This is a genomic window from Phyllobacterium bourgognense (assembly GCF_003337575.1).
In the GTDB taxonomy this organism is placed as follows: Bacteria; Pseudomonadota; Alphaproteobacteria; order Rhizobiales; family Rhizobiaceae; genus Phyllobacterium; species Phyllobacterium bourgognense.
Genome location: NZ_QPJM01000012.1, coordinates 115,344 through 159,811, shown reverse-complemented (window position 1 = coordinate 159,811; position 44,468 = coordinate 115,344). Strand labels below are relative to the sequence as shown.

General features: G+C 56.3%; 36 protein-coding genes and 1 pseudogene (1 of these 37 only partly in view). 29 read left to right on the top strand and 8 right to left on the bottom strand.

Going from position 1 to position 44,468, the window contains the following annotated elements:
* Positions 1 to 318: 318 nt before the first annotated feature.
* Entirely contained in the window at positions 319 to 1,551 is a 1,233-nt protein-coding gene (locus C7476_RS19530; RefSeq protein ID WP_114431537.1) for an Mrp/NBP35 family ATP-binding protein, read from the bottom strand.
* 84 nt (positions 1,552 to 1,635) lie between these two features.
* On the bottom strand, positions 1,636 to 3,018 hold the full coding sequence (locus C7476_RS19525; RefSeq protein ID WP_114431536.1) for a formimidoylglutamate deiminase: 1,383 nt from the start codon (positions 3,016 to 3,018) through the stop codon (positions 1,636 to 1,638).
* Positions 3,019 to 3,103: 85 nt separating this feature from the next.
* Here C7476_RS19525 and hutI point away from each other — a divergent pair, with 85 nt between their 5' ends.
* The 19 genes from hutI (at position 3,104) to C7476_RS19435 (ending at position 27,586) form a co-directional block, all read left to right on the top strand.
* Complete coding sequence (gene hutI / locus C7476_RS19520; protein ID WP_114431535.1) at positions 3,104 to 4,297, top strand: imidazolonepropionase; 1,194 nt, start codon at positions 3,104 to 3,106, stop codon at positions 4,295 to 4,297.
* The gene (gene hutH, locus C7476_RS19515; RefSeq protein WP_181872524.1) at positions 4,298 to 5,845 is read left to right on the top strand and encodes a histidine ammonia-lyase; all 1,548 of its coding nucleotides are present in this window, start codon (positions 4,298 to 4,300) and stop codon (positions 5,843 to 5,845) included.
* Positions 5,842 to 6,645 (top strand): N-formylglutamate deformylase, encoded by an 804-nt coding sequence (gene hutG / locus C7476_RS19510; RefSeq protein ID WP_114431534.1) that lies wholly within the window; start codon positions 5,842 to 5,844, stop codon positions 6,643 to 6,645. Before hutH ends, hutG begins: the two co-directional genes overlap by 4 nt.
* On the top strand, positions 6,645 to 8,315 hold the full coding sequence (hutU, locus tag C7476_RS19505) for a urocanate hydratase (protein ID WP_114431533.1): 1,671 nt from the start codon (positions 6,645 to 6,647) through the stop codon (positions 8,313 to 8,315). Before hutG ends, hutU begins: the two co-directional genes overlap by 1 nt.
* A complete protein-coding gene (locus C7476_RS19500) occupies positions 8,315 to 8,896 on the top strand; it encodes a HutD/Ves family protein (RefSeq protein ID WP_114431532.1) in 582 nt (193 codons plus the stop codon). Before hutU ends, C7476_RS19500 begins: the two co-directional genes overlap by 1 nt.
* A 9-nt stretch (positions 8,897 to 8,905) precedes the next feature.
* A complete protein-coding gene (hutC, locus tag C7476_RS19495) occupies positions 8,906 to 9,676 on the top strand; it encodes a histidine utilization transcriptional repressor HutC (protein WP_425374010.1) in 771 nt (256 codons plus the stop codon).
* Between the two features lie 218 nt (positions 9,677 to 9,894).
* The gene (locus tag C7476_RS19490) at positions 9,895 to 10,278 is read left to right on the top strand and encodes a hypothetical protein (protein ID WP_114431531.1); all 384 of its coding nucleotides are present in this window, start codon (positions 9,895 to 9,897) and stop codon (positions 10,276 to 10,278) included.
* A gap of 83 nt (positions 10,279 to 10,361) precedes the next feature.
* Complete coding sequence (locus C7476_RS19485) at positions 10,362 to 11,720, top strand: PepSY-associated TM helix domain-containing protein (RefSeq protein ID WP_114431530.1); 1,359 nt, start codon at positions 10,362 to 10,364, stop codon at positions 11,718 to 11,720.
* Positions 11,721 to 11,743: 23 nt separating this feature from the next.
* A complete protein-coding gene (locus C7476_RS19480) occupies positions 11,744 to 12,268 on the top strand; it encodes a copper chaperone PCu(A)C (protein WP_114431529.1) in 525 nt (174 codons plus the stop codon).
* A complete protein-coding gene (locus C7476_RS19475) occupies positions 12,268 to 12,858 on the top strand; it encodes an SCO family protein (protein ID WP_114431528.1) in 591 nt (196 codons plus the stop codon). The genes C7476_RS19480 and C7476_RS19475 overlap by 1 nt, the downstream gene beginning before the upstream one ends.
* Before the next feature lie 246 nt (positions 12,859 to 13,104).
* Positions 13,105 to 13,287 carry a hypothetical protein gene (locus C7476_RS19470; RefSeq protein WP_114431527.1) on the top strand — a complete coding sequence of 61 codons (183 nt, stop codon included), beginning with the start codon at positions 13,105 to 13,107 and terminating at the stop codon, positions 13,285 to 13,287.
* A complete protein-coding gene (locus C7476_RS19465; protein WP_114431526.1) occupies positions 13,268 to 13,774 on the top strand; it encodes a hypothetical protein in 507 nt (168 codons plus the stop codon). Before C7476_RS19470 ends, C7476_RS19465 begins: the two co-directional genes overlap by 20 nt.
* A 13-nt stretch (positions 13,775 to 13,787) precedes the next feature.
* Positions 13,788 to 13,964 (top strand): hypothetical protein, encoded by a 177-nt coding sequence (locus tag C7476_RS28280; RefSeq protein WP_181872523.1) that lies wholly within the window; start codon positions 13,788 to 13,790, stop codon positions 13,962 to 13,964.
* 313 nt (positions 13,965 to 14,277) lie between these two features.
* Positions 14,278 to 15,306 carry a sulfate ABC transporter substrate-binding protein gene (locus C7476_RS19460; RefSeq protein ID WP_114431525.1) on the top strand — a complete coding sequence of 343 codons (1,029 nt, stop codon included), beginning with the start codon at positions 14,278 to 14,280 and terminating at the stop codon, positions 15,304 to 15,306.
* Positions 15,307 to 15,310: 4 nt separating this feature from the next.
* Positions 15,311 to 16,171: a sulfate ABC transporter permease subunit CysT gene (cysT, locus tag C7476_RS19455; protein ID WP_114431524.1), complete on the top strand. Its 861-nt coding sequence runs from the start codon at positions 15,311 to 15,313 to the stop codon at positions 16,169 to 16,171.
* A complete protein-coding gene (gene cysW, locus C7476_RS19450) occupies positions 16,161 to 17,042 on the top strand; it encodes a sulfate ABC transporter permease subunit CysW (protein ID WP_181872522.1) in 882 nt (293 codons plus the stop codon). Before cysT ends, cysW begins: the two co-directional genes overlap by 11 nt.
* A gap of 12 nt (positions 17,043 to 17,054) precedes the next feature.
* Complete coding sequence (locus C7476_RS19445; RefSeq protein ID WP_114431522.1) at positions 17,055 to 18,092, top strand: sulfate/molybdate ABC transporter ATP-binding protein; 1,038 nt, start codon at positions 17,055 to 17,057, stop codon at positions 18,090 to 18,092.
* A 329-nt stretch (positions 18,093 to 18,421) separates the two neighbouring features.
* The gene (locus C7476_RS19440) at positions 18,422 to 27,013 is read left to right on the top strand and encodes a glycoside hydrolase family 94 protein (RefSeq protein WP_114431521.1); all 8,592 of its coding nucleotides are present in this window, start codon (positions 18,422 to 18,424) and stop codon (positions 27,011 to 27,013) included.
* Between the two features lie 138 nt (positions 27,014 to 27,151).
* On the top strand, positions 27,152 to 27,586 hold the full coding sequence (locus C7476_RS19435) for a ferric uptake regulation protein (RefSeq protein WP_114431552.1): 435 nt from the start codon (positions 27,152 to 27,154) through the stop codon (positions 27,584 to 27,586).
* Positions 27,587 to 27,626: 40 nt separating this feature from the next.
* Here C7476_RS19435 and ptsN read toward each other — a convergent pair whose 3' ends face one another.
* The 6 genes and pseudogenes from ptsN to lptC form a co-directional block, all read right to left on the bottom strand.
* Positions 27,627 to 28,091, bottom strand: a complete 465-nt coding sequence (ptsN, locus tag C7476_RS19430; protein WP_114431520.1) for a PTS IIA-like nitrogen regulatory protein PtsN — start codon at positions 28,089 to 28,091, stop codon at positions 27,627 to 27,629.
* Between the two features lie 82 nt (positions 28,092 to 28,173).
* On the bottom strand, positions 28,174 to 28,767 hold the full coding sequence (gene hpf, locus C7476_RS19425; protein WP_112525521.1) for a ribosome hibernation-promoting factor, HPF/YfiA family: 594 nt from the start codon (positions 28,765 to 28,767) through the stop codon (positions 28,174 to 28,176).
* Between the two features lie 215 nt (positions 28,768 to 28,982).
* The gene (gene rpoN, locus C7476_RS19420) at positions 28,983 to 30,626 is read right to left on the bottom strand and encodes an RNA polymerase factor sigma-54 (protein ID WP_114431519.1); all 1,644 of its coding nucleotides are present in this window, start codon (positions 30,624 to 30,626) and stop codon (positions 28,983 to 28,985) included.
* A 168-nt stretch (positions 30,627 to 30,794) separates the two neighbouring features.
* Positions 30,795 to 31,523, bottom strand: a pseudogene (lptB, locus tag C7476_RS19415) (LPS export ABC transporter ATP-binding protein); the annotation flags it as partial.
* 106 nt (positions 31,524 to 31,629) lie between these two features.
* Entirely contained in the window at positions 31,630 to 32,247 is a 618-nt protein-coding gene (locus tag C7476_RS19410) for an LptA/OstA family protein (protein WP_114431518.1), read from the bottom strand.
* 55 nt (positions 32,248 to 32,302) lie between these two features.
* Positions 32,303 to 32,878, bottom strand: a complete 576-nt coding sequence (lptC, locus tag C7476_RS19405; protein WP_245426423.1) for an LPS export ABC transporter periplasmic protein LptC — start codon at positions 32,876 to 32,878, stop codon at positions 32,303 to 32,305.
* Between the two features lie 401 nt (positions 32,879 to 33,279).
* Between lptC and sppA the strand changes: the two genes are divergently transcribed.
* The 10 genes from sppA to C7476_RS19350 form a co-directional block, all read left to right on the top strand.
* A complete protein-coding gene (gene sppA, locus C7476_RS19400; protein ID WP_114431516.1) occupies positions 33,280 to 34,266 on the top strand; it encodes a signal peptide peptidase SppA in 987 nt (328 codons plus the stop codon).
* Positions 34,267 to 34,357: 91 nt separating this feature from the next.
* Entirely contained in the window at positions 34,358 to 34,642 is a 285-nt protein-coding gene (locus C7476_RS19395) for an integration host factor subunit beta (RefSeq protein ID WP_106662485.1), read from the top strand.
* Positions 34,643 to 34,681: 39 nt separating this feature from the next.
* Positions 34,682 to 35,014, top strand: coding sequence for a lipopolysaccharide assembly protein LapA domain-containing protein (locus tag C7476_RS19390; protein ID WP_114431515.1), 333 nt, complete (start codon positions 34,682 to 34,684; stop codon positions 35,012 to 35,014).
* A gap of 289 nt (positions 35,015 to 35,303) precedes the next feature.
* Positions 35,304 to 36,278: a bifunctional Delta(1)-pyrroline-2-carboxylate/Delta(1)-piperideine-2-carboxylate reductase gene (gene lhpI / locus C7476_RS19380; RefSeq protein WP_114431513.1), complete on the top strand. Its 975-nt coding sequence runs from the start codon at positions 35,304 to 35,306 to the stop codon at positions 36,276 to 36,278.
* A 68-nt stretch (positions 36,279 to 36,346) separates the two neighbouring features.
* A complete protein-coding gene (locus C7476_RS19375) occupies positions 36,347 to 37,450 on the top strand; it encodes an RsmD family RNA methyltransferase (protein WP_425374009.1) in 1,104 nt (367 codons plus the stop codon).
* Positions 37,450 to 38,319, top strand: a complete 870-nt coding sequence (locus C7476_RS19370) for a TrmH family RNA methyltransferase (RefSeq protein ID WP_114431511.1) — start codon at positions 37,450 to 37,452, stop codon at positions 38,317 to 38,319. Before C7476_RS19375 ends, C7476_RS19370 begins: the two co-directional genes overlap by 1 nt.
* A gap of 12 nt (positions 38,320 to 38,331) precedes the next feature.
* Entirely contained in the window at positions 38,332 to 38,835 is a 504-nt protein-coding gene (lspA, locus tag C7476_RS19365) for a signal peptidase II (protein WP_114431510.1), read from the top strand.
* Between the two features lie 108 nt (positions 38,836 to 38,943).
* Positions 38,944 to 39,834 carry a l-ornithine N(alpha)-acyltransferase gene (gene olsB, locus C7476_RS19360; RefSeq protein WP_425374011.1) on the top strand — a complete coding sequence of 297 codons (891 nt, stop codon included), beginning with the start codon at positions 38,944 to 38,946 and terminating at the stop codon, positions 39,832 to 39,834.
* 115 nt (positions 39,835 to 39,949) lie between these two features.
* Positions 39,950 to 42,679: a DNA mismatch repair protein MutS gene (gene mutS / locus C7476_RS19355; protein ID WP_425374008.1), complete on the top strand. Its 2,730-nt coding sequence runs from the start codon at positions 39,950 to 39,952 to the stop codon at positions 42,677 to 42,679.
* Between the two features lie 92 nt (positions 42,680 to 42,771).
* Positions 42,772 to 44,468, top strand: partial view of a [protein-PII] uridylyltransferase gene (locus tag C7476_RS19350; protein WP_114431509.1) — the 5' portion only. Its footprint extends 1,117 nt past the window's final position; 1,697 of the gene's 2,814 nt are visible here — the first part of the coding sequence; it begins with the start codon at positions 42,772 to 42,774; the stop codon falls past the right edge of the window.

Genomic DNA, 44,468 nt, shown 5'->3' with positions numbered 1-44,468 from the left:
TCAGGGCGCGAGGGTGGTTGCAACCAACCATGCTTGAAACCGCGCTCCTCCCAGGGCGGTTTAAGCCGATTAAATAAGAGTCTGTGATTAATTCGCTCCAGCGGACAGGAGTCAATTCGCCTTAAGTCTAAGAGAATGAACCAATCGAAAGTCCGTCAAACAATAAAACCCGCCATGAAAAATGACGGGTTTTGAGACAGTAAAGCGAAGGGCTGCTGGAGTATTTCCGCTTTTCTTCCAATCGCGGAATTGCTCCAGCTCCTTGTTTTTCGCAATTCCGGACGGAAAACCGGTTCTCCCACTTTTCCTGGAATTGCTCTAGTCGAACACAATCGCCGGGGCGGCGCGGCCGCCCTTCGCCGCCGCCAGCTGGTCCCAGACTTGTGCGGCGATCTCGCGATAGGCCTGTGCCTGCGGACCGTCGGGATTGCTGACAACTATAGGCGTTCCCGCATCTGACGTTTCGCGGATTTCCATCACCAGCGGCACCTCGCCGAGGAAGGGCACGCCGAGGCGTTCCGCCTCCTTGCGCGCGCCGCCATGGCCGAAGATGTCGTAGCGCGTGCCGGTGTCCGGGGCGATGAAATAGCTCATGTTCTCGACGATGCCGAGCAGCGGCACATCCACCTTCTTGAACATGTTCAAACCCTTGCGCGCGTCGATCAGCGCCAGGTCCTGCGGCGTCGAGACGATGACCGCACCGGCCAGCGGCACCTGCTGCGCCATTGTCAATTGCGCGTCGCCGGTGCCGGGCGGCATATCAACGACGAGCACGTCGAGGTCGCCCCACTGTACTTCGCGCAGCATCTGCGTCAGCGCCGACATGACCATCGGTCCGCGCCAGATCATGGGCGTTTCCTCATCGACGAGGAAGCCGATCGACATCACTTTCAGCCCGTAGCCTTCCATCGGCTTCAGAACGCGGCCGGACACAACCTCCGGCCTGCCATGCAGACCAAGCAGCCGTGGCATGGAGGGTCCGTAAATATCCGCGTCGAGGATGCCGACGCTGTGTCCGTTTGCCTTGAGTCCCAGCGCCAGATTGACAGCCGTCGTCGACTTGCCGACGCCGCCCTTGCCCGAGGCGACAGCGATGATCGCGCCGACACCGGGCACGCCGGATTTGACCGGGGCGCCGTGGCTGTGTCCATGCGCCGGTTGCGCGGGTGCACCCTGGGCTGCCGCGCCACTCTTGGCCACGACCCGTGGTGGGGGAACCGCGCCGGCCGGAGCCGGGCGTTGTGCCGGGCGCGCCGGGGGTGTTGGGCGGGGCGGGGCATCATCGCTTGTCGGCCCGCCTTTTTTCTCGGCAGTCAGCGCGACGATAGCGCCATTTACCCCCGGCATCGCCTTGACGACACGCTCGGCGGCGGCACGCAAAGGTTCGAGTTCCTGCGCTCGCGCGGCCGGCACTGTTATCGAGAAGAACACCTTGTTGTCGGCGATGAAAATATCCGAAACCAGCCCGAGCTCGACAATATTGCTGTTGAAGTCCGGGCCAGTCACCGTCTTCAATTGCTCGAGCACCTGCTCCTGCGTCACGCTTGCCATTACAATTCCATCCCTGTCATTCCTTCCAACTCAAATAGTGCAGTTGGAGCGAATCGCCAATGGTCATTATCCGCGCAAGTGCGGTCAGATTTTCGCGAGGATCGGTGCCAGGCGCGCTTTATAGGCGGCGAAAATCGCATCCCGGTCGCGGTGGCGGCCTTCATGCACCATATGCCGTCCGGCTGACCAGACATCGCCGACCGCGTGGCGGTCGCCCGCGAAGATCCAGCCGTCGAGCAGCCGGTCGCCGTTCAACCCCAACAGCGCCGGATTTTCAACATCGATCGCGATCATGTCGGCCCAGTTGCCGGGCGCGAGACTGCCCGCGAGGCGGCCGAGAGCCTGCGCACCGCCGGCGAGCGCCGTATCGTAGAGCGTGCGGCCACAGGATTTGCCGTCGACTGACAACGTAACCCGGGAGACATCGCGCAGACGCTGGCTGTATTCGAGCTGGCGGAGTTCCTCCGAGGGTGAGATGCGGATGTTGGAGTCGGATCCCGTGCCAAAGCGCCCGTCCGCGGCGAGATAATTCACCCCGTCGAATATGCCATCGCCGAGATTGGCTTCGGTGACCGGACACAGTCCGACAACCGCGCCGCTTTGCGCAACGCGCTGCGTTTCCTGCGGCGTCATGTGGGTCGAGTGGATCAGGCACCAGCGCTCATTGACCGGCAGATGGTCGAGCAGCCATGTCATCGAGCGCTGTCCGTAAGCCACCTGGACTTCTTCGATCTCCGGGATCTGCTCGGCAATATGAATGTGGAACGGCATGCCGCGAAAATGCTGTTCCAGCGCCTTCAGATCGCGTTCGTTGACGGCTCGGATCGAATGCGGCGCGACGCCGAAACCCGCGTCGGCGCTGACAGCTTTGGCGGCCTCCTGCGCCTGTCCCGCCAGTTTCGCATAGCGGTCGAAATCATTGCCGAAGCGCAATTGCCCGCCCGCCAGTGCCCGTCCTTCGACGCCGCCTTGTATGTAGGCGACCGGCAGCAGCGTCAAGCCGATACCTGTGGCGCTCGCCGCCGCCGCGATCCGTTCAGACAACTCTGCCAGGTTGGCGTAGGGCTGTCCGCCCGGCTGGTGATGTACATAGTGAAATTCCGCAACGCTGGAATAGCCGGACTCCAGCATCTCGACGAAGGCGAAGGCCGCAATCGCCTCGATGTCGTCAGGGTCCAGAATGTCGAGGAACCGGTACATGATCTCGCGCCATGTCCAGAAGCTGTCGCGCCCCGCAGGGCTGCGTGCTTCGGAAAGCCCGGCCATCGCCCGCTGGAAAGTGTGGCTGTGGAGGTTTGCCTGCGCCGGCAGCAGGACATCGACGGCGTAAGCATTTGGTGCAGTCTCGTTCCCGACGACAACCGACCCAATGCGTCCTGCACTGTCGATCTCGATCAGAACATTGTTCTCCCAGCCATTCGGCGTGAGCGCTGTTCGGGCGAACACCGATTTTCTAGCCTCAGTCATTTCTTTCCTCCCGCCGCATTGACACGTTATGTATATACATATTAACCTTGTGGGCAAGACCAAAAACGGGAGCGGGTCGCAGCCGATGAGGAAAATTCTATCCGGATTGAGGATCGCCACGCTGGAAGATACCGGCGCGCCGTATGGCCTCATTGAAAACGGCGCGATCGGCATCGATGGCGAGCGGATCGCCTGGGTTGGACAGACGATCCCTTTCGACTGGAATGATGTCGAGCGCCAGGATTTTGGCGGCAGGCTGGCAACCCCTGCCCTCATCGATTGCCACACCCATCTTGTCTTTGGTGGTAATCGCGCCCGCGAGTTCGAGATGCGGCTCGAAGGCGCGACCTATGAGGATATCGCGCGGGCCGGCGGCGGCATCGTCTCCTCGGTCAAATCGACCAATGCCGTGAACGAAGAGGTGCTCCTTGCGCAAAGCCTGCCGCGGCTCGATACCTTGCTTGCCGAAGGCGTCTCCACCGTCGAGATAAAATCCGGTTACGGGCTGAATATCGACGCCGAGCTAAAGATGCTGCGCGTCGCGCGCCGCCTCGCCACCATGCGCCCGGTGCGCATCCGCACAAGCTACCTTGCTGCCCATGCGACACCGCCGGAGTACAAGGGCCGGCCCGATGACTATATCTCCGAAGTCGTCCTGCCCGGTCTCGATGCAGCGCATTCGGAAGGCCTCGTCGATGCGGTGGACGGGTTTTGCGAGGGCATCGCTTTTTCGCCCGCACAGATCGCCCGCGTTTTCGACAGGGCGAAAGCACTTGGCTTGCCGGTCAAGCTCCACGCCGAGCAGCTCTCCAACCTTGGCGGCGCCAAGCTTGCGGCGTCGTATGGCGCCTTGTCCGCCGATCATCTCGAATACCTCGACGAGGAAGGCGCCAGCGCCATGGCGGCTGCCGGAACAGTCGCGGTGCTGCTTCCGGGCGCGTTCTATGCCCTGCGCGAAGAGCGCGCGCCGCCCGTCCAGATCCTGCGCGATGCCGGTGTTCGCATCGCCGTCGCCACCGATTGCAATCCGGGCACATCGCCGCTCACTTCGCTGCTCCTGACGATGAATATGGCGTGCACGTTTTTCCGGCTTACCGTCGAAGAAGCGCTTGCCGGCGCCACGCGTGAAGCCGCGCGCGCCCTGGGCCTCGCTGACGAAATCGGCACCATTGCGCCGGGCAAGCGCGCCGAGATCGCCATCTGGAACGCAGAGCAACCAGCGGAACTTTGCTATCGCATCGGCTTCAACCCGCTCCACCAGCTCGTTTTGAAAGCATAATTGACGATGACAATAATCTTGCACCCGGGGGCCGTGCCGCTTGCCACTCTCGAAACGATCTACTGGCATGGCACGCCGGCAAAGCTCGATGCGTCCTTTCATGCAGGCATCGAATCGGCAGCGAAACGAATTGCCGAAATCGCCGCTGGGAATGCGCCAGTCTATGGCATCAATACCGGGTTCGGCAAACTTGCCTCGATCCGGATCGATGCGGCGGATGTCGGAACGCTGCAGCGCAATCTCATCCTCTCCCATTGCTGCGGCGTCGGGAACGCGCTGCCGGAAAATATCGTGCGCCTGATCATGTCGCTGAAGCTGATCTCGCTCGGCCGCGGCGCTTCCGGTGTGCGCCCGGAACTCATCAGCCTGATCGAAGCCATGCTGGAAAAAGGCGTGATCCCGGTCATTCCGGAAAAGGGCTCCGTCGGCGCTTCCGGTGATCTTGCGCCGCTCGCCCACATGGCCGCGGCCATGATCGGTGAAGGCGACGTCACGTTCGGGTCGAGGCAGATGCCCGCCGCCGAGGGCCTTGCCGAAGCGGGGCTCAAGCCCGTCGTGCTCGCTGCCAAGGAAGGTCTTGCGCTCATCAACGGCACGCAAGTCTCGACGGCTCTTGCGCTTGCGGGGCTGTTTCGCGCCCACCGCGCCGGTCAATCGGCACTGATCACCGGTGCGCTTTCCACGGACGCCGCCATGGGTTCGTCAGCACCGTTCCATCCCGATATCCACGCATTGCGCGGTCATCGCGGCCAGATCGATACGGGCACGGCGCTTCGGCGACTGCTCGAAAACTCGCCTATCCGCGAGAGCCACATCGAGGGCGACGAACGTGTGCAGGACCCCTATTGCATCCGCTGCCAGCCGCAGGTGGATGGCGCCTGCCTCGACCTTTTGCGCATGGCGGCGCGGACGCTCGAAATCGAGGCCAACGCTGTTACCGACAATCCACTGGTGCTCAGCGATGGCTCCGTCGTCTCGGGCGGCAACTTCCATGCGGAGCCGGTTGCCTTCGCCGCCGACCAGATCGCCCTCGCCATTTGTGAAATCGGTGCAATCGCCCAACGCCGCATCGCTCTGCTGGTCGATCCGGCCTTGAGCTACGGCCTGCCAGCGTTCCTTGCCAGAAAGCCCGGCCTCAACTCCGGCCTGATGATCGCCGAGGTCACGTCGGCGGCGCTCATGTCGGAAAATAAGCAGATGTCGCATCCGGCGTCAGTGGATTCAACGCCGACCTCGGCCAATCAGGAAGATCATGTATCGATGGCCTGCCATGGCGCGCGGCGCCTGTTGCAGATGACGGACAATCTGTTCTCGATCATCGGTATCGAGGCGCTGACGGCCGCTCAGGGGATCGACCTGCGCGAACCGCTGCAGACCAGCCCGGAACTCACCCGCGCGCATGGCGTTATTCGGGTCGCAGTGCCAACACTCGACGAGGACCGCTATATGGCGCCAGACTTGAAGGCCGTTTCCGATCTTGTTGCTTCGGGCAGGCTCAACGCCGCGATTTCTCCCGATATTTTGCCAGTTCTGGATACACAATTATGAATGCCGTTGACGTCAAACAGGGGTCATCCCCGATCATTCTGGGCTTTCCGCACACGGGAACCGACGTGCCCGCCGACATCCTTGCCCGGCTCAACGAGACCGGCCAAATGCTCGCCGATACGGACTGGCACATCGACAAGCTGTATGATGGCTTGCTGCCAGAGGTCACGACTGTCCGCGCCACCTTTCATCGCTACGTCATCGATGCCAATCGCGATCCGTCAGGCGTCAGTCTTTATCCCGGGCAGAATACCACCGGCCTCATTCCCGAAACCGATTTCGACGGCAAGCCGATATGGCGCGATGGCGAGAAGCCGACGGCGGCGGACATCGAATACCGGCTGAAACAGTTCCACAGCCCTTACCATGCGGCGCTGGCCAAGGAGATCGAGCGCGTACACGAAGCCAATGGCCTTGTCGTTCTCTACGACTGCCATTCCATACGGTCGCATATCCCGTTCCTCTTCCAGGGCAAGCTTCCGGATTTCAACATTGGCACCAATGAGGGCAACAGCTGTTCCCCCGAAATCGCCTCGGCGGTCGGCCGGATTGCCTTCGCGGCACGCGGCTATGATGCCGTCATCAACGGCCGGTTCAAGGGTGGCTGGACGACGCGGCATTATGGACAACCGCAGCTCGGCATCCACGCCATCCAGATGGAACTGACGCAGTCCTCGCACCTGACGAAGGAAGCGCCACCTTTCGCCTATGACGAGGCCAAAGCCGAACGGCTGCGCAAGCATCTCAAAGACATTCTCGAAATCATCCGACAGACCGCGATCAAGCTGGGGAGCAAATAATGAACAATCCGAGGCACAATATCCGCGAAGTGCGCGCTCCACGCGGCGACAAGCTGAACACCAAATCCTGGATGACCGAAGCGCCGTTGCGGATGCTGATGAACAATCTTGATCCCGATGTTGCGGAAAATCCTAACGAACTCGTGGTCTATGGCGGGATCGGCCGTGCTGCCCGCACGTGGGACGATTTCGACAAGATCGTTTCCACCCTCAAAACCCTGAACGAGGATGAAACGTTGCTCGTCCAGTCCGGCAAGCCGGTCGGTGTATTCAAGACCCACGCCAATGCACCGAGAGTGCTGATCGCCAATTCCAATCTCGTGCCGCATTGGGCAACCTGGGATCATTTCAACGAGCTGGATAAGAAGGGTCTCGCCATGTACGGCCAGATGACCGCCGGCTCGTGGATCTATATCGGCACGCAAGGCATCGTGCAGGGTACCTATGAAACCTTCGTCGAAGCCGGGCGCCAGCACTATAACGGCAATCTCAAAGGCAAGTGGATCCTGACTGGCGGACTTGGCGGTATGGGCGGGGCACAGCCGCTGGCTGCCGTCATGGCCGGAGCCTGCTGTCTCGCCGTCGAGTGCAACCCGGACTCGATCGATTTCCGCCTGCGCACCCGCTACGTCGACGCGAAGGCCGAAACACTGGATGAAGCACTCGAAATGATCGACCGCTGGACCAAGGCGGGCGAAGCCAAATCGGTTGGCCTGCTCGGCAATGCCGCCGATATCCTGCCTGAACTCGTCCGGCGCAATGTGCGCCCGGACATCGTCACCGACCAGACCTCGGCCCATGATCCGATCAACGGCTATCTGCCAAAAGGCTGGACTTTGGCCGAATGGCGCCAGAAGCGCGAAACGGACCCGAAAGCCGTCGAGAAAGCCGCGCGTGCTTCGATGCGCGAACATGTCGAAGCCATGATCGCCTTCTGGGAACGAGGTATTCCGACGCTCGACTATGGCAACAACATACGCCAGGTCGCCAAGGACGAAGGATTGGAAAACGCCTTCGCTTTCCCCGGCTTCGTTCCGGCCTATATCCGTCCCCTGTTCTGCCGTGGCATTGGGCCATTCCGCTGGGCGGCGCTATCGGGCGATCCGGAAGACATTTACAAGACCGACGCCAAGGTGAAGGAACTGACACCCGGCAACACACATCTGCACAACTGGCTCGACATGGCGCGGGAGCGCATCGCGTTTCAGGGTCTGCCGGCGCGCATATGCTGGGTCGGGCTCGGCGACCGCGACCGGCTTGGACTCGCCTTCAACGAGATGGTGCGCAGCGGCGAATTAAAAGCACCGATCGTCATCGGCCGCGACCATCTCGATTCAGGTTCGGTCGCCTCGCCGAACCGCGAAACAGAAGCCATGAAAGACGGCTCCGATGCGGTCTCCGACTGGCCGCTGTTGAATGCACTGCTCAACACCGCCTCCGGTGCAACCTGGGTCTCCCTGCATCATGGCGGCGGCGTCGGCATGGGCTTTTCCCAGCACTCCGGCATGGTGATTTGCTGCGACGGGACCGACGACGCAGCGGAACGCATCAAGCGCGTTCTCTGGAACGATCCGGCAACCGGCGTCATGCGCCACGCCGATGCGGGCTATGAGATCGCCATTGAATGTGCGAAGGAAAAGCGCCTCAACCTGCCGGGCATTCTCGGCTGATGAAAATACTCCGGGCCAGCGATCACCGGCGAATGCCGTGGAAAAATGGCGGCGGCGTCACCACCGAGATTGCCGTCGCTCCCCCCGGAGCTTCGGTTGGCAATTTCGACTGGCGCATCAGCATGGCGACTGTTGCTGCCGATGGACCATTCTCGCGGTTTGAGGGCATCGACCGCACGCTGACCGTGCTTAGCGGGGAGGGCCTGGACCTTACCGTCGAGAGCGAAACACCGGTGCGATTGACGCCAGCAGGCAAGCCTCATCCATTCCCGGGAGACATGGCTGCATCGGCAAAGTTGATTGCCGGACCGGTCACCGATTTCAACGTCATGACCCGGCGGGGGCGCTGGACTCACAGCGTCGACAATCTGACCATCGATGGGACGCAGGTTCTGCCAGTCGTCGGGAATGTCTGCATCATCTTCTGCCGCAGTGGCCAGATCACCATCGATAAGTTGTCAGTACTTTACGCGCATGATGCTGCGTTGATCGAGGGCTCCGCCGGTGCCCCGGAGATTGCCGTTAGCGGATCGGGAGAGGCAATCATCGTGCACCTGTCGCAGACTCTATCGGCCGAATAAGAGGTCGCCGTGGATCAGTTGGAAAACCCCATCACCGATACCCCGAAGGGCCAGCTTTCCGCCCGTATCCGCCATGACATCGAGCAGCGGATCCTGCTCGGCGAATGGGCTCCCGGTTTTCGCATTCCGATGGAACGCGAATTGATGGAAACCTACGGTTGTGCGCGGATGACCGTGAACAAGGCTCTGTCGGCGCTGGCGGCTTCGGGCCTTATCGAGCGGCGTCGCAAGGCGGGAAGCTTCGTTTCGCAGCCGCTGTCGCAATCGGCCGTCATCGAAATTCCGGACGTGCGCGCCGAGGTCGAAGCCATCGGGCAGGTCTACAGACTTGAGGTGATCTCACGCCAGCAACGCCGCTCGACGCCGGCCGATATGGAACGCCTTAATGTGCAAAGCCCGCGTCAGGTTCTGGCGATTCACTGCCGTCACTTTGCCGGCCGGCGCGTCCATGCTTTCGAGGACCGGCTGATCGATCTTGTCAGCGTTCCGGAAGCCGTCGATATCTCCTTCGCCGATGAACCTCCGGGAACCTGGCTGCGCGGTCATGTGCCTTGGTCGGAGGCGGAGAACCGGATCAGCGCGTTCAATGCGGATTCCATGCTTGCGTCCCGTCTCGAGGTGCAGGAAGGCTCGGCCTGTTTGCAGGTCGAACGATCGACATGGAGAGGCAAACGGCCGATCACCGCCGTGCGGATGTTTTACCCGGGTGAAACCTACCGGCTGGTCGCTCATTTCAGTCCGAAGGGCGACATGTCGCGCCGCGATTCCACGCAAACCTGAATTTGGAAGCAGGCTGGTCTGAACCAAGACGTTTTTTACACACGAATAGACAAAACTCATGCAAGAGTTGCCAAAACTGACACAAGAATCATCGAATCTGGCGCAAGATTTTCCACTATCACGGGAAATTTCGGCGTGCTCGGTTGCATTCCTCTTTGCCGCATGGATTTTCAGGTCTGGCTCCTGTATTTAGACTGCGAAGTGAAAATGAGGCGGTGATGCGCAATATTCGGAACGACTGGCGATTGGCAGTGCGCATGCTTTGCGCATTGGCGCTCGTATTCGTTGCCTTCGCGCACCAGCCCGTTTCAGCCTCTCCAGCCAATGACATCGACCTCGCCGTCTATACTTTGCCTGACGGGTCAGTGCCCGTTCTTTGCCTCGACAACAAGGTGGATCAGGGCTCGCACAAGAGCGCATGGCACGGCAATGGTTGCGAGGCCTGCCGCCTCTCGGCATCCGTCGTTCTGCCGGTTCCGCCCTTGGCGTTCGGCTTGAAAAACGAGCCGGTTCAATCACTTACAATAGAACGGGAAGCGGTCCGGATCGCGCGCAGCCTCTTCCCGCCATCGGCTCCGCCGCAAGCTCCTCCCCTCGTCTGACATAAAATGCGCCCTCGATGGCGCGTCGCGGCGGCCTGCTCCGGCGGTGCCGTTACCCTTGCTGTCAGACGACTGGAACACATATGACCGTCTCAAGCATGGCTTCCGGGAAGCCTTATTATCTCAGCCTTTCGCTCTACCGCGCCATCTGGCGCTGGCATTTTTTCGCCGGCCTTCTGGTCATCCCTTTCATGCTCAATCTCGCCATCACCGGCAGCCTCTATCTGTTCAAGGACGAGATCGACAATACCGTCTTCGCCTATCGCAACGTGGTTCAGCCACGCAGCGAATCGCTTGCCCCTTCGCTCCTGACCGACAACGCAAAAGCGGCTGTGCCGGGATCAAAAGCGCTGCGATATCAATCACCTGGCGATCCAACGCAGTCGGCAAAAGTCACCGTTGGCACTCCGGACGGGAACGTTCTGGTCTTCGTCGATCCCTATAGTGGCGCGGTCCTTGGCAAGGTCGGCGAAGAGGAAGAATTCAGCTGGGTCGTCAAGAACATCCACAGCCTCGAATATTTCGGCCTTGCCTTCAACCGCATCGTCGAGGCCGTGGGCGGCCTTGCATTAGTCCTTGTAATTACAGGCTTTTATCTTTGGTGGCCACGTAAGCAGACTGGCGGTGTCGTCACTGTTCGCGGAACTCCGGACAAACGCGTGTTCTGGCGGGATCTGCATGCCGTGACCGGCGCAGCTGCCGGCGCATTGATCTTCTTCCTTGCGATATCCGGCATGCCCTGGTCGGGCTATTGGGGTGACAAGCTGAACACGACGTTGTCCGGCTATGGACTTGGCTATCCCGCTCAGCTCTGGGACGACGTTCCGGTTTCAAAACTTCAGACAAAACAAGTACTTGGTAATTCCGGATGGACTGTCGAGAACGCACCGGTACCGGTGTCGACGCCAGGTGGAACGCCCGTCGGGCTTGACCGGATCGTCGCCTCCGCGGCGGCAGCGGGCATGACATCAGGCTTTGAAGTCTCGCTGCCCGCAGGCATGAAGGGGGTTTATACCGCAGCCGTCTTCCCCGACGACATTGCCAAGCAGCGGACAATCCACTTCGACCAGTATAGCGGTAACCCCTTGGTTGATTTGAAGTTTTCCGACTATGGAGCTGGAGCCAAAGCCATCGAGTTTGGGATTGGCGTGCATCAGGGCCAATATTGGGGGCTTGCCAACCAACTCGCCATGCTGGCGACATGCCTTGCCATCATCCTCGCCTCGGTTTCCGCCGTGGTCATGTGGTGGAAACGGCGTCCTTCAGGACGGCTCGGCGTGCCACCGATGCCGCAGCAGAAAAGTGTCTTTGTAGTATTTACCTTGGTAATACTGGTATTTGGCATCGCCTTTCCACTGAGCGGGTTCGCAATTCTTGGCATGCTGATCTTGGACCAATTGATCACGCGCATCCCTTCGCCTTTGCAACGTGTATTCTCATAAGAAATCTGAATTGGAGACGCCTCATGAAATCTTTTTCCAGAATTGCCGCCGTCGCACTGGTATTTGCGTCCATCTCGTCTGCTCAGGCGCACGATCATTCCAAGATGGTTCAGGGTGCCGCCACGAGTGAGGACCACTCCATGGACCCTGTGAAAGCTGGGGATCTGACCTTGAGCGGCGCCTTTACCCGCGCCACCCTGCCCGGGGCGAAAGTCGGTGGCGGCTACATCAAGATCGAGAATCAATCGAAAGAGCCAGACCAACTCCTTGGCGGTTCCAGCCCTGTTGCTGCGCGCGTCGAGGTGCACGAAATGAAGATGGATGGCAACGTCATGCAAATGCGCAAGCTGAAGGACGGACTTGAGATTCCGGCTGGCGGCAGCGCCGAACTCTCTCCTGGCGGCACACATTTGATGTTGATCGACCTTTCAGCACCCCTGAAAGAGGGCGACATGGTGCCTGTGACGCTTGATTTTGCCAAAGCCGGCAAGGTCGACGTCCAGTTCATGGTCGGTCCTGCAGGCGCAACAAGCATGGAGCACAATTGATGAATTTCCGTCTCTTGCGCTATGCATTATGGGCGCTGATCGCTGTATTGTGCGGCTTCCTTGTCTTCACTTACATCAACGCGCGAAATGGCGGTAATGCCCAAGCGGTCCAGCTCGGCGTTCCGTTCAATCTCGTCGATCAGAACGGCGCTCCTATCACGGACGCAGCTTTCAAGGGCCATCCGACGGCTCTGTTCTTTGGTTTCACCCATTGCCCCGAGGTATGTCCGACAACCCTCTTCGAAATGGCCGGATGGCTGAAGACACTTGGCGATGAAGGCAAAGACCTGCGCGTCTTCTTCATTTCCGTCGATCCGGAGCGGGACACGCCCGACGTCATGAAGGGCTATACATCGGCCTTCACGGACCGGATCACCGGCATCACTGGCAATCCGCAGGAAGTCGAGAAGCTGCTCAAGGGCTGGAAGATTTATGCGAAGAAGGTGCCTACCGAAAACGGCGACTACACCATGGACCATACGGCGTCGGTGATGCTGCTTGATCGCGACGGGCGGCTAAGAAGCACGATCGACTACAAGGAAAGTCCTGATGTCGCGCTAAAGAAGCTTCGGCTGCTGATCGCTGGATGAGCGCGATTACCACTCTCCTCCGGGCCGCCAGTTTGGAGGGGAAGGATATGCTCTTCTTAGGCCGATCCGAACATTTGTATACTAGAAAACTCATAATTTCCTAGAATTATTCTAACCTATTGATATTTTTACAGGTTTTAATGATTTAGTATTTGACATTGAGGTTTTCAGAAGCCTTTATGCGAAAAGTGCAAAAGCACATCCCTTTGATGTCTGGGCCTTGAACCCTTTCGATTGGAGGACCCTATGATAGGTCTTTTTCTGCCACGCCTGCGCGTGGTTTCCCTGCTGAACCATCAGCAACCGTCTCCTGTCTTTGGCCGCAACAGCCTGAGGCAGCTCGTCATCCGCGGTCACCGCAGTGGTCCTTTCGCCCTGATCCGCAACAACGAACAGGATGGGAGCGGCGATGTATCCACGCATATCTGAAGCCGGCAACAATGCAGGTTGCTATTTCGATCGCACACCGGAAAAGCTGGTGCTCGAAGGCTACCGGCGTTGGACGGCGGGTTTCGAAACCGGCTCTGTCATCGCCTGGGAAATGGCCTATGGGCTCTACAGCGAGCTTCTCGGTACGCGTAACGGCAACCGTGCACTATCCGAGCTGTCATTCTTCATCCGGACCCTGCGCCACTGCGCACTATGCCCGCTCAAAACTTTTCCGTTTGGCTCGCACCATGTCTGCCGGGAGGAATGCATGACTTTAGGGCTCATCGCGGGGATACAAAATTGCGACATGGTTGCGGCACGAACCTGCCTCAATGCCATGGCATGTCCCTCGCGCCATGAGGAAGTGGAAAACGCAGCGATCGGGTTTGCCGAAACGCTGGCCGAGATGGATCAGATGCTATTGCCGATCCCGAAATCCGCAATCGAGGACATTATTTCCCGCCCGTTGCGGGCGAACTTTCACTGAGGAGAGAAAGCGCATGATCATTAGTTCACGTATGGAACGCCGCCTTTCCATAGCAGCCACCGCTTTGTTGACAGCCGCAATCTTTGTCATGCCAATCAAGACGCGCACTTTCAATGATGCCCGGACCAATCCAGCCAACTATACGCGGCTTGCTGACGCGACGCCGGTGAAAATGCTATTGGGCAAATAGGCATCCGAGCGAGTCTACGCAGCTCGATCGGCCGAAAACACGCGGCTCGCTCGTGTCTTTCCGGGCGGGACGATTATTCCAGTATGGTCGCATTTTCCAGAAAAAGACCGCAGCGACCTTCTCAATCGGCCACAAACGGCCGTGCTACTTAAGTTTGAGAGAATCCTATGCTCGCACATAATAGACGACTGTTTCAGTAGACTATGCCGATCCGGTAGAATATTCTAATTTTTCACTGTAAAAGGAATTCTTTCTAACGCCCCTATTTGGGAGCGCTCTGCTACGCTTCAGTTCTAATCATACGGAGGCAGGCATGAAACATTCCCGATTTTCCATAGCACTGGCGGCTGTATTGCTTTCAGCAACGGTCGCCATTCAGCCGATGTCTGCTGCCAACGCGGACACCACCCTTTTAAACGTGTCTTACGACCCGACACGTGAACTTTATAAAGATTTCAATGCGGCGTTCGCAGCCAAATGGAAAGCCGACACGGGCGAGACAGTGACTATCCAGGCGTCTCACGGCGGATCGGGTGCCCAGGCACGTTCCGTCATTGACGGACTGGACGCCGATGTTGTGACGCTGGCGCTTGAAAGCGATGTAAATGCCATCGTCAAGGCCAAGAAGATCAACCCCGACTGGATCAAGAAATTTCCGCACAACTCTGCGCCCTACACGTCGACGATCGTTTTTCTCGTGCGCAAGGGTAATCCGAAGGGGATCAAGGATTGGGGGGACCTCGTTAAAGACGGTGTAGAGGTGATCACGCCTAATCCTAAAACGTCCGGTGGCGCCCGCTGGAATTACCTTGCGGCCTGGGCTTGGGCCAACGCGCAGTACGGCGGCGATGAAGCCAAGATCAAGGAATATATTGGAAATTTGTTCCAGCACGTTCCCGTGCTTGATTCCGGTGCACGCGGCGCGACCAATACATTCGCCCAGCGCGAACTTGGTGATGTATTGCTCGCCTGGGAAAATGAGGCTTACCTGGCATCGGCCGAATTCGGCGACGACAAATTTGATATCGTCGTTCCGCCCAGCTCGATTCTCGCCCAGCCTTCGGTTGCCGTGGTCGATGCGAATGTCGATGCAAAAGGCACTCGCAAGGTCGCTGAAGCCTATCTTGGATATCTGTATTCCAAGGAGGGCCAGGAGATTGCAGCCAAGCACTTTTATCGTCCCTCCGAGCCTGGACTGGTAGCACCAGAGCTAATCAAAAAATTACCGGAGTTGAAACTGGTTACGATCGATGATCCAATCTTCGGCGGATGGGCAAAGGCACAGCCCTATCACTTCGGAGATGGCGGAACCTTTGACCAGATTTACAAGCCGAAACAGTAACAGCATGACATCCAACCTTGCGAAAGCGGGTTGGCGGTTTAAGCAGCCGAGCGTTATTCCGGGATTTGGAATGGCGCTCGGCTTCACTCTTGCCTACCTCGCACTCATCGTTCTTATTCCTTTAACAGGCCTTGTCTTGCGCTCGGCTTCATTAGGCTTTCCCGGATTTTGGCATGTAGCGACTGATCCTCGAACCGTAAATGCGCTGAAAATCAGCTTTGGCACATCCCTTATTGCTGCTGTGATCAACGTTATCTTCGGTATCATCGTTGCGTGGGTACTGGTGCGCTACCGGTTTCCAGGCCGCAGAATTGTCGATGCCATCGTCGATCTACCGTTTGCCTTGCCGACGGCTGTTGCCGGCATTGCGCTGACGGCGCTTTATTCGAAAAACGGCTGGATCGGCCGCTGGCTCGATTTGATCGGGATCAAGGTTGCTTTCACGCCGATCGGCATAACCATCGCCCTGATCTTTATCGGTCTGCCCTTTGTGGTGCGGACTGTTCAGCCAGTGATGGAGGAAATCCGCAAGGAAGTCGAAGAAGCTGCAGCGACACTCGGCGCCAACCGCTTCCAGACCATTACACGGGTACTCTTGCCGGGCTTGCAGCCGGCCATCCTGACCGGATTTGCGCTGGCATTTGCGAGGGCGGTGGGTGAATACGGTTCTGTGATCTTTATCGCCGGAAACCTTCCCTATGTCTCAGAAATTGCGCCGCTTTTGATTGTGATCCGACTAGAGGAATTTGATTATGCGGGTGCGACCGCGATTGCTACGATCATGCTGTTGATCTCATTTTTCATGCTTTTCGTCATCAATCTCATTCAGGCATGGAGCCGGAGGAGGTATGGTTATGGCGCTTGAATCTGGCCCCGTCACAGACCCGACGGCTACAGCTCGGCACGCGACCACCGAGCGGCGTACGGCACGCTTCGTTTTGACAGGTATCGCGTTGGCCTTTCTTGCGCTGTTTCTTGTGCTCCCGCTCGTATCGGTTTTTGTCGAAGCTTTTCGCAAGGGACCCACTGAATATTTGGCTGCATTTTCAGAACCTGATGCTCAGGCAGCCATTCGTCTGACACTGCTGGTCGCTTCCATCGCGGTACCGCTCAACGTTGTTTTCGGCGTTGTCGCAGCGTGGGCGATTGCCAAATTCGAATTCAAGGGCAAGGCCTTCCTGACCACATTGATCGATCTGCCGTTTTCGGTATCGCCGGTCATTTCCGGCCTCGTATATGTGTTGTTGTTCAGTTCACAATCCGCACTAGGCCCGTGGCTAAAATCACAGGGCATCGAGATCCTTTTTGCAGTGCCCGGAATCGTGCTGGCGACCATGTTCGTCACTTTCCCATTTGTCGCGAGAGAATTGATCCCGCTCATGCAAGAGCAAGGCACGACCGATGAAGAGGCCGCCTTGTCGCTCGGAGCCAATGGCTGGCAGACGTTCTGGCACGTCACGCTCCCAAACATCAAATGGGGCTTGCTCTATGGCGTACTTTTATGCAACGCCCGGGCCATGGGAGAATTTGGCGCAGTATCTGTCGTTTCAGGACATATCAGGGGCCTCACCAACACGATGCCGCTGCATGTCGAAATTCTTTACAATGAATATAATTTTGTCGCTGCTTTCGCAGTGGCTTCGCTTCTTGCGCTTCTTGCGCTGGTAACACTCGTTCTCAAGACTCTGCTGGAGCTGAGATACGGCGCGGAGCTACGTGCAGTTGGCGGACACTAAAGGGGGTTATTTATGGATGTTCGTGTAAGTGGTGTGCGCAAGGAATTCGATCGGTTTCCAGCGCTGCACGACGTTTCACTTGATATCAATTCTGGCGAACTCATTGCGCTGCTCGGTCCGTCCGGATCCGGCAAGACCACACTGTTGCGCCTGATTGCTGGGCTTGAAACTCCCACCGAGGGTAAGGTTTTCTTTGGCGACGAGGATGCTTCACTGAAGTCCGTGCAGGAGAGGAATGTCGGCTTCGTCTTTCAACACTATGCTCTGTTCCGTCACATGACAGTGATTGACAATGTCAGCTTCGGCTTGAAGGTACGCCCGGGTTCAAGCCGGCCAAGCAAGGACGAAATTCGTCGACGCTCGTCGGAACTTCTGGACTTCGTGCAGCTCTCCGGCCTTGAAAAACGCTATCCGGCGCAGCTCTCAGGCGGCCAGCGTCAACGCGTCGCGCTCGCCCGTGCCATGGCTATCGAACCGCGTGTGTTGTTGCTGGATGAACCCTTTGGCGCGCTTGACGCGAAGGTCCGCAAAGAACTTCGCCGCTGGTTGCGCGAGATTCACGACAAGACCAAACACACGACCGTTTTCGTGACACACGATCAGGACGAGGCGCTGGAATTGGCTGACCGCGTTGTGGTCATGAGCCAAGGCAGGATAGAGCAGATCGGCACCCCCGATGAGGTCTATGACCGGCCGAATTCACCGTTTGTCTATAGCTTCATCGGCGAGTCGAGTTCCACGGAAGTTCAGATCAAGAACGGCGAGTTGTGGTTTGATGGCCAGGCGTTGGGCATTTCAAGCGATCGACCTGACGGCGAAGGAATGTTGTATTTCAGACCGCACGATATCGAACTTATCGACGCCTCCAACAGAGGCATCGCCGGTACTGTCGTTGCGAGCCGCCGTGTCGGTGCAACGCGGCGCATCGAGCTCGCAATAGCTGGGGCAACCGATCATGTGGAGATCGAAATTCCCGCGGACCATCCGGCAACGGAAACAAGCCGCATCGCTTTTCGCCCCAAACATTGGCGCGTGTTCCCGAAGAGCTGATGTGACCGAATTTAGCGAAAGACCGGGATAGCCAAATCCCGGTCTTTTTTGTTACAGTCAATGGTCTTCCATTTATCGCAACGGCCCTGGCCATTCAGCTGTGACACGCCGATGCAGCGGCTTTCCCTTGTGCAGAAGCTCCATAATTGCGTACAAAGACTAATAGAAATCTGACTCATTTTCATCAAAACTGATCGCTAACGATAAAAGTGGTGATAGCTTAATTGCCATGACCTGATTAGACCATAAACTGAACGTGGACGATCGGCCCCTGATCGCCCGAGTGCTCCAATCCCGAAGATTCTTTCTTCCAAACTGAAATGAAACCAATGCCCGTATTGAGCTTTTTTCAAGCGTTTGCATCCCAGAAGAAGACTGTTGGTCAGATTTTTGCTGTCCAACCCAACCCGATACGGGCTCACTATAAATCAATCGACGATTTGAGGGATCTTGGGACCAGAGTGGCAAAGGGCGAAGACGTTCGATTGCCCGATTACGAGCCGATGGTTTTTGAGCAGCGGACCGTCGAAAACGCCAGGCTGATCCTGCATTCCTACCGTTCCTCCGATGCGGCAGCACGTAACGGTGAAACGATAACACCAGCAGCTCAGTGGCTTTTGGACAATTATTACCTGGTCGACCAGAACATACAGCAGGTCGAGCGCGACCTGCCCAAGAAATTTTTCAGACAGCTGCCGCCACTTGCAAGTCAGCCCAACATCCCTCGGGTAATGGCTCTTGCCTGGCTTTATGTAGCGCATACAGACAGCCAGTTTTCGCTGAATAGCCTGAGCGCCATCGTCGAAGGCTTCCAGACGGTCGAACCCCTGCATATCGGTGAATTGTGGGCACTTCCATCCGCCGTCCGCTTTATTCTGATTGAGAATGCCCGGCGTCTTTCGCTGCGCGTCGAGCGTGCCCGCCGCATGCGCGCGTACGCCAATAGTGTTGCCGACGAAATCACGCTGAACGCTGAAAAAGACGCCCTCCCGCAGCTTTTGGCGCAGTACGCCCCAGCGGCCAAAGACAGCACTTTTGCCACCCATCTGCTCTACCGTTTGCGTGGCGGCACTGCTCACTCCGGCGCCGCGGTTGCGTGGCTCGAAGACGAGCTCGAAAAGAATGGCAGCGATTCCGAGGATGCCATCATTCAGGAACATACACGCCAATCGACGGGCGGCGTGAGCATGGGCAATCTCATTCGCAGCCTGAAGGCGATCGATGACGTTGACTGGATTACCTGGTTTGAGACAGTCAGCGGCGTCGATGCCGTTCTGCGCGACAACTCCAATTTCGATGCGCTCGACTTTCATTCTCGCAATGCCTACCGCGTTGCTATTGAAAAGATTGCCCGCCGCTCAGGCAAGAGCGAACACGACATCACACAATCGGCTCTCGAACTCGCACATAAAAGTGCTGAAGAGACCGCTGGCGAAGGCGGTGTTACCGAGCAGCGCAGACGCGATGTCGGTTATTATCTTGCCGGAGACGGCCGTCCGGAACTTGAAGAGACGTGTGGCTACAAGCCGACACTTCTTATTCGTTGGGTGCGGTTCTATCGCAGATTGGGCCTCGCCGGCTTGTGGGCCCCGGCTTCGTTCTTCTCGATCGCCATCCTCGTACTGATCAATTATTTCCTGCGCCGTGCCGGATTGTCCGACAGCATGACTTGGCTGTTCACTTTGCTCGCGGTATTCCCCACGATGGAAACAGCCAATGGTTTCGTCAACTGGATCATACCGATGTTCATGCCGCCGACGCGGCTCATCGGCTTCGAGTACAAGAACGGCCTGCCCCAGGAGGCAAAAACCCTCGTTGCCGTGCCGACGCTGATTACCTCGCGTGACTCCGTCGATGAGCATATCCGCAATCTCGAAGTGCACTATCTCACCAATCCGCGCGGCGAGGTCTATTTCGCGCTTTTGACAGACTGGGCTGACAGCAAATTTGAACAGACCGACGATGATCTCGACATCTTCGACTATGCGCGGGAGAAAATCACTGCACTCAACGAGCACTACACGCAAAACAATCCCCGCTTCTTCCTGTTGCATCGCAAGCGCCTGTTCAATGCGCAGGAGAACCGATGGATGGGCTGGGAGCGCAAGCGCGGCAAATTGCACGAGCTCAATATGCTGCTGCGCGGCGACAAGGATACGACGTATTTCCCGTCGAACGAGGAAGTTCCGACCGACATCAAGTTCGTGATGACGCTCGACTCCGACACGCGCCTGACACCCGACTCCGTCAATCGCCTGGCCGGCAAGCTCATTCATCCCCTTAACAGGCCCATCTACAGTGCCAAGGCAGGCCGTGTGGTCAGTGGCTATGCTATCTTGCAGCCTCGCGTCACTCCTTCGCTGACGACCGGCGATGATGCCTCGTTCCTGCAACGCGTTTTTTCGGTCAATCGTGGTATAGACCCTTACGTTTTTGCAGTTTCCGACGTCTACCAAGACGTTCTTGGCGAAGGCACGTTTACCGGCAAGGGTCTTTATGACATCGATTTCTTTGAAGCCGCACTTGACGGAAAGATCGGCGAAAACGCGGTTCTGAGCCATGACCTGCTCGAAGGCGGCTATGCGCGTAGCGCGCTCGTGAGTGATGTCGAAGTGGTCGAGGATTACCCCACGGGCTACAATGTCGATATCTCGCGCCATCATCGCTGGACGCGTGGCGACTGGCAGCTCCTGCCTTATCTTTTCAGTACGAGACCCGGTGTGACTGCTGTCACGCGCTGGAAGATGGTCGACAATCTTCGACGCTCGCTTACACCGATATTCTGGATTCTTGCTTCAATTGCCGGCTGGACATTGCTGCCACCGGGGCTGGCTACACTGTGGCAATGCTTCATGATTTTCAGCATGTTCATCGTGCCGACGATGATCCTGTTCACCAATCTCGTGCCGACGGACATGAACCTTTCGCTCAAGGGGCACTTCCAGGCGATTCTCACGGATATTTTTGCAGGGGCAGCCGACATCGCCCTGCGTATCACCTTCATCGCAAATATGGCTTGCCTGATGCTCGATGCGATGGTGCGCACGCTCTATCGCCTTTTCATTTCGCGCAAACATCTTCTTGAATGGCGTGCGGCAGCTCAAGCAAAGACGAGTTCACCCGATACGCTGAGCTATTACCTGCAACTCATGTGGCCAGCAATAATTGTCGCCCTGATCGCCATTGGCCTTCCTTTGGCAGTTCAAAGCCGAGCTTGGTTCATCGCTGTCCCTTTCGCATTGATCTGGCTGCTATCGCCAGTGATTGCGTGGCTTGTTAGCCGCTCAGCCAAACCGCTCGATGATTTGAACGTGCGCTCATCCGACAAAGGTGAACTGCGTCGTTTCGCCCGCCGTACCTGGCACTACTACGATACATTCGTCACCAAAGAGCAGAACTTCATTCCACCGGACAATTTCCAGGAAGATCCGCATCCTGTTATTGCGACGCGCACGTCGCCTACCAATATCGGCATGTATTTGCTCTCGACTGTCGCAGCCCGTGACTTCGGTTGGATCAGTTTTAACGAGACCCTGACCCGCATCGACCAGACCCTCGAAACGCTCGAGAAGATGGAGAAATATCGCGGCCATCTCTACAACTGGTACGAAACGACCACGCTGCGACCACTCCTTCCACTTTACGTTTCGGCAGTGGATAGCGGCAATTTGGCAGGCCATCTGGTAGCCCTGTCATCGGCGCTGGAGAAATGGGCCGAGGCGCCCTCGGTTTATCTACAGAGCGATCTCGACGGCGTTCTCGACGTCAGCGATATTCTTGAAGAAGCCATCAGTGACATTCCCGATGATCGCCGCGTTTTGAGACCCTTGCGCCGTCGTCTCGAAGAACGCGTTTCCAACTTCCGCCGGGCAATCACGACGATCAAGGAGGAGCCCGAGACGGCATCGCTGCGCACGATCAATCTTGCTCTCTTCGCGGGCGATATCCAGCGCCTGACTGAAGAATTGCATGGCGAACTTGAAAGCCCGGTTAGCGCCACCGCCAATGAGTGGGCGCTCCTGCTCGTCAAGACGTGTCAAGGACACACGGACGACGCTATCGGCAGTCACGAAAGCACAGACATTCTGCGCGAACGGCTGGGAACCCTCGCGACACGAGCGCGGCAACTCGCTTTCGACACCGATTTTACCTTCCTGGAACGCAAGGAGCGGCGACTTTTATCCATCGGTTTCCGCGTGGAAACCAACGAGCTCGATGCCAGTTGTTATGACCTTCTCGCCTCCGAAGCGCGTCTGGCCAGCCTCTTTGCCATCGCCAAGGGCGATATTCCGGTGGATCACTGGTTCAAACTCGGCCGTTTGCTGGTGCCGGTTGGCTGGCGCGGCGCGCTGGTTTCATGGTCCGGGTCGATGTTCGAATATCTCATGCCGCCCCTTGTCATGATCGAACCGCTCGGGAGCATGTTGGATCAAACCAACAAGTTGATCGTACAACGGCAGATCGAATATGGGGAGTCCAAGGGGCTGCCCTGGGGCATTTCCGAAGCGGCTTATAACGCCCGCGACCCGGAGATGAACTACCAGTACACCAATTTCGGGGTTCCGACACTCGGCCTCAAGCGCGGCCTTTCCAAAAATTACGTTGTAGCGCCCTATGCCAGCATCATGGCCAGCCAGTATCAACCGGCAGCCGCTGTCAAGAATCTGCAACGTTTGCGTGCCATGGGTGCGCTCGGACAGTATGGTTTTTATGACGCCGTAGACTTTACCAAATCGCGCGTCCGCGAAGATGACGAATATGCCGTGGTGCGCAACTACATGGCCCACCATCACGGTATGTCGATTGTTGCCGTCAACAATGTTGTGTTTGAAGGTCGAATGCGTGAGCGTTTCCACGCCGATCCTGTAATCGAAGCAGCCGAGCTGCTTCTGCAAGAGAAAGCTCCACGCGAAATACCGGTTCTGCAAGCCAAAGCCGAGAACCCGATGCGCAAGGCGGTGGAGAGCTCGGAAGAAACGGCTTCTATCCGCTTCATCCAGAATCCCTTGAGTGCGCCAACCGCAACGCAAATAATGTCGAACGGACATTATTCCGTCATGGTCACTGCCAATGGAGGCGGATACAGTCGCTGGAATGGCCTTGCCATTACGCGTTTCCAACCCGATCCCCTCGAAAGCGGTTATGGTACATTCCTGTTCCTCCGCGATCTCGAAAATGGCGAATGGTGGTCAGCAACAGGCGATCCTGTGCGTGTTGCAGGCGAAAAGAGCACATCCATCTTCGCGGACTACAAGGCGGAGTTCGTCAAGGAAAATGGCACAATCCATTCTACCGTTGAGGCGATTGTTGCCTCGGATTCCGATGGCGAAGGCCGTCGTATCGTCATTACCAACACCGGCACCAAAGACCGCATTATTGAAGTCACCTCTTACGCCGAACTGGTATTGACGAACGACGATACGGATACCGCGCACCCGGCATTTGCCAAGATGTTTGTGGAGACCGAGATCGACCAGCGTGGCGACGCCATCTACGCTACGCGCCGCAAGCGGGGTAATGACGATCCGGACATCCACATGGCCCATGTCGTAAGCGACAGTTCCGGTGCGATGCGCGAAATTCAGGCTGAAACCGACCGGCGCAACTTTATCGGTCGCGGGCGCTCTCTACGCAATCCGGCTGCCTTCGACGAAGGTGCAACACTCAGCGGCAGTCATGGTTTTGTGCTCGATCCCATCGCTTCTCTGCGTTGCCGCGTCCGCGTTCCCGCGCACAAGAAGGTTACGCTGGTCTTCTGGACTCTCGTACGTCCCAACCGTCAGGAGCTCGAGGAGGTGGTCTCCCGCTTCCGTCATCCGGATTGCTTTACCCGTGAATTCTCATTGTCGTGGACGAGTTCGCAGGTTCGCCTTCACCACATCGGCATCAACCCCGACGAGGCAGCTGAATTCCAGCGTGTCGCGACGAGCCTGATCTATCCCGACAAGACGCTGCGCATGCCATCTGAAAACATCGCAAGCGGGCTCGGCAGCCAATCCGAGCTTTGGCCCATGTCGATCTCCGGTGACTTCCCGATCCTTGCGCTTCGCATTGATGATGAAGCTGATATGGAAACCCTGAGGAACCTCTTGAAAGCCCACGAATATTGGCGTGCGAAGGGCCTCGTTGTCGATGTTGTAGTCATCAACGAGCGTTCGTTCTCGTACGCACAGGATTTCCAGCGCGGGTTGGAAGCGATCTGCGAAAACAGCCGTGCCCGCGGCGCGCAGCTTGGACCGCGCGTCCACATTTTCACAGTCCGTAAGGATCAGATGAGCGACGCAAGCTACAACACGCTTCTGGCTGCAGCCCGTATTGTCATGCACGCGCAGAATGGTTCGCTTTCCGAGCAACTGAAACGTATGGCAGGTCTGAGTGCCGATCTGGTGCCGGTCACGGAAACCAGGGGTAAATCCATCATAGCCGCTGACATTGAAAATAACGATTTGCGGGGGATCGCGCCGGCACCAACGCAACTTATGAACAAGCGCCGTCCCAAGATTTCTGCAGACGACCTGTCATTCTGGAACGGGTTTGGCGGCTTCGACATGAAAAACGGCGAATATGTCGTTCGTCTTGGTGGGCTGGTCAGTACGCCACAGCCCTGGATCAATGTGATTTCCAACCCCAATTTTGGCTTTCACGTATCAGCCGAAGGCGCAGGCTTCACCTGGTCCGGCAACAGCCGCGACTATCAGCTGACACAGTGGTCAAATGATCCAGTCATCAACCGGTCCGGTGAGGCGATTTATGTAGTAGATACGGACAAGAACATCGCGTTTTCACCCACGGCATCGGTGCTCCGCGACCCCTCCGTCCAGTACGAGACCCGGCATGGACAAGGTTATTCGACCTTTACTTCGCGCCACGGCAATATAGGACTTGAGCTTACACATACGGTCGATCCTGACCAACCCGTTCGCCTATCGAGCCTCAAGATCACGAATAATGGCGGTACCGCCAAGCAACTGCGTGTTTACGGATTTGTTGAATGGGTGCTGGGCAATGCCCGCGCAAAGACCGCGCCATTCATCGTGCCGTCGTGCGACGCTGAAACGGGCGTTCTGTTTGCCCGTAATCCATATGGGACGGACCGGCGTGAACGTGTGGCGTTTTTTGCCGCCAGTGTAAAGCCGCAGTCCTATACTGCCGACCGCGCCGAGTTCTTCGGCGCGCTCGGTTCTGTTGATCGTCCAGATGCGGTGCTTCAGGCAAAGAGGTTGTCAAAGCTGGTCGAAGCGGGCGGCGATCCCTGTGCTGCACTTGCAGTCGATATAAAAATCGCTGCAGGCGAAACGCAGGAGCTGGTTTTCTATATGGGCGATGCCGGCAGCCGCGACGAGGCTCGCGAGATACTTGCGGGCCATAGCAAGCGGCCGTTCGAAGACACTCTCTCATCTTCGAGAGCGATCTGGACAGACTTCCTCGATGGGTTGCAAGTCGATACCCCGGATGATGCTTTCAACGTCATGGTGAATCGCTGGCTGCCTTATCAGAGCCTTGCCTGTCGCATCTGGGCACGTTCGGCTTTCTACCAGGCAAGCGGCGCTTTTGGCTTCCGCGACCAGCTGCAAGATACATTGTCCATGCTGATCCTGGACCCATCGCTCGCACGCAATCAAATTCTCAACGTCTCGGCCCGCCAATTTAAGGAGGGCGACGTTCAACACTGGTGGTTGCCAACGACTGGAGCAGGTGTTCGCACGAAGATCTCCGACGATGTGGTCTGGCTCGGTTATGCCATCGCCCATTATACCTCGGTGACGGGCGACATGAGTATACTGGATGAGCAGGTCGCATTCATCGAAGGCAGGGCGCTCGAAACCGGTGAGCATGACGCCTTCTACCAGCCAACGATTTCGGACGAGAAAGTCAGCGTCTACGAGCACGCGGCCCGTGCGCTTGACCTTGCCGTTGCCCGTACGGGTTCCCACGGCCTGCCGTTGATGCTGACAGGTGATTGGAACGACGGCATGAATCGTGTCGGTGAGGACGGTAAGGGCGAAAGCATATGGCTTGGCTGGTTCCTGATCAGCACTCTGCGCGACGTCTTGCCGATCGCAAGGCATTTCAAGGACAAGGAACGCATCCAGCGATGGGAAGTCCATATTGAAAGTTTGAAAGCCTCTCTCGAGAAGGATGGGTGGGATGGTGAATGGTATCGTCGCGGCTACTTTGACGACGGCGCTCCCCTTGGCTCGAAAAAGAGCGACGAGTGCAAGATCGACTCGATCGCTCAGTCCTGGAGCGTCATATCCGGCTATGGCGATCCAGACCGCAGCAAGCGGGCAATGCACTCGGTCGCAACGCATCTTGTCGACGATGACGTCGATATCATCAAGCTGTTCACGCCACCGTTCAACAAGACGCGGCATGATCCAGGCTATATCAAGAGTTATCCCGTCGGCGTGCGCGAAAATGGCGGGCAATATACACATGCCGCGACCTGGGCAGTTCTGGCCATGGCCAAGCTTGGCGATGCCGATGAAGCGTATCGCTGGTTCAAGAAGTTGAACCCTGTCAATCATTCGCTGACAATGGACAAGGCCGAGTTTTATCGTGTGGAACCTTACGTAGTGGCGGCGGACGTTTATTCGGTAGATCCTATGCGCGGACGCGGCGGCTGGACTTGGTATACCGGATCCGCCGGATGGCTCTATCGTGTGGCGACAGAAGGCATCCTTGGCATCAGCCGTCGGAACGGCAAGCTGTTCGTCGAACCCGCGCTTCCGTCGGAATGGAACGGCTTCAGTTTCGTTCTGCGTAACGGCGAGGCCCGCTATTCAATAGAAGTCAAGTCGGCGTCAAAGGGTGCTGGTAAGATCACCGTCAACGGTAAGAAACTCACCAAAGCGGAAAATGGCATCCCGTTGCAGCCCACGGGCGAACACAAGGTCATCATCGAAGTGCCCGTGTCATAAACATTCCGTGTTCTTACACACCAGCCGCCTGTGACATTTCACTGGCGGCGGTGCTGTTTCGGCGCAGAACCCAATTCCAATCGGACTACCAGTTGAGAATCTTTGCAACTGACGTCAATCTGGCGCATAATGAGCGTTATGAAACATGCATTGAATCAGAAGCCGGACTATGAAAAGGAACTACGCAAGGCTGGTGTCCGTATCACCAGACCTCGGCGAATCATCATCGATATTCTGACATCCACCGAAGACCATCCGGATGCGATGAAGATTTTCCATCGTGCCATCGAGATTGACGCCAGCATTTCACTGTCCACTGTTTACAGGACCATGAATCTGCTGGAAGAAATGGGCGCCATTCATCGCCATGCTTTCAATGGCGGGCCATCGCGTTTCGAACAGGCCCACGGCGAGCACCATGATCATCTGATCGATATCGATACCGGTGCGGTAGTCGAATTCAAGTCAGACAAAATTGAAAAATTGCAGGAAGAGATTGCCAAGTCGCTCGGCTACGATATCGTCCATCACCGTCTGGAACTCTACGGACGCAAGACCGGCAAGTCCTCATAAAAACCGCCAAAAGGCGGCTTTTACGACCAAATCTAAATACTCAGGCGGCGTTAGACGCTGGCTGCGATGTCAGCAGCTCGTAAATCAAGCCCGCATCATGGGCGGTGCGCAGCTTTGCAATACGCTCCGGATCACGCAGCATGCGCGCAATGCGGGATAATGCTTTCAGATGATCGGCTCCGGCATTTTCTGGCGCCAAAAGCAGAAATACGATATCGACCGGCTGGTCGTCCAGGGCCTCGAAAGCGACCGGCGTTTCGAGCTGAGCGAAAACACCGGCGATTCGCTTTACGCTATTTATCTTTCCATGGGGAATGGCAATGCCGTCGCCAATGCCAGTAGAGCCCAAACGTTCACGCTGCATGATCGTGTCAAATACTTCTCGCTCGCTCAGACCGGTCAAGGCGGCCGCCTTTTCCGACATGATCTGCAAGAGTTGCTTTTTGGAATTGACTTTCAATGCGGGCAGGACAGCGTCGGGCTGAATGAGATCACCCAGATCCATTATCTCTCTTCCTTCCAGTTACCACCCGCGTAGCTGACTGTGCGCGGGTGGTCGTTCAAAAATTCGCTATGAATCCGCTTCTTCACGTCGGAGCAACGTTTTCACCCGCCACTGTCGATGGATCGATCCAGCCAATATTTCCATCGGCGCGGCGATATACAATATTTACCTGCGTACTACCAGCGTTTCGGAAAACAACGACGGGACTATCCTTCAAGTCGAGCTCCACGACCGCAGAAGCCACGCTCATGCTTCTGAGCGCCATTGATGTCTCTGCGACTATGGTCGGCGCGTAGTCTTCCGGAATATCCTCATCATCATCCGGTACAGGCGCCATCACCGTGTAAGAAACATCATCGAAAACCCCATTCGAACCTGGAGCCTGATGCGACTTCAGGCGTCTTTTGTAGCGCCGCAGGCGCTTGTCCACGCGTTCGCCGGCTGCGTCAAATGCGAGCAATGGATCCTGCGCTTCGCCCGCGGCTTGCAGCACCGTACCGGTATCAAGGCGGACAAGACAGTCGGCAATAAATCGAGATCCCTGTTTTTCTACCGTGACATGACCGGTATATCCGCCATCGAAATATTTGGAGACCATTTCCCCTATCCGCTCCTCGATGCGAATGCGGAAAGCGTCACCAATGTCCATATGTTTCCCAGATACACGCAGACTCATGATACCTCACCTTCATTTGTGATTTTTTCATTGCGCGAACCAATCTACACTGTTGTTGGGAGGCGAGCAAAGACATCCCGTACAACCCGTGCGAGCGTTTCATCGCGTTTCAATTGCTGATTCTTCATTCAAAGGTGCGCTTTCACTTCAATTGTCGCAAATTACCGGCGCTTGTCTCCCTGACCAGACTTCTTCGGTCCGGTTCAATTACCCACTCAGCGAAATTCTACACCCACGTGGCGGATGAATCCAGACTTTCCATCCCCCTTGCACGCCGATGCCTGAGCTTTTTTCTCACGCCGCCTTTGCACAGAGGAAGCGATATTCATGCCCTCTCGGTATTTTGCGACGGTACGCCGTGCAATCTCGATCCCTTGTTCCTTCAACAAATCCACAATTGTATCATCCGACAGAATATCGTCCGGCGTTTCCACGTCGATCAACTGCTTGATCTGATGACGTACCGATTGTGATGAATGCTGCTCTCCGCCTTCGGTTGCCGCGATTGCCGCGTTGAAAAAATACCGTAATTCGAACACACCCCGCTTCGTCAGCATGTACTTGTTCGCTGTGACCCGGCTGACCGTAGACTCGTGCATACCGATCGCGTCAGCTACATTCCGCAAGTTGAGCGGCTTCAGATAGGCAACGCCATGACGAAGAAATTGTTCCTGCTGGCGCACGATCTCACCGGCGACCTTGAGAATTGTTTGTGCCCGCTGATCAAGACTACGCGTTAGCCAGTTGGCACTTTGCAAACACTCGCTCAAAAACGTTTTCTCGGCTGGAGACGTCTTCGTTTTTGCTATCGTCGCATAGTAGCTGTTATTGATGAGTACTCGCGGCAGGGCATCGGGATTGAGCTCAATTCGCCAACTTCCATCTGACGCGGTATCCACCTGAACGTCGGGCACGATGCTGTCCGCGATGCCAGAGGAAAAGGCCGTCCCTGGCTTCGGATCAAGATGCTGGATTTCTTGGAGCATAGCCAGAATATCCGCGTCACCTACATGACACAGCTTCTTGAGATTATGAAAATCACGCTTGGCCAGTAAATCGAGGTTCTGCAGCAAGATCTTCATGCTCGGACCGAGGCGGTTTTTTGCACGCAGCTGAAGCGACAGGCACTCCGCAAGGTCACGCGCGAACAATCCCGCGGGCTCGAACCCCTGCAAGACTGCGATCAGTTTCTCGATATGTTTGGCATCGACTCCAAACCGTGCAGCAATTTCCTCTACGTCGGCCCTCAAGTAACCACTCTCATCGAGATGATCGGCAAGCTCAGCGGCAATAAGGCGGTCGCCAGCCGATGCGAAGGCGAAGATAATCTGCTCGGCGACGTGGCCCCGAAGGGTCTGCGGCGTTGCTGTAACCTGTTCGAGATTAAATCCCTCGCCACCGGTCGAAACATAGCCGTCGCCGGAAGATGACTTCCACTGCGAAGCGAGATCGCCGGCGATAAAATCATGTGTTCCGGGATCGTCGGGAAAGATGTTCTCGAGAGAGCTATCGAACGTATCCGACATGGAACCCGAACTCGTCGACTCACCACTCATCAGCCACTGGTCGACTTGCCCGCCCAAGGGGTTATCAGCTTCGCCATCACTCCCGACCGCTCCTCTACCGAATTCGCGTTCATCGCCGGAAATCCGATCGGTGTTGAAGCCGCGCTCGTCGGGCGAAAAATGCTCGCCAGTTGTATCGTCTCGCTCGAGCAGGGGGTTTTTTTCAATCTCCTGCGCTATGAATTGTTCGAGTTCGATATGCGTCAGCTGCAACAGTCGAATCGACTGCATGAGCAGCGGCGTCATTACCAATGCCTGGGTTTGCCTGAGATCGAGCTTTGCCGACAGAGCCATGGTGGATGCGGGTACTCCGGTACGATTTCCTTTGCAGCTGTACAGAACTGGCCCAATCCTTGCTTGTCAATCACAAGCAAGGGAAAAACGTGTTGGTGCGGCAATTTTCAATCTAAAGACGTATAGGAAATGGCATTTCTTGCGAATGAAACCCCGAAAATGGGAAAATCAGAGCTTGAACTGATCCCCAAGGTAAAGTCGTCGGACATCCTGATTAGCAATAATTTCATCCGGTCGACCGTGGGTAAGCACCTGTCCTGCATGGATGATATAGGCCCTGTCGATTAGCTTCAGGGTCTCGCGGACATTATGGTCGGTGATGAGCACTCCAATGCCCCGACCAGTCAGATGGCGCACCAGTTGCTGAATATCCGCAACGGCAATCGGATCCACACCTGCAAAGGGTTCGTCCAGAAGCATGAAATTAGGACGAGACGCCAGAGCGCGAGCGATTTCCAGCCGCCGGCGTTCGCCGCCTGACAGGGAAAGCGCGGGAGCCTTGCGCAGGTGAGCGATGTGAAACTCCTCAAGCAATGAGTCGAGTTCCTGAGCACGAGCACTCCGATCTTTCTCGACCACCTCAAGGACGGCCTTGATGTTGTTTTCGACCGAGAGACCGCGGAAAATCGAGGCTTCTTGCGGCAGATAGCCGATACCCAGCCGAGAACGGCGATACATCGGCATCGTCGTTACGTCGAAACCGTCGATTTCTATCGTGCCCTTGTCGACCGGAACCAGACCCGTCACCATGTAGAAACAGGTCGTCTTGCCGGCGCCATTGGGACCTAGAATACCAACAGCTTCACCGGCACGCACCCCAAAGGAAACGCCATTGACCACTTGGCGGCCATTATAACTCTTCGTGATGCCACGTGCGACAAGCGTGCCCTTCATACGGTCGACCGCCGCCGGGTCAGCCGGACGCATTTCCTGAGAGATGGTGGAGTCAGGCCGAGCGGAAAGCTTGCTGGAAGAGCGACGCGAAAACAAGGACACTACAGGCTCAGTTCTTCGGAGCGTTCTTGGGAGCCACAACGATAGAGACACGGCCTGTCTGACCACTCTTGCAGCTTTCAAGCTGGGCCTCGCCCGTTTTGAGCTGCGCTGTCAGTTTGCAGCCGACTGCAACATTGTCGCCTTGGGAAAGAACAACCTTGTTGCCAGTTAAAACCAGCACTTCAGTTTTCATATCGAAAGTGCCGTGATCACCAGTGGCAACCTGATCTTCGGATTTGACGTAGACCTTGTCATTGACCTCGAGGTGATCGATATCCTGGGCTCCGGCACCGGCCACTCCCGTGGTTTTTGGAGCGTCAGCGGGGGCAGCAGTGCCGGTCGCGTCTTTCTTGGGACCCTTGACGTAATAGACGATCATGGAGCCCGCTTTCAGAAGCGTCGCGCCTTGTACGACAGTCACATTGCCTGTGAAGGTAGCAGTGCCCTCATTGTCATGGACAACAAGCTTGTCCGCATCGATCTGGATGGGCTGGTCGCCTGACAATTTTATCCCCGTTGTTGCTGTGCCAGCATCCTGGGCGAGGACGGGAGCAATCATCATGGTCGATGCCAACAGGCCCAACGCAACGGTCGAAATGCTGATCAGTTTTGCCCCGCACGACATCGTCTTCTCTCCTAAATCCGGGATTTCCCTTGAAATCAGCAATAATCCTCAGACGTTACTCTGACGATTTGATTTCCTTGTCACCTTCTTGCAGCTTTGTAGGCAGAATGACAAGCCTCACCCGCTTTTCAAAAGTCATTACCTTGCCGCTTTCGGTAATTTGCATACTGTCCGCGGTTATACTCGACTTGCTATTTTTTACGCTGACTGGATCGTCCGTCGACATGGTGTTGCCAGCTATATCTATATCAGCCGATTGCAACAGGGCAGTAATGCCATCGGATGTTGTCAAGCTTATGGCGCTGTCGAGCTTCAACTGCCGGTTCGCATTGTCGTACACACCCGATTTGGCAGTGACCTGCGCGCGCAGGTCCTTGCCAACCGGAATTTCCGCACTAATCCCCTCCAAAGAGATCACATTGCTGTTGCCTACATCCTGCAGTGCCCTCACGGCGCTCATTTTGTAGGGAAGCTTGTCTTTCGTAAATCCATCAAGTTTCGGATTCGTCATGACAAGTTTACCGTTTTCCATCCCGGCATTATCGAGCGAAATATTGCTCGGCACACTCGATGTAGAAAAGAAAGTGAACCAGGAAAAAACAGCGGCGCCGATCAGAGCGACCGCAGGCAAGGCAAACTTCAGAAACCGCACGCGCCTCGAGTGGCGTTCCGCAGCACGAAACACCATGGAGTCTTTGTCAGAGCCAGCGAACTGCCGGGCGACCTCAGCATGATGGTCGGCGTCGGCGGTGGCATCGCGCCCCGCATGCGTATCGTTTCTTTCAATGGACATAGGTCTGGTTGTGTTTACCGATTACAATATAATGGCTAGTTGAACGCCAATATGGTTATTTTTCGATGAAATGGATAAGTACCCGTCGCACAAGTTGCACTCAGTGCAACAAGTATGCCGTCGTTTGACGAGATACAAGGTCCAAACTGCCGAGCAAGTGCCCGCAGCAAGTCTGGACTTCGGCGAAATGATATCGCAAAGAATAACTGACCCTGGTTTGAGAGCGAATGGATAGGACGATGGCAAACGCTGCTGATGCAATTATCGAGAGACGACGGCTTCGCAGGAAATTGACATTTTGGCGCGCTTTCACGCTCCTGCTCATCGCCCTTGCATTGATTTCACTTTATTTTTTTAATGCCGGCTCCGATGGGTTTTCCGGTAAATCAGCGCCGCATATCGCCAAGGTTCGCGTTGAGGGCACGATTTTTGAAAATGATGAACTGCTTAAGCGTCTAAAGGACGTGGAGGATTCTGCCGCGGTCAAGGGCGTGATCCTCTCCGTCGATTCACCTGGGGGAACAACGGCCGGCGGTGAAGCTATCTATGAAGCTGTCCGCAAGCTCGCCCTGAAGAAGCCTGTCGTTGCCCAAGTCGGAACGCTGGCGGCTTCGGCCGGGTACATGATTGCGAGTGCGACCGATCACATCGTGGCGCGCCAGTCCTCGATTATCGGCTCCATTGGTGTGCTTTTCCAGTATCCTGATATTTCTGAGCTCTTGACCAAGATAGGGGTGAAAGTCGAAACGATCAAATCCAGCCCGCTTAAGGCAGAACCCAATTTTTTCAATCCGGCGAGCGACGAAGCGAAGGCGATGATTCATCGTATGATCATTGATTCCTATGACTGGTTTGTCGGTCTGGTCCAGGAGCGGCGTAAATTCACGCACGAGCAAGCTTTGGCCCTGGCCGACGGATCAGTCTTTACAGGTCGCCAGGCGGTTGCCAACAAACTGATTGACGAACTTGGCGGCGAAGACAAGGCAATCGCCTGGCTCAAAACAAAAGGTATCGATGCCAAACTTCCAGTCGTCGAATGGAAGCCCGTCGAGAAGTCCTCCCTCGGTATGTTTTTTTCGCATTCCGCCCTTGAAATGCTGACCAGATATCTCGGCCTTCCGGAAGAAAGTGCAGGGGTGCTGCGCGAATTGACAGGTGATCGCATGTTCCTTGACGGACTCGTTTCTGTTTGGCACGTTGACGGCAAGCCTGTCGGCGCGCAATAAGGATATTAAACTCATAAGATCAGTGACATAGTATTCAGGTTAGTGCTTTTTGACCTTGTCCTCCTGATCTTGAACCGGAAGGGATTTCGCTGTGATCAAATCAGAGCTCGTGCAGATCATTGCCAACCGCAATCCGCATTTGTTTCAGCGTGATGTGGAGAACATCGTCGGCGCCATCTTTGACGAGATCACCGATGCGCTTGCCGAGGGCAATCGGGTCGAGCTGCGTGGCTTCGGCGCATTCTCCGTCAAGAACCGCCCAGCGCGCAGCGGACGTAACCCGCGCACCGGCGAAAGCGTCGACGTTGAGGAAAAGTGGGTGCCCTTCTTCAAAACCGGCAAAGAATTGCGCGACAGGCTGAATGGCAACGGCTAGCGAGGCGTCGTCCAAGCATCAGGGTTGCAGGAGAGAAATATGATCAATCGTATTGTCATTGTCCTCATTCTGGTGCCGCTTGCCGTCATCCTGATTGCCCTGTCAGTAGCAAATCGCGAGGCAATATCGTTCACAATCGATCCTTTTAACCCGGGTAATCCTGCCCTCTCCTACTCCGCTCCGCTTTTCGTCTGGTTGTTTGCCTCTCTGATACTCGGTTTGATCCTCGGGAGCTTGGCAACTTGGTATAATCAGGGCAAACATCGAAAACTTGCCCGTCAGCGCAAGCTCGAAGCGGAGTTATTGCGCAAGGAAGCTCGCAAGGCGTCGGCCGAGACACAGTCTACGCCAAACCTTCCTTCACTCCATTAGGTCGTGAACTCATAAATCTGGTGGAAATGGAATGAGGTCATCTTTTCGGATACAAGGAGCAAAGGCGACGGAAATGTTTATCCATTTTCAAGTCCTTTGCGACGATGTTGCCGGGAAGATGGACCATATCCTCCGGACGCCGAAACGGCTTCAAGCTGCCATATCGAACCGCTCGGCCGGGGGAAAGACCCCGCCCTTCGCGTCTCTCCTCGCCTCTTCTTGCCGTTTCAGGCGCCATTTCCACCAGATTTATGAGTTTACGACCTAAAACAACCGTCAAGGATATGAAATGAAACTGATCTCCCCGGCCGAGGTCGATGGGCTATTGAAGTGGCCGGATATGATCGACGCACTCGAACAGGCTTTCCGTCAGGGAGTGATTCAGCCTGTACGCCATCATCACACCGTCAATCGCCCGGATGGCGCCGCTTCCACGCTGCTGCTGATGCCTGCCTGGTCCGACTTCAACGCTTTGGGGGATTCCTCAAAAGGCTATATGGGTGTGAAGATCGTTACCGTATCCCCGGACAATGGTGCCATTTCGAAACCAGCTGTCATGGGTGTGTATCTTTTGCTTGACGGCAAGACCGGCGAACCGCAGGCGCTCATTGACGGACAGCGGCTTACCCTGTGGCGCACTGCAGGCGCATCGGCGCTCGCAGCTCGGTATCTGGCTCGTGAAGATGCGTCCAATCTCGTCGTGCTCGGAGCGGGTGCGCTTTCGGGATTTCTCGCACGCGCGCACAGTGCCATCCGTCCTATCACGAAAATATCCATCTGGAACCGCAACCTCGCTGGTGCCGAGAAAGTTGCTGCAGAACTCGCTGCGGATGGCTTCAACGCCAAGGCTGTGAACGACAAGCATGAGGCAATCGCCGAAGCCGATATCATAACTGCCGGCACGCTTTCGACTGAACCATTGATCCTTGGCGAACACTTGAAACCCGGCGCCCATGTGGATCTCATTGGAGCATTCACGCCTTCGATGCGCGAAAGCGATGACGAATGCGTCAAACGGGCGCGCGTTTTTGTCGATACCAAGGACGGTGCGCTGAAGGAGGGCGGTGATATCGTGCAACCGATCAAGGCGGGCGTCATCACCGAAAGCCATGTCATCGGCGATCTTTTTGACCTGACGCGCGGCACGATCAAGGGGCGCCAATCCCCGAGCGAAATCACGCTGTTCAAATCGGTTGGCGCCGCTCTGGAAGACCTTGCGGCGGGCATTTTGATTTATGAAAGGGCGATCTCGGCTTCCGCCTGAACGTTTTTGCTTTCGCCTTCCCTCCTCTTGACATAGGAAACATCCAATCAACTGCGAGGGTGCACGGCTTGAAATCGTCTGGCGGAAAAATCAGGAAGGCAAAAGGGCTCGGTCCGAAAGCGAGCGCTCCGAAAGGAGCGGCGCATCGGCAAACCGCAGTGAAGCCGCGGCCGCAATTTGCCAAAGCACCCCGCGTCACCGATATCGATCCTCAGCAAAAATCCGCGCCTCGTTTGGAAGCGGCTCCAAAGCGCGTTTTGACTCGCCGTACCGGCGTACGCCCTCAGGAGCGAACCGGCCTCATCCTCGAAACCTCGCCTTCCGACGACTATGCCCTGCTTGACAGCGGCAATGGCCTCAAGCTGGAACAATACGGCCCCTACCGCATCGTCCGCCCAGAAGGACAGGCAATCTGGCTACCTGCTTGGGACAGAACGAAGTGGGACATGGCCGACGCGATATTCACCGGCAATACGGATGAGGAGGGCGTCGGACGTTGGCATTTTCCAAAAGTTCCGCTTGGTGAAACGTGGCCGCTTGCCTTTGACGGCATCCCGTTTTTCGGACGCTTTACGTCGTTCCGGCACGTCGGCGTTTTTCCTGAACAAGGCACGCATTGGTCACACATGGACCAGCTGATCCGCGACGCCAAACGCCCGGTCAAGGTGCTTAATCTTTTCGGTTATACAGGGGTCGCATCCCTTGTCGCTGCGCGAGCGGGAGCCGAGGTAACGCATGTCGATGCTTCGAAGAAAGCTATTGTCTGGGCGCGGGAAAATCAGGAGATGGCAGGGCTCTCCAGCAAACCCATTCGCTGGATATGCGAAGACGCAATGAAATTCGTCGCGCGCGAAGAGCGGCGCGGCAGTGGCTACGACATCATTCTTCTCGACCCGCCCGCCTATGGGCGCGGTCCCAATGGTGAAGTTTGGCAGCTTTTCGACAATCTGCCGGACATGGTCGATCTTTGCCGTTCGATCCTCACGCCAAAGCCGCTCGCTGTCGTTCTGACCGCCTATTCAATCCGCGCTTCGTTTTTTGCGATCCACGAATTGATGCGCGATGCGTTTACCGGGCTTGGAGGAAAGGTCGAGTCAGGCGAGCTTATCCTGCGGGAGCGTTCATCCGATCGTGCCCTTTCCACCTCTCTTTTCAGCCGCTGGAGCGCTTGATGAACAACCAGGATGATCATCGGCGCGGCAGCGGACTGGTTCGCCCTGGCAGGGTCAAGGAGGTCACCAGCCTCACCAATCCGATCGTCAAGGACTTACGCTCGTTGGCGATCAAAAAATTCCGCGACCAGCAGGGCCTTTTCCTCGCCGAAGGACTGAAACTCGTCATTGATGCCCTTGACCTGGGCTGGACAATCAAGACCCTCGTTTATTCAAAAGCAGGCAAGGGCAATTCGCTGGTAGAGCCAGTAGCCGCGCGCACCATCGCCAAGGGCGGCGACGTCCTTGAGGTCAGTGAAAAGGTTATTGCTGCCATAACGCGTCGCGATAACCCGCAAATGGTTGTCGGTGTTTTCGAACAGAAGGTGCAGTCCTTGCCGGCGATCAAACCGCAAGGCAATGAGGTCTATGTGGCACTCGACCGTGTGCGCGATCCCGGAAATCTCGGCACGATTATTCGAACCGCGGACGCAGCAGGCGCAAAGGGCATCATTCTCATTGGGGACACCACTGATCCGTTCTCGCTGGAAACGATCCGAGCCACGATGGGCTCGGTATTTGCAATGCCTGTCATACGCGCGACTGAAGCCGAGTTTCTCTCCTGGCGAAAAGGTTTCTCTGGCCTAGTTGTTGGAACACATCTGAAAGGTGCCGTCGATTATCGAACGATCCCCTATGCCAATAAACCGGTCGTTTTGTTAATGGGGAACGAGCAACAGGGCTTGCCGGATCAATTGGCTTCATCCTGCGACAAGCTCGCGCGTATCCCGCAGGAGGGCCGTGCCGATTCGCTCAATCTCGCCATTGCGACCGGCGTCATGTTGTTCGAGATCCGGCGCGACGCATTGAAACTTGCCCCTGACATTTGAGAAAATGGATTTATGAAAAGCAAAGCATTCTACAGTCTTCTGGCTATCATCGCCTTCGCCACGTTCAGTGATCAGATCGTCAAGTATCTCATCGAGACCGGCATGGACTATCAGCAGCAAATCGATCTCCTGCCTTTTCTCGCGTTATTTCGCGTGCACAATGATGGGATCGCCTTCTCGATGTTAAGCGGGTTCGGTGATACAGCGCTGATAGCCCTGACGATCATCGTCATTTGTTTTGTCAGTTATCTGTGGTGGAGCACGGCGTCCACGCGCTGGATTTCACGGTTTGGTTTTGCCCTTATCATTGGTGGTGCGATGGGCAATCTCATCGACCGCATCCTACATGGGTATGTCATAGATTATTTTCTTTTCCACCTGCCGTCATGGTCGTTTGCCGTCTTCAATCTCGCTGACGCTTACATATCGGTTGGCGCAGCATTGGTTGTAATCGAGGAAATTTTTGTCTGGTTGCGCGACCGGCGGACGGGCGGCGGGCAAACCGGCAAAAATTGAAGCGAAACTGGGTAATTAGCCCATTGTCACGTCATGTAGCCGTCATCCAATTGTTGTATTCAACGAACGAACGAATACCGATAAATCTCCTGGATGAGCCAAATCGATATGACCATCGCCTTGCTTGAATCGGCTTCAATCACTAAAGATCAACGCGTGATGTCGCACGTTGATTCAACTCCCTCGCCGTTTACGGCGCCACACCTTGCATCGGTGCTTGGACGCATCGGCACGATGGAGGTTTGCCTCGCGCAAACGGAAGATGAAATCGCTTCGTCACAACAATTGCGCTTCAAGGTTTTTTTTGACGAATTGGGTGCCAAAGGTTCTGCCACGATGGAGCAGCGTGATGCAGACCGTTTCGATCCCTTTTGCGATCATCTCCTTGTCTATGACACCTCAATAGCCGGCCCAAAACACAAGCAGATTGTAGGCACCTATCGTCTGTTGCGCTCCGAAAAAGCTTTCGAAACCGGCGGTTTCTATTCAGCCAGCGAATTTTCGATCGAACGGCTTGTTACCGCCAAGCCGGAATTGCGCTTTCTTGAGCTTGGCCGTTCCTGTGTCCTCCCGGAATACCGGTCGAAGCGAACGGTCGAATTGCTTTGGCAGGGGATTTGGACCTATTGCCGCCATCATTCGATCGGTGTGATGTTTGGCTGCGCATCCTTCCAGGGAACGGTTCCTGCGGCGCACGCACTGCCGCTGTCCTTCCTGCAGCATAATTGCCGTGCGACACCCGACTGGGACGTTTGCGCATTGCCCGCGCTTTACCATGCGATGGATCTCGTTCCGAATGAAGCGATCAATCCAAAAGTGGCTCTCTTCGCCATGCCGCCGTTGGTCAAGGGCTATTTGAGGCTTGGCGCGATGATTGGCGATGGTGCCGTGGTCGACCATGACTTTGGTACAACCGATGTCTTCATTATTCTGCCAGTCAGCCGTATTTCGGAACGCTATGTCAGCCATTACGCTGCTGAAGCGAAGCGCTTCGTCTAGAGACCTTCGACTTAAACCGATCATCTGTGGAGAAAAGCCACAGATGAACTCGGAAGAGGTGTGTAAATTCCCCGTTAGCGAATAGATTGCTCCTGATCGAAATCAGGAGAGCGTCTTGGCCGAACTGGCAGCCATTATCGAACCGTCCCCTTACGACGCTGACATATTGGCGCGACCAACGCCGATGATGGAGCAATATATCGAGATCAAGGCGACGAATCCGGATAGTCTCTTGTTCTATCGTATGGGCGATTTCTATGAATTGTTTTTCGATGATGCGGTCGAGGCGTCGCGTGCACTCGGCATCACGCTGACAAAGCGTGGAAAGCATTTGGGCGACGATATTCCCATGTGCGGCGTACCGATCCACGCCGCCGACGATTATCTGCAGAAGCTGATCGCGCGTGGCTTTCGTGTTGCTGTATGCGAACAGATCGAAGACCCTGCGGAGGCCAGGAAACGTGGCGCGAAGTCCGTCGTCAAACGTGATGTCGTTCGATTGGTGACACCCGGCACAATTACCGAAGAAAAACTGCTCGACCCATCCGAAGCCAATTATTTGATGACGCTCGGCCGCGTAAAGGGCTCGGATAAAGGTCATTTTGCGCTTGCCTGGATTGACATATCAACCGGCACATTCCGCGTCAGCGAAACCGATCCTGGCCGGTTGCTCGCGGACATTTTGCGTGTGGATCCACGCGAATTGATTGTCGCAGATACGGTATTTCATGATCCGGATCTGCGCCCGGTCTTCGATGTCATCGGCCGGGCTGTTAGTCCGCAGCCACCCAGTTTATTTGACAGCGCTACGGCAGAAAGCCGTATCCAGCGCTATTTTGACGTCAGCACGCTGGATGGGTTTGGCCAATTCTCGCGTGCCGAGCTTTCAGCCATTTCCGGTGCTATCGCCTATGTCGAAAAGACACAGATTGCCGAACGGCCGCCGCTGATGCGGCCAGAACGGGAGTCGGAAGGTTCCTCGCTATTCATCGACCCAGCAACCCGTGCCAATCTTGAACTTCTGCGCACGCTTTCCGGTAAGCGCGAAGGAAGTCTGCTGCGAGCGATCGACAGAACGGTGACAGGTAGCGGGGCGCGGCTCCTGGCGGAACGGTTGACCGCACCTCTGACTGACCCGGCAGCGATTGCGGAACGACTGGATTCGATCTCGTTTTTCCTCCTTCGCCAACCGCTTGCAGATTTGGTGCGCGAAGCGCTGAAAGGCGTGCCCGATATGCCCCGCGCCCTGTCGCGGCTCGCAGTCGGTCGCGGCGGTCCGCGCGATCTGGGTGCACTCGCCCGCGGTCTTGAAGCAGCCGGCGATATCGCACAATTGCTGGAGCGTGAGGAACTGCCGACAGAACTCACGCGAGTGAGAGAATGTCTTCGCCAATTGCCGCTGGAATTCGCCGAACACCTTGACCGGGCACTTGCCGATGAGCTGCCGCTTCTCAAACGCGACGGCGGGTTCGTCCGGACAGCGTATCATGCCGAGCTAGACGAAATGCGGGCACTGCGGGATCATTCGCGCCGCATCATCGCCGGCCTGCAAGCCGACTACATGGAAACGACTGGCGTCAGATCGCTGAAGATCAAACACAATAATGTGCTTGGGTATTTTATCGAAGTGACCGCCAACAATGCCTCGGTCATGACCGATACGGATGAGGCCAAGAGCAAGTTCATCCACCGCCAGACCATTGCCAATGCGATGCGGTTTACTACGACGGAACTAGCAGAGCTTGAGACAAAAATAGCAAATGCCGCCGAACGCGCGCTTTCAATCGAGCTTGGCGTTTTCGACGCCTTGACCAATGAGACCGTGGCCAACGCCGACACCATTCGTGCAGGTGCTGCGGCGCTGGCAGCGCTTGACGTCTCCGTATCGCTGGCGGCTCTCTCCGAAGAACAGGGCTACTGCCGACCGCTGGTCGATGACAGCCTTGCATTCGAGATTGTGGCCGGACGGCATCCCGTTGTCGAGCAATCGCTGCGCCGGCATGCCGCCGCTCCCTTCGTTGCCAATGATTGCAATCTTTCTCCAGAAGGAGCTGGCAAGGGAGCAATATGGCTGCTGACCGGCCCGAACATGGGCGGTAAATCGACCTTTCTGCGTCAGAACGCATTGATAGCGATTCTCGCGCAGATGGGTTCGTTCGTTCCGGCCGGCTCTGCTCATATCGGCATTGTGGATCGTTTGTTCTCTCGCGTCGGCGCTTCGGACGATCTTGCGCGCGGGCGTTCTACCTTCATGGTGGAAATGGTCGAGACCGCCGCCATTCTCAACCAGGCCAGCGATCATTCGCTCGTCATCCTCGATGAAATCGGCCGCGGTACCGCTACCTTCGACGGCCTTTCGATTGCATGGGCTGCGGTTGAATACTTGCACGAAAAGAACCAGTGCAGGGCGATTTTTGCAACGCACTTCCACGAAATGACCGCACTTTCAGAAAAACTCGAACGGCTCAGCAATGTGACCATGCGCGTGAAGGAATGGGACGGCGATGTTGTGTTCCTGCATGAGGTCGCCAAGGGCGCCGCTGACCGATCATATGGCGTGCAAGTGGCACGTTTGGCTGGTCTGCCGGAAGCCGTTGTCAATCGCGCCCGCGACGTACTGCATCAGCTCGAAGCGGGAGAGACCTCTGGCAAGGCCGACAAGCTGATCGACGACTTGCCTCTGTTTTCAGTTGAAGTGAAGCGACAGGCACCCAAGCTTGTTCAAGGTAAGGATAGTGGCCTGCTTGCAGCCATGTCCACTATCAATCCGGATGAGATGACACCGCGTGAAGCGCTGGAGGCGCTCTATCGGTTGAAGGGCCTCGTCGCGAACACGACATCTTGACTGGTCTCTACGAGAAACGCGTCAAATGTAATCGTTTCGTTTGACGCAAATTCGCGCTATAGCGTGCAGCCATTATCCATAAAGACGTATTCATGAGCGCTTCAGACCTGAGACTGGAACAGATCGTCAACCCGGCCAAACTTCATCGCCAATTTGAAGAGTTGGTCACGTCAACGAACAAACTGGGCACTGCCACCGTCGAGCGTAACGACGTGTTGCAGCTTGTGAAACAGACGCTGATCGCGGGTCGCAAGTCGGCAGAAGACATGCTGATGAAGGATGCTAGCGGGACGAATTGTTCTGTCCGACTTTCTTATCTGATGGATCAGATCATTTCTGCGCTCTATGACTTCGCAGTTACCCACGTGTATCCCGCTGTGAACCCATCTACTGCGGAACGGATGACGGTTGTGGCGGTTGGCGGCTATGGTCGTGGGGGACTGGCACCCGGTTCGGATATCGATCTGCTATTCTTACTACCTTACAAACAGACACCCTGGGGTGAGCAAGTCGTCGAATATATTCTGTACATGCTGTGGGACGCCGGTCTCAAAGTCGGCCACGCGACCCGTAATCTGGATGAGTCCATCCGTCAGTCGCTGGGCGATATGACGATCCGCACCAGCATTTTGGAGGCCCGTTACCTTTGCGGGAATGAAGACCTTTTCGCCAAACTGGTGCAACGCTTTGATGCCGAGGTGGTCAAGGGTACCGGGCCGGCTTTCATCGAGGCCAAGCTTGCCGAACGTGACGCGCGTCACCGCAAGGCGGGCGAGACGCGGTATCTGGTGGAACCGAACGTCAAAGAGGGTAAAGGCGGCCAGCGCGATCTGCATACACTGTTCTGGATTGCAAAATATTACTACCGGGTGAAGACAAGTGATGAACTGGTCGACCTGGGGGTTCTTTCTCGTGCGGAACACAAGATCTTCCGTAAGGCGGAAGATCTGCTATGGGCCGTACGCTGCCATATGCATTTCTTGACCGGCAAGGCAGAGGAACGCCTTTCGTTCGATATCCAGGGCGAGATCGCCCGGCGGCTCGGCTACACCGCCCATCCCGGTCTGCGAGACGTCGAGCGGTTCATGAAACACTACTTCCTTATCGCGAAGGAGGTCGGTGATCTTACGCGGATCATCTGCGCCGCTCTGGAAGAAGAGCAAGCCAAGCACGTCCCTGGTTTCAACCGTATTTTCCTCACCTTTTCGCGCCGCAAGCGAAAACTCCCCGGCACCAGTGATTTCGTCGTCGACAATCACCGCATCACCATTGCCAATGACGATGTCTTCCGGAAAGACCCCGTCAATATAATCCGCCTGTTTCGGCTGGCGGACCAGCATGGCCTGGAGTTCCACCCCGACGCTATGCAGCTGGTGTCGCGTTCGCTGTCGCTGATCAAAGCTGATCTGCGGGAAAACCCCGAGGCAAACAGGCTTTTTCTGGAAGTGCTGACCTCGGAGCGCAACCCCGAGCTCATCCTGCGGCGAATGAATGAATCGGGCGTACTTGGCAAAATCATTCCCGATTTCGGCAAGGTCGTCGCGATGATGCAATTCAACATGTATCATCACTATACTGTTGATGAACATCTGTTGCGCTGTATCGCAGTCATGTCGGAAATCGACCACGGCGATCTTGGACAGGAACACCCTCTTGCCAATCAGATCATGCCCGGTTTGAAAAAAGACCGGCAGGTCCTCTACGTGGCGCTGCTCCTTCACGATATTGCCAAGGGAAGGCCGGAAGACCACTCCATTGCCGGCGCGAGGATCGCCCGGCGGATTTGCCC

Coding starts and splice junctions, on each gene's coding strand:
- hutU (WP_114431533.1), top strand. CDS start 6,645: ATGAACAATCCGAGGCACAATATCCGCGAAGTGCGCGCTCCACGCGGC.
- olsB (WP_425374011.1), top strand. CDS start 38,944: ATGACCATCGCCTTGCTTGAATCGGCTTCAATCACTAAAGATCAACGC.
- lhpI (WP_114431513.1), top strand. CDS start 35,304: ATGAAACTGATCTCCCCGGCCGAGGTCGATGGGCTATTGAAGTGGCCG.
- C7476_RS28280 (WP_181872523.1), top strand. CDS start 13,788: ATGATCATTAGTTCACGTATGGAACGCCGCCTTTCCATAGCAGCCACC.
- C7476_RS19480 (WP_114431529.1), top strand. CDS start 11,744: ATGAAATCTTTTTCCAGAATTGCCGCCGTCGCACTGGTATTTGCGTCC.
- C7476_RS19500 (WP_114431532.1), top strand. CDS start 8,315: ATGAAAATACTCCGGGCCAGCGATCACCGGCGAATGCCGTGGAAAAAT.
- C7476_RS19460 (WP_114431525.1), top strand. CDS start 14,278: ATGAAACATTCCCGATTTTCCATAGCACTGGCGGCTGTATTGCTTTCA.
- sppA (WP_114431516.1), top strand. CDS start 33,280: ATGGCAAACGCTGCTGATGCAATTATCGAGAGACGACGGCTTCGCAGG.
- C7476_RS19490 (WP_114431531.1), top strand. CDS start 9,895: ATGCGCAATATTCGGAACGACTGGCGATTGGCAGTGCGCATGCTTTGC.
- C7476_RS19435 (WP_114431552.1), top strand. CDS start 27,152: ATGAAACATGCATTGAATCAGAAGCCGGACTATGAAAAGGAACTACGC.
- C7476_RS19410 (WP_114431518.1), bottom strand. CDS start 32,247: ATGTCGTGCGGGGCAAAACTGATCAGCATTTCGACCGTTGCGTTGGGC.
- C7476_RS19445 (WP_114431522.1), top strand. CDS start 17,055: ATGGATGTTCGTGTAAGTGGTGTGCGCAAGGAATTCGATCGGTTTCCA.
- C7476_RS19485 (WP_114431530.1), top strand. CDS start 10,362: ATGACCGTCTCAAGCATGGCTTCCGGGAAGCCTTATTATCTCAGCCTT.
- cysT (WP_114431524.1), top strand. CDS start 15,311: ATGACATCCAACCTTGCGAAAGCGGGTTGGCGGTTTAAGCAGCCGAGC.
- C7476_RS19370 (WP_114431511.1), top strand. CDS start 37,450: ATGAACAACCAGGATGATCATCGGCGCGGCAGCGGACTGGTTCGCCCT.
- hutI (WP_114431535.1), top strand. CDS start 3,104: ATGAGGAAAATTCTATCCGGATTGAGGATCGCCACGCTGGAAGATACC.
- lspA (WP_114431510.1), top strand. CDS start 38,332: ATGAAAAGCAAAGCATTCTACAGTCTTCTGGCTATCATCGCCTTCGCC.
- C7476_RS19465 (WP_114431526.1), top strand. CDS start 13,268: ATGTATCCACGCATATCTGAAGCCGGCAACAATGCAGGTTGCTATTTC.
- C7476_RS19440 (WP_114431521.1), top strand. CDS start 18,422: ATGCCCGTATTGAGCTTTTTTCAAGCGTTTGCATCCCAGAAGAAGACT.
- rpoN (WP_114431519.1), bottom strand. CDS start 30,626: ATGGCTCTGTCGGCAAAGCTCGATCTCAGGCAAACCCAGGCATTGGTA.
- C7476_RS19475 (WP_114431528.1), top strand. CDS start 12,268: ATGAATTTCCGTCTCTTGCGCTATGCATTATGGGCGCTGATCGCTGTA.
- C7476_RS19390 (WP_114431515.1), top strand. CDS start 34,682: ATGATCAATCGTATTGTCATTGTCCTCATTCTGGTGCCGCTTGCCGTC.
- cysW (WP_181872522.1), top strand. CDS start 16,161: ATGGCGCTTGAATCTGGCCCCGTCACAGACCCGACGGCTACAGCTCGG.
- C7476_RS19525 (WP_114431536.1), bottom strand. CDS start 3,018: ATGACTGAGGCTAGAAAATCGGTGTTCGCCCGAACAGCGCTCACGCCG.
- hpf (WP_112525521.1), bottom strand. CDS start 28,767: ATGAGTCTGCGTGTATCTGGGAAACATATGGACATTGGTGACGCTTTC.
- ptsN (WP_114431520.1), bottom strand. CDS start 28,091: ATGGATCTGGGTGATCTCATTCAGCCCGACGCTGTCCTGCCCGCATTG.
- C7476_RS19470 (WP_114431527.1), top strand. CDS start 13,105: ATGATAGGTCTTTTTCTGCCACGCCTGCGCGTGGTTTCCCTGCTGAAC.
- hutG (WP_114431534.1), top strand. CDS start 5,842: ATGAATGCCGTTGACGTCAAACAGGGGTCATCCCCGATCATTCTGGGC.
- C7476_RS19530 (WP_114431537.1), bottom strand. CDS start 1,551: ATGGCAAGCGTGACGCAGGAGCAGGTGCTCGAGCAATTGAAGACGGTG.